We start from the raw sequence: 57,671 nt of genomic DNA on the forward strand, positions 1-57,671 counted from the left end.
TCGCGGTCGCCGCGGACCGCAGCACCGCCCGGGCGACACCACCGGGCGTGCCCGGCGGCACCACGAGCAGCCGGATGCGGGTGTAGTCGGAATTGACCAGGGTGACGGTGTCGGGCTGGATGGAGTGGAAGCCCTCCATCCGCACCACCACCTCGCCGACCTCCAGCGTGCGGTCGGGGAGGTCCCAGGACGCCAGGTGGTAGGAGACGCGGCGGATCCCGCCGTCCGCGCCCAGCTCCGCGATCAGCGCCGGGAACTCCGTCATGGCGTCGGTCGACCGGGGCCACCAGGCGCCGTCGACCGCACCACCTCGTGCGGCGAGGGGTTTCATCGTCAGCCGCGGTGCGGCGCGGACCGGTTCGGGGGACAGCGGTGCGGTGGTCATGGAAGCGGGTCCTCCTCGGGCGGGCGGGAAAGCGCGCCGGATGTCGTCGTGCGCCCAAGGCGGAGCCTGCTTGACCGTCGACATGCGACAGACCGAAGTGGACACTCGAGGACCAGCCGAACTGCCCACGGGTGGGGCAGTTCGGTGGACAGGTCCTCCGGCCGGGCTCGCCCGCCTCGCCGACGTGCCCCCTGGGTGAGCGCCTCGTCCGACTTCGGTCGATGCTGCTCGGCGGCCATCGTGGCCGGTGGGGTGGCGGTGGGCGGCTCCGGTCTCACACGGGGTGTGCCGTCCCCGGCCGGGTGGTCCGGCCGGTCTGGCTCTCTTCGTCGAGCACGACGCACGGACTTGCTCGACCAGGTCAACGTTACGCCACCGCGGCGGATTTCCGCTGAGATTCTGCTGAGAATCATGAGAAAAATCGAACGCCGCGAAAATTCCGGCGGAGGTGTAGGCTGGCCGTATCGGGTCACGGTGGAATTCAGGTTTCCCGTCACCGCCAGGACGATCGGACAGCAGGTCCAACCATGGCGACCAGCAGCAGCTACGTCTCCCCGTACGGCCTCACCCCGGGCTCCGCGCGCCAAGTCCTGCGCGAACCCCCGACCCTCGCCCACGACCTCGCCCGATCCGACGCCGGAGGCACCGGGTACACCCGCGGCCGACCGCCCTTCCGGCCCGGCGTCCGCGGTCGCGCCTGACGCACACCGCCTGCTCCGGAGAGGCGGGTCACGAGTCCGGGACGTTCGTGGTCGGCGGCGATGGGCTATCATGGAAACTGAGGAGCCGTGTTGCTCCGATTCACCAGGTCGTCCGACCTGAGGTTTCCCTCCCGCTTGCCGCCGGCGCAAGTCGTACCCGATCCGGGACGGCGGCCACGCGGAAACGCACAAGCTCGGAAAACGTACACTTTCGCGTTGACCGCACGCGCGACAACCCCGAACTCAAGGAATTTCAATGAATGCAGTGACATCGTCGGAGCGCGACATCGAGCGCGACCATCTCGTCGTCTTCAGCCACCCCGGCGCGGAGGAGAGCCGGGCTGTTCGTCCGGGAACGAGCCTTGTCCCCATGCCGCGCTTCCAGGCGCCGCAGCCGGCCGGCCGGAGCTGACAAAGCCTGCCGCGGGCGAGGAGGTCCCCGCCCGCGACGCCGGGGTCTACAGCACCCGGACCGAGGTGGCGTGCGGGCCCTTGCGGCCCTCGCCGAGTTCGAACTCCACCGGGCGGCCGTCCGCCACGCCGTGGAAGTCGTAGCCCTGGATCTCGGAGTGGTGCAGGAAGATGTCCGCCCCTCCGCCCGCCGGGGTGATGAACCCGAAACCCTTGGCGCCGTTGAACCACTTCACGGTTCCTTGCGTCATGAGACATGCTCCTTCTGCTGGTCGGGACGTGTCGTGCACGTCCCGGGGCGAACGGTTCGGGTGCCGGTCCCACGCGCCTGCTTCGAAGCGGGTGTCCGGGTCGGGCAGGCCCAACATGGACAGCAGCTCGACGCAGTCGCCCGGGTCCAGCGAGTGGCCGGCCACGGTCAGCGCGGCCCGGGTGCGTTGCGCGGCTTGGGCTTCGTCCTCGGCGGCCCGCGCCGCGGCGAAGCTCCCGGCCACGACGCGTGACCGGCTCGGCTGTCCCGGAGGTGTCATCGAGAACTCCTTGCCCACGGCGGGGTGGCTGTCGTGCGACGACGGCGAGGCGCCCGGTGGACAGGGCGGGGGAGGCGGTGCGGAGGTGGGTCGATTCTCCGGCGGCAAGCCGGTGCTCCCGTCTCCGGTCGACGTCGCGCGGACCGGACTGGGTTGGGTACCGCAACGGCGGGGTGCCGGCGTCTCGTGCCCAACCCGGCCGACTGTACCGGATGGAAGCACGCGCGGGCGTCATCGGCGCAGTACTGTTCTGGACATGTCGGAGAACGCCGGTGGTCCAGCACTCGATCCCACGCTGTCCGAATGGCTCAAGGCCCGCGCGGAGACCGAGGCCCACCTGACCGGTCGGCCCACGCCGATCGACGTCGCGTGGGCGCAACGCCTGGCCGACCTGCTCACCACCGAGCGGTCGTGGCAGGACCAGTACACCGACCTCATCGCGCTGGGCAGCAGCGGCGGCAAGTTCCCCTCCTCGAACCGCTGACGCCCTCGGCACGCGCCCGACCGCCGGGTGGACCCGGGTTCAGTCCGTTGTGGACTGTGCTTCGACGGAGGAGTACGCGCGGAACCAGTCCACCACGAACTCCTTCGGGTACGGACGATCCGACACCTGGTCGGGGAACTCGTAGATGTTGAGCATGAACTGCATCGGGTAGTCCGGCGACTGGGCGACGGTGCGCACCGGGTGGCCGTCGAAGTGGAAGACGACCTGCTCCGGGGTCCACTCGGCGCCGTAGACGTGGAACTCGCGGAGGTCTGCCTGGACTTCGACCTTGGCGAAGTCGTCGGCGATGGTCGGGTCGCCGAAGGGGTGCAGGCCCATCCCGATCACGCCGCGGTCGGGGTGGACGTCGCGGCCGAAGACCTCCATGATGCAGATCTCCGCGGAACGGTGTGGCTCGTCCTCGAAACCGATCATCCACAGCGCGGCCATCGTGGCGGGGTCGTCGCTGACCTTCGCGCGCAGTTCGAAGCGCCCGTAGTGGGGTGTGAACAGGCGCAGCGGCCGTTGTTCCTCACGCACGACGGCGGCGTCGGTGAAGCGGTGTTGCCCGATGCGGCTGCCTAGCGGGCCGGAGTAGACACCGGTCTGGAGAGAGGAGACTTTGAGCGCGCCGTCGAATTCCGGGCACCACGGTTGTTGGTCTTCGTCGATCCGCAGGCGCAGCTCGCCGTCGGCGATGCGATAGCGGGCGGCGGAGCGTTCGCGGGTGCTCCACTGCGGGAGGTAGTGGGGCAGCCACTTGCCTGTGTCGAGCGTGGTGCCGTCGAAGGTGTCTTCGAAGGCCAGCTGGTACCGCTGTCCGACGGTGTCGATGGCTGTCCACCCTTCCGGCCCCGGGCCGGCTCTCGACCGGCGGCTCTCGCCGCATTGGACCACGGCCCGGTGCAGTGGCCAAGGGCGTTTCGGGTCCCCGGTCAGCCGAGACCGGAGAAGCGGCGGCCGTCGACCAGGCCCGGCGGCACCGCGACCTCCTCGGTGTCGTCGGCGGAGAGGGGGCCGGCGGGGAGCAGGACGAAGTCGTCGGCGACCACGGCGACGTACCCGTTGTGCCGGAGGTCGCCCACGGCCGTGGCCGGGACCAGGGTTCGCGGCACCCGGTCGGCGTCGCCGAGGAAGTCGGCGGGGAGCAGGACGAAGTCGTCGGCGACCACGGCGACGTACCCGTTGTGCCGGAGGTCGCCCACGGCCGTGGCCGGGACCAGGGTTCGCGGCACCCGGTCGGCGTCGCCGAGGAAGTCGGCGGGTGTCGGGTCGTCGGGGTGGTGGAGCACCTCGGCGACGCTCAGCCAGCCCACCCGCCGCACCGCGCGGTCGGCGGTGAAGAGGATGGCGCGGCCGCCGGGGTCGAGGCGGACCAGCACGCCGACCGCCCGGCGGGGTGTCATCAGGAGCCTCGGGCCGCGCACCCTGAGTGAGATCTCACGGACCGCGATAACGGCGGCCAGGTAGCCGGGCACGGCTGTCCCGGCCGGTCCCCACGGCCACCACAGGACGCCCGCGACGATCGCGCACAGGCAGAGCACGATGATCCGGAGCCCGGTCGTGCGGGTGCTCTTGCCGTCCTCCGGGACACCGGCGACGACCACGGGCAGTTCGCCCAACGCCCGCCGCTGGCGCCGGGCCCACCACGGCCGGACCGCCAGCGCCGCCAGGCACACCAGGGCGAACACGCCGAAAACGGTGCGCGACACCGGGTCGTCGAACAACCACGCGGCGGCGAGCAGCGCGGCGACCGCGCCGACCTCCAGCCGCCACGCCAGCAGCACGGGCACGGCCCAGACGAGCGGATTGGTCGAGCCGCCCGCCACCAGCACCGCCACGAGCGCCACGGCCCACACGACGAGGAGCAGGCAGCCCCACCTCGGCCACGCGGCGGACCACCGCTCGGCCTGCGCGGAGGTCAACGGCGGCGCGTCGGGCCGCCACCCGCCCGGTTCCCCCTCGGACGTCATGCCTCCGACGTTACCGGTGCGCCCGGTCGGTGTGATCGGCGCCGCGTGTTCGCTGCCCCACAGCGACACCGGCCGTCGTGCTGCTCCGCGATGCCGGTCTCCGGCGGCCGTGCGGAGAGTCCGAACCGACCCCGTGCCGCTTGCCGATCGGCCGGTGATCGGGTTCGCGACCCTCGGCGTCCCCGTCGAGATGCGGGATCAGGGCTGGCCCTGATTACTTCCGTGCCTGCCGGGGCGACGATTGCTGTCGTGGCAGTGGGAGATGTCGTGGGCCTGGTTGTCGTGGTGGTGTTGGTGGCGTTAGGCGTCCTGGTCGTGGTGAAGGGGCGGCGGCGGAAGGGGCAGGGGCGGGCGGTTTCGGGGGAGGTGCCGGTGCCGCGGTTGCGGGTGGTGGCGCTGGGGGTGCAGGGGTCCGGGAAGACGGTGTTGTTGACCGGGATGTACCGCAAGCTCCAGTCGCCTGGGGACCGCGGGTTCCACCTCAAGGTGCCGTTCGACCAGTTGATCGAGTTGAACCGGTGGTACCGGGAGGTGGCGGGCAGCGACACCGGGTGGCCCGCGGGCACCACGCGCAAGGACATGCGCGAGTTCGACTTCGGTGTCATGACGACCGTGGGCGACCGCGCGGCCACGGTGTTCGACATCGGGTACCTGGAGTACCCCGGGGAACTGCTCACCGACCCGGACGCGCCGGGATCGACCGCGCAGCAACAACTCCTGGCTGCGGTACCCGAAGCCGACGCGTTGATCGGGATCATCGACGGACTGCGGGTCCTGCAGGCGCACCAGGGTGATCGGCGTGGGCTGTCGGTCCTGCACACGACCCTCGACGCGATGGTGCACTGCATGTTGACCGTCCGCGCGCCGATCGCGTTCGTGATCACCAAGTGGGACGTGCTCGACCAGTTGCACGAGGACGAGAACACGCGGCTGGAAATGGTGCGGGACCTGCTGATGGAGGTGGACGGGTTCCGCGACCTGGTCACCGTGCACAGCGCGCGGCGGGTCGTGCGGCTGATCCCGGTCACGGCGGTCGGCCACGACTTCGCGGTGCTCGACGGCGACACCGTCCGCAAGCGGCCGGACGGCCGGTTCCAGCCCGCGAACGTGGAACTCGTGCTGTCCGCCGTCGTCCCGGACGTGTTGCAGCAGGTGGAGTTGGCGGTGGACGTGCGCACCCGGCAGGCGATCATGGCCGAGGCGCAGCGCCGGCTGCGGGTCGGTCCCGCGGAGGCGCTGCGGACGCTCACCGCGTTCGTGGCGGAGCGCGCGGCGAAGGCCGTCGCCGCCACGGCGGGCGGGTTCACCGCGGCGGGGCTGGCGCTGCTGCTGGAGTCGCGCGCCGAACCGGATCCCGGGTACCAGGAGCGGCTGTCGGCGTTGGACGAGGCGGACCGCTGGGCGGAGGAGTTCATCCAGGCCCGGCGCCGGGTGGTGCGGCGGTTGCAGGACCAGGTCGCGGTGTTCGAGGGCCGGCTGCCCGCCTCGCGGTTGCGCGGGGACGCCCCGTGACGGCGACGGGGTGGCCGTTCCTGATCGCGCGGGGACGGCGGCGTGGGTACTCGGTGCTGCTCGCGCCGCCGCTGCTGCGCAAGGAGTACGGGGTGCTGGAGGACGTCGTGGGTCCGGCGTCCGGGGTCCAGGTGGCCACCGTGCGGGGTGTGCGCGTGGTGTGGGAGGAGTACGGCGTCACCGAGGCCGACATCGGCGGGGAGCCGTCCGACGAGCACAGCCGGCCGTTGCGGCTGTTGCACGGGGTGGTCAGCCGCGAGCGCGTGGAACCGTCCGAAGTGGACATGGGTCGGGTCCGGGCGGTGGCGTTGGAGACCTATCGGCGGTTCCTGGCGGACGAGGAGGGGTTCGCTGTCGAGTGGTCGGAGCCGGTGGCCGTGCCGGTGCGGCGGCGGTCGCAGCGGTCGCGGCGGTGGCTCGCGCTGCCCGTCGCGGCGGCCGGGGTGCTGCTCGCGGTCGTCGTGATCATCGCGACCAGTGAACCGGAACCGGGACCGCCGCCGCCCTGCCCGACCACGACGGCACCCGCGACCGCGCCCGCGACCACCTGTCCGTGACCGTGCGGACGCGAAACGAAACCGGCCGGTCGGACGACTCCTCTGGTGGAACCGCCGACCGGCACCGAGGTGGTCATGGACAGCGCCCGTCGTGGCGACGGCGGATGGACGCCGCTGCTCGTCGTGCTGCTGGCGGCGGTGGGCGTGGTGATCGGCGCGGTCGCGGTCACGCTCAAGGTCGCGGACGGCTCGCACCCGTGGTCGGACACGGTCCTCAGCGGGCTGAGCGGGTCGTTGTTCCTGCTGGCGGGAGTGGTGACGCACCTGCGCCGCCCGGGAAACCGCACCGGTCTGCTGATGATGGTCGTCGGTGTCGCGTTCTTCGCCGAGGACCTCCAGTTGTCCACCGACCCGGCGGTCTTCAGCGCCGGCCTGCTGTTCGTGCACGCCTCGACGCCCGCGATCGTGCACCTGGTCCTGGCGTTCCCGCACGGCCGGCTGCCCACCACCGCCGCCAGGGTCCTCACCGCCACCACCTACGCCGTGGTCTACGGCTACACCGCGCTGCGCGTGCTCACCTACGACTCGACCGACTTCCACCGCCCGGAGAACCTGCTGCTGGCGGCCGACCGCCCCGATCTCTTGGCGACCGCGACGGACGTCCTCGACGCCGTCGGCGTGCTGATCGCGGCCGGTGTCGTCCTGACGCTCGTGCGGCGCTTCCGCGCCGCGGACCCGGGTCTCAGGGCCGCGCTCGCGCCGGTGCTGCTGATCGCGTTCATCGGCGGCATCGCGGCGCTCGCGGGCAGCGCCGTGGGCGGGCGGCACTCGCTGTACCCGGTGCTGGCGCCGGTCTACCGGGTGGCGTTCTGCGCGTGGCCGCTGGCGTTCCTGGCCGGCGCGCTGTGGACGCGCCCGCGCCGGGCGGTGATCGCGGACCTGCTGATCGCGGCCGGCCGCCCGGACGCCACCGGGGGACTGCGGGACACGCTGGCGGTCGCGTTGCGCGACCCTTCGCTGCGGTTGGGCCGCTGGCGGCCCGACGCGGGCGGGTTCGTCGACGACCGGGGCGCCCTGGTCAGCGCGGGCACCGTGCTGCGCGACCGCGAAGGGCGTCCGCTGGGCGCGTTGTCGCGCACGGAGGTGCCGTGGGAGGACGTCCGCACCGCCGAGGCGGTGGCCGCGCTCGCCGCGCTGGTGCTGGACAACGAACGGCTCGCCGTCGAGGCCCGCGAACGGCTCGCCGAGGTGCGCGCGTCCCGGGCGCGGCTGGTCAGCGCGGCCGACGACGAGCGGCGGCGGGTCGAGCGGGACCTGCACGACGGCGCCCAGCAGCAGTTGGTGGTGCTCGCCCTGATGCTGCGCATGGCGCGGCACCGCTTCGACGAGCTGCCCGAGCGGGACCCGGTGCTCGCGGACCGGCTCGACCAGTGCGCGGCCCGGCTGGACGAGGCGCTGGCCGCGTTGCGGGAGCTGGCCCACGGCATCCACCCGGCGGTCCTCACCGAGGCCGGCCTGGTGCCCGCGTTGGGCGCCCTGGCCGCGCGGTCGCCGCGACCGGTCGACGTCGAGGCGGCGGACCTGCCCGACCTGCCCGCGCCGGTCGCCGCGACCGCGTACTTCGTCGCCGCCGAAGCGGTCACCAACGCGCTCAAGCACGCCCGCGCCGAGACCATCCGCGTCGCCGTGCGGTGCGAGCCGGGAACGCTGCACGTGTCGGTCCACGACGACGGTGTCGGCGGCGCGGACCCGGCGGGCGGCACCGGCCTGGTCGGGCTGCGGGACCGGGTGGGCGCGCTCGACGGCACGCTGGAGATCCGCGGCGGACCGGCCGGTGGCACGGTCGTCCACGCCGCGCTGCCCCTGGAGGAGCGATGACCAAGCGAGTGGTGCTCGCCGACGACATGACGTTGTTCCGGCAGTTGCTCGCCCAGTACCTGACCGGTGCCGGCTACCACGTCGTGGGCCAGGCCGAGGACGGGAAGTCCTTGCGGGACATGGTGTCCGCGCTGCACCCCGACCTGGCCGTGGTGGACATCCGGATGCCGCCGGCGGGCCGGCTGGAAGGGCTGGAGACCGCGGTCTGGCTGCGCGCCCGGCACCCCGGCGTGGCGGTCCTGCTGCTTTCGGAGTACCTGGAGGCCGCGCACCTGGCCACGCTCGTCGGCGGGCAGGCGACCGGCGTCGGCTACCTGCTCAAGAACCGCGTGTCGGACAAGGACTTCCTCGCCGCGGTCGAGCGCGTGGCGGGCGGCGGCTGCGCGGTGGACCCGGAGGTCGTGTCGCTCATGCTCGCCACGCGCCGGCGCGACGGGTCGGCCGACCTGACCCCGCGCGAGCGCGAGGTGCTGGCGCTGATGGCCGAAGGCTGGTCCAACCAGGCCATCGCCGACCGCCTGCACCTGACCCCGAAGACCGTCGAGACCCACATCCGCAGCATCTTCCAGAGCCTCGGCCTGGCCACCGAGGCGGAACACCACCGCCGCGTGCTGGCGGTCCTGACCTACCTGCGCTCGACGTAGGCCGTCACCGCCTCCGCCGTCAGCGCCGCCTTCGCCACGAACCCGGCCGCGCCGCACCGGGCCACCGCGTCCCCGTAGCACTCCTCGTCGCGCACCGAGCACAGCACGACCACGCTGTCGGGCACCCGCCGCCGCACCTCCCGGCACACGTCGAACCCGTCCCGGTCGGGCAACCCCACGTCCAGCAGCACGACATCGGGCCGTTCCCGCACCGCGCGCGCCACGGCGTCCTCGCCGGTGGCCGCCTCCGCGCAGACCCGGTACCCGCCGGCCTCCAGCAGCACCCGCGCGACCGCGCGGAACTCCGCGCTGTCGTCGACGATCAACGCCGTCCGGCCCATCACCCGATAGTGCCACCCACCGCCGCGTGCGCATCAGGGCGAACCCTGAGGATTCGTCGCAATCCCGCGGTGAGGCTCCCGTCGGCGGGTACCCGAGCACGTGTGGACCTGACGTTGTTCCTCACGGGCGACGTGATGACCGGCCGGGGCGTCGACCAGATCCTGCCGCACCCGGGTGACCCCCGGCTGTGGGAGCGCTACGTCCGCGACGCCCGCCGCTACGTCGGGCTGGCGGAGGAGGCCAACGGCCCGGTGCCCCGCCCGGTCGACTTCGCCTGGCCGTGGGGCGACGCGCTGCGGGTGGTCGACGACATCGCGCCGGACGTGCGCGTGCTCAACCTGGAGACCGCCGTCACCCGCAGCGACGACGTGGCCAAGGGCAAGGGCGTGCACTACCGGATGACCCCGGAGAACCTCGGCTGCGTGACCGCGGTCCGGCCGGACGTGTGCGTGCTGGCCAACAACCACGTGCTGGACTTCGGTCGCCGGGGCCTGGCCGACACCCTCGACGCGCTGCACGCGGCGGGGGTCGGGACGGCGGGCGCGGGGCGTGACGTGGCGGAGGCCGAACGGTCCGCGGTCGTCGCGGCGGGCGGGGGCCGGGTGCTGGTGTTCTCGTTCGGCAGCGGGTGCAGCGGTGTGCCGCGGGAGTGGGCGGCAGGCCCCGGCAGGGCCGGTGTGGCGTTCCTGCCCGACCTGTCCACGGGCACGGCCGAGCGCATCGCGGGGGTCGTGCGGCGCGAGCGGCGGCCGGGCGACGTCGTGGTGTTCTCCGTGCACTGGGGGTCGAACTGGGGCTACGACATCCCGGACGACCAAGTCGACTTCGCCCACCACCTGATCGAGCACGGCGTGGACCTCGTCCACGGCCACTCCTCGCACCACCCGCGACGGTGCGAGGTCTACCGCGGCAAGCTCGTGCTCTACGGGTGCGGCGACCTGGTCAACGACTACGAGGGCATCGGCGGCTACGAACAGTTCCGCGACGACCTGCGCGCGCTGTACTTCCCGACTCTCGACCCCGAAACCGGCCGCTTGCTCCGCTTGCGGGTGGCGGCGGTGCGTGCCCGTCGGATGCGGCTGCACAAGGCGTCAGGGGAGGACTCCCGACACCTGCGATCGGTGCTGGGGGCAGAAGTCGAGCTGATCTGACCGGTCGCGCGGGTGCCGCGGTGAAGGTGGTGCCCGAGGGGGCGTCAGGACTGTGGGTGTGTGTCCGATCGGTGGAACTCCCAGACGTCCACCCGCCCACGCAGGTCGGGCACGACGCTCCGCCAGGACGGGTCCAGGGGGAGATCGGCGCCGGCGACCTTGCGCGGTGCGGACCAGCCGGGGGTGGACGCCTCGGTCAGGTTCAGGATCGCGTTGGCGGTGGTGCGGACTCGGTGTGCGCCGGCGTGGGACAGGACGGTGCGGATGCCGTCCAGGCCGTCCGGCCCGCCGCCGGAGTGGAGGTGGCGTTGGTCCTCGGGGACGTCGGGGAGCAGGGACGAAGGGCGTTGCGGCGGGTTGACCGCCAGCAGGTCGGCCTTCATGGGGGTCAGCATGGTCCAGTCCGCCTCCCACAGCGTCAGTCGGCGTCGGGCTTCCGGGCCGAGTACGTCGGTCACGTTGCGGGCGGTGTCGGCCAGTGCCGCCGGGTCGTAGTCCTGCGCGATGACGTGACGAGCGCCCGCGGCCAGGGCCGCCACGGTCGCCAGGCCGGCGCCGCAGCCGGCGTCCACCACGACCAGGTTCCGGCAGTCGGTCAGGGTGGCGGCCAGCAGGGCCGAGAACGTGGACGGTCGGTGGACTCCTTCGCTGACCGCGAGTTTCCGGCCGACGACGTTCCAGTGCTCGATCTCCGTGATGTCCACGAGGTGATCTCATGTCACGCCCGGTCTCCGTGTCAAGCGCTCATCTTTGTCCTATGTGGACAGTCGCGTGGCGAGGTCGGTCACCGCGGAGCGGATCTGTTCTGGGGGCATGTGGGTGTCGGCTTCCCGTCCCCGCCGCCCTGCCCGCTGACGGCGAACGGGTACTCGTTCCGGTCGTAGCCGGGCTTTGCCCACCCGGCTGCCGGGTTTGGCGCCCCTGAGCGCATCCCGACGCCGCTTCTCCGAGCCTTCCCGTTGCAGGGTCAGCAGGACCTCCTTCGGGTGTCCTTGCGCTGCTGGGAGCCGGACCAGATGGTATTCGTAGAGGTTGCTGCGCCTCTCGAACCGATTACCGGGAAGAAACCAGGTTGGAGACCAGATCGTCGGCTTCGGCGAGCAGGGGGCGGAGGTCGCCGCGGGTGAGCGTGCCGTGCAGGACGGTCAGTTCGGCGTCTTCGATGCCGCAGTAGCGCGACACCCCGTCCCGCAGTTGGAGTTCCAGCAGACCGGACATCCCGCGCCGCGCGAACTCGTTTTCCGGTTCCCCGGCCAGCCCGATCCACCGCATCCGCTTGCCGCCCAACCGCGACGGGCCGTAGGCGAAGCCGTGGTTGAACACCCGGTCGATCCAGCCCTTCAGGATCGCGGGCGGCCCGAACCACCACACCGGGAAGACCACCACGACCAGGTCGGCGGCCAGGACCCGGGCCATGTGCGCGCGGACCTCGGGGGAGTAGGACTTGCCCGGGTCGGACCAGTCCGGCTCGTCCTCCGCGGTCATGCGCGGGTCGAAGCCCTCGGCGTGCAGGTCCAGCACGTCCACCTCGGCGCCGGCCGCCGCCAACCGGGCCTGTGCCCGGTCGGCGACGTGCGCGGTCAGCGAGTCGCGGCGCGGGTGGGCCACGACGAGCAGCGCCTTCACCGGTCGCCCGCCAGGCGCACGAGCATCTTGCCGGTGTTCGCGCCGCGCAGCACGCCCAGCAGCGCCTCGGGGGCGCGTTCGAGGCCGTCCACCACGGTCTCCTCGGTGCGCAGCGACCCGTCCGCCAGCCACCCCGCCGCCTTCCCGACGTACTCGCCGAACAGGTCGAAGTGGGAGGTGACCAGCATGCCGCGCAACGAGATCTCCTTCTTGGCCACCTCGTAGAGGTTGCGCGGGCCGGCGGGCGGCTCGGTCAGGTTGTACTGGGCGATCGCGCCGACCAGGGCGATGCGGGCCCCGGTGCGGGCCGCGCCGATCGCGGCCTCCAGGTGGTCGCCGCCCACCGCGTCCAGGTAGACGTCCACGCCGTCGGGCGCGGCGGTCGCCAACTGCCCGGGCAGGTCGCCTTCGCGGTAGTCGATCGCGGCGTCGTAGCCGAAGTCGGCCAGCTTCTTGGTCTTCACCGGGCCGCCGGCCGAGCCGATCACGTGTGCCGCGCCCAGTCTGCGGGCCAGTTGACCGGCGACGCTGCCCACCGCGCCGGCCGCCGCGGAGACGAACACCACGTCACCGGGCCGCACCGGAGCCACGCGGGTCAGCGCCGCGTACGCGGTGAGCCCCGGCGTGCCCAGCGCGCCCAGGTAGGCCTGCGGGGGAGCGGTCGAGGTGTCCACGACGGTCACCGCGGCGGCGTCCAGCACGGCGTGCTCGCGCCAGCCCAGGAAGTGCGTCACCACCGCGCCGACCGGAACGTCCGAAGTGGACTCCACGACCTCGCCGACCGCGCTGCCCTCCAACGGCGCGCCCAGCTCGAACGGCGGGATGTAGGACGGGGTGTCGTCCATGCGGCCCCGCATGTAGGGGTCCACGGACATCCACGTGTTGCGCACCAGGACCTGGCCCTCGCGCAGTCCCGGCACCTCGGTGCGGACCAGGTCGAAGTGCTCCGCGCCCGGCTCGCCGACGGGGCGGGCGGCCAGGCGGACTTCGCGGCTCGTGCGGGTCATGTCGTTTCCTCCTGTTGTGCTTGCGACGTGATCCACACTGCTGACCGCCGGTTCGGATCCGGCTCGGGTTCTGTTCGGACTAGCGTGGGCGGCATGCGTTTCGGGGTGCTGGGTCCGCTGGAGATCCGTGCGGCGGACGGCACGCCGGTGCGCGTCGTGGAGCGGAAGGTGCGGCTGGTGTTGGCCGTGCTGCTGGCCGACGCGGGCCGCCCGGTGTCGGTGGACCGGCTGGTGGACGCCCTGTGGCCGGACCGGCCGCCGGGCAACCCGGTGCGCGCGGTGCAGGCCAAGGTCGCGCAGCTGCGCCGGGCGCTGGAGGACGCCGAACCCGGCGGCCGGGAGCTGGTGCGGCCCCTCGCCCCCGGCTATGTGGTGCACGCCGACCTGGACGCCGACCGGTTCACCGCCCTGACCGGGCGGGCCCGCCGCGCCGACGACCTGCCGCGGCGCGCCGAGCTGCTGGCCGACGCGCTCGCGCTGTGGCGGGGACCGGCGTTCGCCGACTTCGCCGACGACGAGTTCGCCCGGCCGGTCGTCGCCCGCCTCGACGAGGCCCGCCTGACCGCGCTGGAGGACCACGCCGAGACCCGCTTGGCGCTGGGCGACCACGCCGCCCTGCCCGCGGAGCTGGGGGAGTTGGTCGCCCGGCACCCGCTGCGGGAACGGCTGCGCGCGGTTCACCTGCGCGCCCTCCACCGGTCGGGCCGGCAGGCCGAGGCCCTGGCCGGTTACGAGGAGCTGCGCCGCCGCCTCGCCGACGACCTGGGCGTCGACCCCGGCCCCGACCTGACCGCCCTGTACCGGGCGATCCTCACCCAGGACGCCGCCGAAGCCGCCCCACCCACGCCCGCCCCGGCCGCGCCCACGCCCGCGCCCACGCCCGCGCCACCCGCGCCCGCCTCGGCCGTACCCGGCCCAGCCGTGCCTGCCCCAGCCGGCCCGCCTGCGCCGCCCGCCCACCCGACCGCCGCTACCGGCCCGGCACCCGCTACCGGCCTGACCACCGCCGGCGGCCCGACCGGCCCGACCGTCGGCACAGGCCCGACCAGCCCCGTTGCGGTGTCCGGCCCGGTGGTCGTGAGCGCTCTGCCGGTTCCGGCGACCCCGCTGGTGGGCCGGGCCGACCTCGTGGCCGACGTCGGTGACCGGCTCGCGACCGACCGGCTGGTCACCCTCGTCGGCCCCGGCGGCGTAGGCAAGACCCGCCTCGCGCTGGAGGTCGGCCGCCGCGCCCGGTTCCCGGACGGCGTCCGCCTCGCCGACCTCACCGGCCCCCGCACCCCGCTGGACGTGGTCGCCGCCGCGCTCGACGTCCGCGACGACGGCACCTGGGGCCTCGATCCCGTCCTCCTCGTCGACCGGATCGGCCACGCCCTGCGTGACCGCCGCCTCCTCCTCGTCCTCGACAACTGCGAGCACGTCATGGCCGAGGTCGCCGCCCTCGTCCGCGACCTGCTGGACGCCGCACCGGGCCTGCGCGTCCTGGCCACCAGCCGCGAACCCCTCGCCATCGCCGGCGAGGTGCTGGCGCCCGTACCGCCGCTGCCCGAGGCGGACGCCGTGCGCCTGTTCACCGAACGGGCCGCCGCCGTCGCGCCCGGCGTGCCGCTGGACGACGACGCGGTCACCGCCCTGTGCCGCCGCCTCGACGGCCTGCCGCTGGCCCTCGAACTGGCCGCCACCAAGGTGCGGGCGCTGGGCGTGCGCGGCGTGCTGGACCGCCTCGACGACCGGTTCCGCCTGCTGCGCGACGGCTACCGGGACGCCTCCGCCCGCCACCGCACCCTGCGCGCGGTGGTGGACTGGAGCTGGGAGCTGCTCACCGACACCGAGCGCCGGGTGCTGAGCCGGCTCGCCGTCCACGCCGACGGCTGCACGGTGGAGGCCGCCGAGCACGTCAGCGCGGTGGACGACGTGCTGGAGGCGTTGATCCGCCTGGTGGACCGGTCACTGGTCGTGGTCGGCGACGGGCCGCGCTACCGGCTGCTGGAGTCCGTCGCGGCCTACGGCGTCGAGCGCCTGGCGGAGGCCGGCGAGCTGGACGAGGCCCGTCGCCGGCACGTCGAGCACTACACCGCCTACGCCGAACGCGCCCGCCTGCGCGGCCCCGAACAGGGCCGCTGGCTGGACCTGCTCGACACCGAGGCCGCGAACATGCACGCCGCGCTGGCCCACGCCGACCCCGCGCACGCCGCCCGCCTCGCCGACGCCTTGGTCTGGCACTGGGTGCTGCGCGGACGGCTCGGCGAGGCGTTGCGCACCCTGGCGCCCGTGGCGTCGCCGTCCGCGCAGGCGTGGCGCACCGGCATCGCCGTGCTCACCGGCGACGGCGCCGACCGCGCGCGCCGCATCGCCGACGCCCTCGCCCGCGAGCCCGACACCCGGTCCCGTTGGTTCCTGGGGCACGCCCTGTGCTGCATCGGCGACCTCGCCGCCGGTGAACGGCTCGTCGAGGCGGCTCTGCACGACTTCCGCGCCGAGGGTGACCGGTGGGGCGAGGCCGCGGCGCTGGCCGACCGCGCCACCGTCCACCTGTTGCGCGGCGACCTCGACTGCGTCGCCGAGGACGGTGGGCGCAGCGCCGAGCTGTTCACCGAGCTGGGCGACCAGTGGGGCAGGCTGCGCACGGTGATGCCGCTCGCGATGCGCGCCGAGGTGTTGGGCGACTACGACGAGGCGGGCGCGCGCCTGGGCGAGGGCGTGGTCCTGGCGCGCAGGCTCGGCCTGTGGACCCAGGTCGCCGACCTGACCGCGGGCCTGGCCCGCATCGCGCTGCTGCGCCACGACCACGCCACCGCCCGCATCCTGCACGAACAGGCCCGCGACCTGGCCGCCGCGCACGGCCACCGGGCGGGCGAGGTCAACGCCGTGCTGGGCCTGGGCCTGGGCGCGCGCCGCGCGGGCGAGCTGGACACCGCCGAAACCCACCTGCGCGCCGTCCTGCGCTGGCACCACCAGGTCGGCCTCGACGGCGCGAACGCCCTCGTGCTGGCCGAACTGGGCTTCATCGCCGAACTGCGCGGCGACCCCGCGACCGCGCTGGACCTCCAGCGCCAGGGCTACGCGGCAGCCGAGCGGACCGCCGACCCCCGCGCCCTGGCGCTGGCCCTGGAAGGCCTGGCCGGCGCGCACGCCCTGGCCGGCCACCCTGCCACCGCCGCTGTCCTGCTGGGCGCGGCCGACACCGCCCGCCGCTCCCGTTGCGCACCCCTGCCCGAGGCCGAGCGGGGCGACGTAGACCGCATCACCGCCAAAGCCCGCGCCGCCCTGGGTCCGGACTTCCCCGAACACTTCACCCGCGGCACCAACCTGACCCCACCTCAAGCACGAGCGTTCGCCGACGCGAAAGCGCCTAGGACCCCTGCCAGTTGATCTGGAACCACTCCATGGATGTCAGTCGATCCGGTTGTCGACACTCTTCCGGCTGTCACCAGGTTCGGCGGCCTGGTCGGCCGTCAGCGCTGGAGAACACCCCGGTCGAACAACGACCGGTAGAACGCGAGGTGGCGTCGGGCCGCCTCGGCCCACGTGTGGCGGTTCGCCAGTGCCCTGCCGGCTTCGAGAAACGACCCGTTGTCGGCCAACGCGTCGCCCAGAGCCGCCGCGAACTCCGCCGGTGTGACCGCGAAGCGCGCCGCGCCGTCGAACACTTCCCGCAGCACCGGCAGGTCCCGCACCACCAACGGCACACCGGCGGCCAGCGCCTCCATCGCCGCCAGACCGAACCCCTCCTTCGTCGAAGGGAACGCGAACACCGCCGCCGACGCCACCAACGACGGCAGCGCGTCGTGGTCCACCGGCCCGAGCACGACCGGCTCCACCCCCAGCTCCCTCGCCCGCTCCTCCCACCGCGCCCGGTAGTCGCGGTAGTCGAACAACGTCTCCCCGCCCGCCACCACCAACCGCACATCGGGGTGCCGGGCCCGCAACAAAGCGCACGCCTCCAGCAAGTCGATCGACCCCTTGCGCGGCTCGATCCCGCCCACCGCGAGCACGTACCGCCCCAAGTGCTCCCAGCCCTGCCGCCGCGCGCGGGCGAACCGCGCCGCGTCCACCCCGTTGGGGATCACCTCGGCCGCGATGCCCCACCCGTCCGCCAACTCCCCGGCCACCGCCCGGGACACGCACACATGCGCGACCGGCGTCGTGATCGCCCGCTCGTGGCAGGCCGCCAGCTCCGGCGTGGTGAAGTGGTCGATGTGGTGCACCGTGCGCACGCACACGTCCACCGCGTTGGCGCTGATGCAGTCCTGCGCGTGCACGACGTCGAACCCGGACGGGTCGAACGCCTCCCGCATCACCGCGATCGACCGCAGGATCCGCGCCCCGACCTCCTCGCCCTCCACCTCCGGGAACGGCACCACCCGCACCGCCACCCGCGGGTCCACCGGCCGGAAGAACCCGGTGTCCCCGCCCCGCCCCAAGGTCCACACCGTCACGTCCGCGCCCGCGAAAGCCAACGCCTCCGCCAACGCCAACGTGTGCACCACCCCGCCGCGCGGCTTGGACGAGTACGTCAGCAGCGCCACCTTCACGCGTACGCCGCCGGTTTCCGCTCGGCCAGGTGGCTCAGCACCCGGCGCGCCTTGGCGATCTCGGCCGCCGGATCGACCTCCGCCACCGCGATCCCCGCCTTGGACCACGTGCGCGCCAGCACCTCCCCGCCCGGGCCGACCACCTTGGCCTGCCCCAGGAACTTCATCCCGCCCAACGCCCCGGTCTGGTTGGACGACGCCAGCACGACCTGGTTCTCCGCCGCCCGCGCGCAGTCGTACAGGTCGAACAGCCGGGACTGCCGGTCCTGCGCCATTCGCGGCGCGCGGTTGGTGATGCTGGTGGGCCACGCGGACAGGCACGCCAGGATCTCCGCCCCGTCCAGCGCCAACGACCGGGCCGCCTCCGGGAACGTCTTGTCGTAGTCGATGAGCATCCCGAGCCGGCCGACGGGCGTGTCGAACGCGGTGAACTCCTCGCCCGCCCGATACGCCACCGACTCGCCCGCGGGCTGGTGCACCTTCCGGTGCTTGCCGAGCACGCCATCGCCGTTGAGGCACACCGCGCTGTTGTACCGGTCGTCGCCGTCGGCTTCGCAGTACCCCACGCACACCACCATCTCCGCCGCCATCCGCGCCACCTCCCGGATCAGCGGACCGTCCGGCTCCAACGCGGGCGGCAACGCGTCGGGGTCCGGGTGCCGCAGGTCGGCCAGGTAGCCGCCGAGCGCGGCGTCGGGCAGCACCAGCAGGCCCACGCCGGACTGCCGGGCGTGGTCGATCAGCGTGCCGATGCGGCGCAGGTCGAAGTCGAGGTCGCGGCCGAACGCCGCCGCCGCGGCCCCGATGCGAAGGGTGCTCACGCGTGCATCATGCCCGGGCCAGGCCGTCGTCCAGCGGCTGGTAGGCCTCCGGTCGGCGGTCCCGCAGGTGCCCCATCGACCGCCGGGCCGCCGCCAGCGCCGCCGGCACGTCGATCTCCGCCACCGCCACGCCCGCCGCCACCCCGGTGGTCGCCAGCACGTCACCGCCGGGGTCGACCACCTTGGCGCTGGCCACGAACCGCAGCGCGCCGAACTCGCCGGACTGGTTCGCCGACACCCACACGACCTGGTTCTCCAACGCCCGCGCCCGGTCGAACAGGTCGAACCGGCGGGTCCACCGGTCCTGCGCCAGGTCGGCCGCGGGGTTCGTGCGACTGGCCGGCCACGCCGACGCGCACACCACGATCTCCGCGCCGTCCAGCGCCAGAGCGCGGGCCGACTCGGGGAATGCCTTGTCGTAGCAGATCATCATGCCGACCCGGCCGACCGGCGTGTCGAACGCGGCGAACCGGTCACCCGCGCCGTAGCTGGCGTTCTCCCGCAACGGCTGGTGCACCTTGCGGTGGTTGCCCAGCACACCGTCACCGCTCACGCAGACGACGCTGTTGTAGCGCACGCCGTCCGCCAGTTCGCAGTACCCGGCGGTGACGACCAGGTCGCCGGCCAGCGCCGCCAACCTTCCGATCTCCGGGCCGTCCAACGCGAACGCGGGCGGACTGTCCGCGCCGCCGTCCAAAGTGGACAAGTAGCCGCCCAGGCACGCCTCGGGCAACGCGAGCAGACCCACCCCGGCCGCCTTCGCGTCCTCGACCAACTCGGCAATCCGGCCGAAGTCGGCCTCCAGGTCGCGGTCGAACGGAGCCGCCACGGCGGCCACGCGCAGGACGCTCATGCGAGCCCCATTCCCGTCACGGCGTCCGTGACAGCGTCGGTGACGTCTCCGTCCGGCCAGCGCAGCGCGACACCGCGCCCGCCGACCAGTGCACCGCACAGCGCGCTCTCGGCCGGGCCGGCGGGCGGAGCCGGGGCACCGGGGTCGTCGGCGGTGAGCATGGCGAAGCCGGGGAAGCAGGTGAGCCAGTCACCCACCGTCGCCGTACGCGGCCTCGGCACCGCCGCCACGTCGAGCACGGCGGCGCAGCCACTGGCCTCGGCGAGCATCCCGAGCGTGCCGACGACACCGGCCATGGACACGTCCTTGGCGGCCTTGGGGCGTGCGGCGGCCACCGAGCCGAGCATCGCGCGCAGTTCGGGCGTGCGGCGGGTGGACGTGGAATCCCATTGGCGGCCTTGGTGACCAGCCCGCCACCCACCGCCCAGGTCGGCGGTGAGCCTTATGTGATGCCCAGGCTTCCCGCCACCGGCCGGCACCGGGTGTGCCGTCCGCCCCAGCGCCGTGACCGACAGCGCGGCGGGCACGCCGAACTGCGTGTGCCCACCGAGAACCGGCACGTCATAGGCAGTGCACGCCATGCGGAGTCCACTGAGGACTCTGGACGCGAAGGACACGTCCCGCGCGCCTATCGCGTCCAGCAGCCCGACCGGTTCGGCGCCCATCGCGGCCAGGTCGTTCAGGTTGACCAGGACCGAGCACCACCCCGCCCACTCCGGTGAGCGCTCCACCATCGACGGCACGATCGCGTCGCACGCCGCCACGAGATCGCTGCCGGGCACGGGAGCGCCGTCGTCCCCGACGAAGCCCGCGCCACCGGGGGCCAGTCCGTGCAGCAGGCGCCCAAGGTCGCGTTTGGTGGCGGCGACCAGCGCGGCGATGCGCCCGATCGGCCACCGCATCAACACGTGCGGACGCCCGGCTACGACGACGTCCCGCACCCGCGCCCACCCCAGCCGGGTGAACAGGGCCTCGTTGCGCGCCTGCACGGTCGCGTCGAACCGCAACGCCCCGGCGGCCTCGGCACGGGCACACGCCGCCCGCACCAGGGCCGGCCCCACCCCGCTCGTGCCGCGACTGGCCGGGTCCACGACCAGCCGCCCGCCCTGCCACCAGCCGATGTCCGGCTCGTCGACCCGGGCGGGATGCAGCCGCACCCCGCCCAGCACGCGGCCGTCGTCGTCGCGCGCCACCAGCACGACCGTGCGCGGATCGTCGTCGTGTTCGTCCAGGTCGGTTCCGGCGAACAGTTCCTGCTCCTCGACGAACACGAGCCGGCGCAGGTCCCGGTAGGCCGTGAGGTCGTCCGCCTGTTCGATCCGGAACCCCGGCCGCACCGGCCGTTCGCCCAGCAGCGCCACGACCTCGGAGGCGGCCCGGGACGGTCCGTCGAAGGCGATCATCCGCCCGCCGCCTGCAACACACCGCACGCGCCACACGCCGCGCACCCGGCCTCCTGCCCGGCACCGGTCATCCCCGCCGCGCGCAGCAATTCGGCGATCCGGGACGTCACCGAGGCGACCAACTCCACCGACGGCCCCGTCACGCCGTCCCGCCGCGCCAACGTGCCCGCCATCGGCCGGAACGGCACCGCGAACGGGTACACCCCGCGCTCGATCAACGCCGCCGCGCCCGCCACGATCGAATCGGCCTCCTCGCCCAGACCGATCAGCAGGTAGGTGGACACCTTGTTCCACCCGAACACCCGCACCGCCTCGTCCCACGCCGCCCAGTACTCGGAAAGCGGCACGGTCGACTTGCCGGGCATCCACCGGCGGCGGACCTCGTCGTCCAACGACTCGACGTGGATGCCGATCGCCGTCGCGCCCGCATCCCTCAGCTCGGTGAGCACGCCCAGGTCGGCCGGCGGTTCTATCTGCACCTGGATCGGCAGCCCCGGCACGGTTTCCAGCACTGCCCGAACAGCGCGCACCAGGTTGCGGGCACCGCGATCGGGACCGGCGGTGGTCCCGGTCGTCATCACCATCTGCCGGACGCCGTCGAGCCGGACCGCCGCCGCCGCGACCTCGGCCAACTGCGCCGGCGTCTTGGCCGCGACCGTCGCGCCGGACCGCAGCGACTCCTCGATCGTGCAGAACCGGCACCGCTGGTCCTCGCCGTACCGGATGCAGGTCTGCACGACGGTCGTGGCGAGCACGTCCTTGCCGTGCAACCGGGCGATCTGCTCGTAAGGTATGCCGTCGGCGGTCACCAGGTCGTAGAACTTGGGCCGGCGCACGACCGTCAGCGACAACCCGGTGTCCACCGCGCCGTGCCAGATCTTGCCGTCCCGGACCTCGTAGGGGCTGTGGGGGTTGCGGGGGAGTGCCGCGTTGGCACCGTCGACCAGGACGTGCCCGTCGTCGCTGGGCCCCGCGCCCTGCGGCCGGTGAACGGGTGCGTCGACCCGCACGCCGTCCACGGCGATGCCGACCCTCGCCGTGTACTTCCCAGTGCCAACGCGCACGACGACCCCCTAGAACATGTAGGTGGAGTTGATGACCGCGCCCTTGCGCGCGTAGTGGATCAACGCGTCCTGCACGTCCAGCGGGTGCGTGGGGATGACGCCCTCGATGAGGTCTTCCTCCCGCGCGCCGTGCAGCGACAGGCCGAACCGGCAGCAGTACACCTTGCCGCCCTCGGCGATGAACGTCTTGAGCTGGTCGTTGATGTTCAGCTCACCGGGGAACGCGGCGTTGCCGGTGGTCGGGAAGCCGCGGGTGGCCAGGCAGTTCAGCGAACCGGGGCCGTAGAAGTAGATCGCCGACTCGAAGCCCTTCCGCAGCGCGCGGGTCGCCTGGAGGATCGCCACGAAGCTCACCGACGACTCGTGCGCGATGCCGTGGACGAGGGTGAAGTACGTTTCCCCGTCCTCGGCCTGGTAGTCGGGGAACACCTTGGTGCCGCCGTAGAGGGAGGAGCCCTCGGGCAGCGAAGGGTGCGGGATCTCGTCGAGGCTCTGCTTCTCCAGTTCGGTCAGGTCGGCCATCTCGACTCCTCTTGTCAGCCGTAGAGTTCTTCGAACGTGCCGCGGAAGACGAGGTCGGCGAGTTCGCCGTCCCCGACCGCCGCGCGCAGGCGGGCGCACTCGCCGGGGTGGTCGCCCCACGGCTCGTCGCTGGCGAACAGGACGCGGTCGTGCCCGGTGCCGCGCTTGTCGATCTCGTCGGCGAGCCAGCGCGGCGCGAAGCCGATCGCCCACGACAGGTCGGTGTAGACGCGCTTGCCCCGGTCGATCCAGTCGAAGAAGCGCGAGCCGGCCAGCTTGATGTGCCCGCTCGCACCGCCGCCGAAGTGCACCAGGTGCACCGCGACCCGGTCGGCGTACCAGTCGACGAGGTGACCGACCTCGTCGACGTCGGACGCGGCGCCGGGCGAGGTGTGCACGTGCACCACGAGGTCGTGCTCGGCCGCCGCCGCGAAGATCCGGTCGAGGCCGGGGCGGCACGCCGGGTCGGTGGGACTGCCGCCGAGCAGGAAGCTCAACTTCAGCGCCCGCACCCCCGGCTCGCCCGCCAGCCGCAACGCTTTTTCGGTGCGGTCGTTGTCGCGGCTCAGCGGCGACACCCACAGCCCGGCCCGGACCCGGTCGTCGACGTTCGCCGCCTCCACGCACAACTCGTTGAAGGAGAACGCGATCGCGGGGTCGGGCACGCCGTAGTTCGGGATCACCAGGGCGCGTTCGGTGCCCTCGGCGTCGAGGTCGGCGATCAGGTCGGCGATGGTGGCGCGGGCGTTGCGGTCGGGGCGCACGGGCGGGCCGCCGTAGAACGGGTGGGCGGGCAGCACGCCGAGGTGCCGGTGCGCGTCGAAGACCATGGTCACCTCCGGTCAGGCCACGGTGCGCGGCGCGGTCCAGTCGTCGTCACGGGGCCAGGTGTCGGTGCGGGTGCCCGCGATCCAGCGGACCTCGGCCGCCGCCCGCGGTCGGGTGATCTCGCGGGCCAGGTGCTCGGCGTCGTCGCCGACACCGCAGAACCGGCCCGAGCCCCAGGTGTGCTGCCAGGGCAGGCCGAGGAAGTACAGGCCGGGGCAGCTGGTCACGCCGCGCACGTGCGTCGGGTAGCCCCGTCCGTCGAAGACCGGCACCTCGATCCACCGGTGGTCGGTGCCGAACCCGGTGGCCCACACGACGGCGGAAAGCGTTGCCGCTTTGACGTCTCCGGGTTCGTCGGGCGGTAACCACACTGGTGTGTAACGCTTTTCTTGCGGAGCTTCGATCTTTTGTCGCTCTATGTGGGCGTCGATGGAGTCCTTGATGCCCTCGGACACCGCGTCGGCGTGGTCGAGGTTGGTCTTGAGGTCGTTCGCGAACCGCAGCACACCCCGTTCGACGCCGATGAGCCTGCCGTGCAACCGCATCCCGTCCCGCGCGAACGCCCGCAGGTCGATGTCGCGCCCGCCGTCGCGCCCGGTGACGTAGTGGTTGACCCGGAACCGCACCGCGTCCGAGTCGTCGAATTCGTCGATCCCGCGCCGGTAGTAGCCCATCTCGTCCAACCACGCGACGACGTCCCTTCCCCGGTAGAAGCGGGCGACCCGCGGTGCCGTGCCGACCGCGAGGTGCACCCGGCGACCGGCCAGGTGCAGGTCTTCGGCGATCTGGGCCCCGGACTGCCCGCTGCCGACGACCAGGATTTCCCCGTCGGGGAGCTGTTCGGGATTGCGGTAGGCCGAGGAGTGCACTTGGGCGATGTCTTCGGGCAGCCGTTCGGCCAGGCGAGGGATCCGCGGCACCTGGTACGGCCCGGTGGCCACGACGACGTGGTCGGCGGTCAGGGCGCCGCTGGTCGTGGTGAGCTGGAATCCTTTGCCGGTGCGGCGAAGCCGGGTGGCGGCGACTCCTTCGAGCAGTGGTGGTCCGAACGAGCTCCGGTAGTCGCGGAGGTAGGCCACGACCTCGTCGCGCCCCATGAACCCGTCCGGATCGTCGCCGGAGTAAGGGAACCCCGGCAGCTTGCACTGCCAATTCGGGGTGACAAGGCAGAACGAGTCCCACCGCCGCGAACTCCACTCGCCACCCGCCCTGTCCTTCTCCAGCACCACGTGCTCGACGCCGCGCGCACCCAACCGGTGGCTCATCGACAACCCGGCCTGACCCCCGCCCACGACCACCACAGGGAGGTGCGTGCCGTCCAACTCGTCGCGCTCGACCACCGTTCGATCCCTTCGGACAGCGCGGATTCCGCGTCGGACAAGGGGTCTCGAAGAGTCCGCACCGCTTCGGCGGGATGCGATCAGACGGATGAAGTACAGCGCCGATCGATGTCGGAGGTGTTTCATCCGGAACGCCGCGACGTTACCTTGACCGCACCCCACCGCGGTGGGTGATCCCGTTGCGCCGTTGGGGTGGTCGCGGTCCGGTGGTGCCGACGAACGGCCGCCCGCGCCGCGGAAATGCGGTCAGGGCGGGCGCATGGGGTCGAGATCGCGGACCACGTCGGCCAGTCCGCGGACCGTCGCGGTCTCCGCGTCCGCGCGCCACGCCAGGGCCCAGCGCAGGCCGGACGCGGAAGGCCTCTCAGAACGGTCGCAGGTCGTGGGCGTTGCCCGGCAGCATCCCCACCCGCAGCACACCGGTCTTGCCCTCGGCCGCCGGCCGCGCCCGCGCCATGCCCTCGCGCAGGGTGCGGAACGCGGGCAGCAGGTCGGCGCGCAGTTGCTCACCGACGAGGGTCAGCCGGACCGAGCGTTGGCCAACCGGCGGGTGCTGACCAGGTCCGCGCGCGGATCCAGCAGGCCGAGAAACCTGCCGGCCGCACGTCCTTGTGCGGTGCCCAAGGTGCGGGGTGATCAGGCCGCGAGAGTCCACTGTGGACGATCGTGTCACAGGGGGACGGCCTGCCAGTGCTGGTTCGCGCCACCGCCGACCGGCCACTGGACGACCCGGGCGCCGTCGGCCGTCGACGCCCCCTCCACGTCGACGCACAGGCCGTGGCGTGCGTTCACGATGCGGACGTAGCCGGAGCCGGCGTCGACGAGCCGCCACGACTGGTTGTCGGAGCGGGTGTCGCGCCACTGGTCGAGTTGGGCGCCTTGGCCGGATCCACCGGGGCTGTCCAACACCAGGCCGCTGTGCCGCGCGACCAGGCGGACGGTGCCGTCGGGGTTGGGCGCGATCCGCCACTGCTGGTTGGCGCTGCCCGACCAGGCCCACTGGACGATCTTGGCGCCGTCGGCACCGCTGCCGCCGGCGACGTCGAGGACCTTGCCGCTGTGCCTGCCGACGAACCGGTACCACCCGGTCATCAGGGCCACGGTGATGTCGGTCCGGTGGCCCGCGACCAGCGCGACCTGCCTGGCGTGGGCGCCCAGCGGGGACGGCGCGACGGTGGCGGGGGTGGTCACCGACGTCATCCCGCGCCGGCTGATCAGCGTGACCTGCTGGTCGACGGCCGAAGTCAGCGACAGCGTCGCACGCCGCGCCGCGAGGTCCCAGGTGAGGCTGTGCACCTGGATGCGGCCACGGGCGCGCACGCCGGTGATCGTGCCCTTGGCCAGTTGCTCGGGCACGGCCGGGAGGATCTCCAGCACCCCGGGCCGGCTGTAGAGCAGCGCCTCGGCGAGCACACCGGGGATCGCGTTGGCCGCGTCGGCGTTGTAGATGTGCCGGTCCGGGTTGTGCGAGGTCATGAGGCTGCGGAAGAGCATGTCCCGGCCCAGGATCTTGCGGAGGTTGCTGTAGACGAGGTCGCCGTCCTTGAGCCGCGCGCCCGCCAACGCCCGGTGCAGGCTGCCGTGGGCCGAGACGTTCTGGTCGCCGCGCACGTCCAGCGCCCGCAACGCCGGCAGGACGAGGTCCGGCCGTTCCTCCGGGTTGATCTCGTGCAGCGGCCACGCGCCGTACAGGTGCTGGACGTGCCGGTGGTCGTACCGGTCGGTCAGCGTCGGCCAGGACCACTCGGCCAGCGCCCGGTCGCCGTTGACCCGGTAGTCGGGCATCGCGGCCAGCAGCGCTGTCCACCGCTGGACGCCCTGGCCCGCGCCCTGCTCGACGCCGAGGGCCTCGGCCGCGGCGATCGCGGCCCGCAACGCGTGCTTGCCCGCCATGATGTCGCCGGTGGCGTTGACCGACAGGGCGACGCCGGTGTTGCCGGGGCTGTTCTCCATCGAGAACGACGGCACGAAGACCGCTTTGCCGGTGCTGTCCCTGCGGGTCAGGAAGTCTTCGTAGAACAGCGCGAGTTCCATCAGCGCGGGCCCCAACCGGTCCCGGAGGAACGCGTGGTCACCGGTGACTTCGTAGTGCTCGATCAACGGGTACAGCAGCCAGTCCGCGCCGCCGGTCCAGGTGTGGCCGGGGAAGTCGCTGCCGTTGAAGTGCAGCATGTGCCCGTACTCGCCGTCCGTGCGGGACGGGGCGAGGAAGCCACGCGCGCCGTAGAGGTTCCGCGCGTTCGTGCGCCAGTGGTCCAGCTGCCCCAGCACGAGGGTGAAGTAGCCGCGCATGGCCTCGGGCATGTCCAGGATGTTGCCGCCCGCGACCTGGAGGTTGACGTTGGCGTCGGTGGTGAAGTCGCCCGCCCAGGCGGCGTTCCAACTGCCCGTCCAGATGCCGGTCAGCCGCGGCGGCAGGACGCCGCTGGAGCTGAGGAACAGGTACCGCCCCGAGTCGTAGAGCCGTTCCAGCAGGGCGAGGTCGATGACGTCCCGCCGCCCGTTCTGCCGGCTGATCAGCTCGGCGGTGGACAGCGCGCGGTCGGCGGCGGGGACGCCGAGGTCCAGGCGGGAGCGGTCGTAGACGGCGGTGTGCAGCGCGGTGTGCCGGGCGAGCAGGGCGGCGTAGTCGGTGCCGAGCCCGGCCAGGGCGGCGTGCAGCGGTCGGGAGTTCCACGCGGTCGACGACTCGTAGCGGTCGAGCTTGGTCAGCAGCAGCAGTCGGGTGGCCCCGGTGACGACGATCGTGGCGCCGTCGGCGCGGACCGCGCCGACGGTGTGGACGACCCGGGTGACACCTTCGTAGCCGAAGGCGCCCTGTCCCGCCGGGTAGGTGCCGCGCAGGTTGAGGTAACCCGAGCCGCCGTCGACGCTGGTCAGGATCGTGTAGCCCATGCTGCCGGGCACCCCGTCCAACGCGGGCTCCACGCTGAGGGTGGTGTCGATGGTCCGGCCGGGCGCCGGCAGCAGTTCGTGCACGACCACCCGGTCCGCCCGGGAGGCGAAGGCCCGCCGGGTCCACGTGCCGTGGGTGTCGGTCCAGGTCGAGGTGACCTCGCCGGTGCGGAAGTCGGTGATGCGCGCGTAGTCGTTCGCCGTCGTGGTGGGCGTGGCGATCCGCAGTTCGTAGCCCGGGTGGTAGGGCTGGGTCCAGCGCAACGTCCAGCCGGCCGCGAAGTCGCGGTTGGCCCCGGCGTAGTCACCCGCGAGTGCCTTGTCCCGCGCCGCTTCCAGTCGTCCGGAGAGCACCGGAGGGGTGGTGTTGCGGGTGCCGTTCGGCAGCACGAAGCGGTGGTGGTTGAAGATCACCTTCTCCAGGGCCGGCGCGCCGTGCAGCACCGCGCCGTACTCGCCGTTGCCGGTGAGGAACCCGTCGGTCCACGACGACGCCGGGGTGGTGTCGAAGATGCCGCGCTCCGGCAGGGTCACCTGCGGCGGTGGGGCCGCGCCGGCCCGGCCGGGCGGCAGGACCCCGGGCAGGGCGGCACCGGCGGTGACCGCCGCCAAGGTGAGGAATCTCCTGCGCTCGAAGGAGGTGTCCATGACGCGAACTCCCTTGTCCGTCGGACATGGGATGGATTTTTGGGCGCGCGCCGCCGAGGTGTCCAGTGGGTCGGCGGATTTTTCGGTTATATGGCGGATACCGGACATCTAGCGGCCGGCCCTTGAATCAGATGCGTTCCACGACCGACGGAGTGATGGGATGTCTCGATGGTCGTCCACATCGGACGTGTGCCCGGTGGGCGCGCTTAACGTGCGGTTCGCCGCTCGTTACATGAGCGTGCCCAACATCCCACGCCATGGCGACCCGTCGCACGTTTCTGCTGGGTACCGGGGGTGCGGCCGCGGCTGGCCTGGTGTCCGTGCCGGCCCTCGCCGAGCCCCGCGTCGAGCGCGGCGGCCGGCCGGACCCGGACCTCGGCCGGTTCACCATCGCGGTGATCCCGGACACCCAGTACCTGTTCGACCGGGACCGGGGCGACTCCGCGCCGCTCGACGCGTCGCTGCGCTACCTGCTCGACCACGCGGCGTCCGACAACATCGTGTTCATCTCGCACCTCGGCGACCTCACCGAGAACGGCCTGAAAAGCGAAATCGAGGACATCGGCCGGTCGTTTCGGGTGTTGGACCGGCGGCGGGTCGGTTACAGCGTGCTCGCGGGCAACCACGACCTCGACCCGCGCACCGACGACCAGCGGGGCCGCACGCCGTACCTGGACGAGTTCGGCCCGCACCGCTTCCGCCAGTCGCCGACGTTCCGGGGTGCGAGCGCGGACGGCTACAACAGCTTCCACGTGTTCAAGGCAGCCGGCCGGGAGTGGCTGGTGCTCGCACTGGACTGGCGGATGTCGGCGAAGGGCTTCGACTGGGCGCGCGACGTGCTCGCGAAGCACCCGACGCTGCCGGTCGTCCTCACCACGCACGAACTGGTCCACGCGGACGACGCCGGGCAGGCCGCGTTCTCGGGCTACGGCCGCCGCCTGTGGGACGAGCTGATCAAGGACAACGACCAGGTCTTCCTCACGATTCAACGGCCACTTCTGGCCGCCCGGCCGCGCCGTCATGCGCAACGCGGCGTGCAACGACGTGCACGTGCACATCACGAACTACCAGGACCGCTACTACGGCGGCAGCGGGATGATCCGGCTCTACCGCTTCGACCTGGCGCGCGACGTCATCGACGTGCGCACGTTCTCGCCGTGGCTGCTCGGCAAGAAGTCGACGAACGCGTTGGAGCGTGTGGAGATCGAGCGCACCGGTGACGTCGACCGGTTCAGCGTGCCGATCGACTTCGCGCGGCGGTTCGCCGGGTTCGCCCCGGTGCCGGTGCGCCCGCAGCGTCCGGTTCGGGACGTCGTCATCGAGGGCACGGTCGCCTATTGGCGGTACGACTCCCTCAAGGACCTGTCCGGCAACGGCAACGACCTGCGCCAGGTCGGCACCCTGGCGGTCGCGGACGACCACCACGCCGACTCGCCGAGCCGCGGCAGCCGGGTCTTCGGCAAGAACACCGACGTCACCCTCGACGCCGCCGCGCGGCAGATGTTCCGACCCCGCTGCCCGTGGACCTGGTCACCTGGTGGCGGCTGTGCGACGGCTCCGGCCTGCCGGACGGGCGCACCCAACTGCTGCCGCCGTACTTCGAACCGTGCTCGGCCAAGGACGCGTTGGAGGCGCGGCGACGCCTCGTGGGCCCCATTCCGGAACGGACCGCCGACCCGGTCGACGAGACGGGCACGTGTTCCGGCGTGTTCCTGACGACCTTCGTGCCGATCGCGGCGCTCGGCACCGGTGACCACCTCTTCGTCGACCTGCGACCTGGTCGGCGGCACGGCTGCGTCCAGTACTGGAGTCGAGACGACGGCAGCCGGGTCACCCCGTCATGGGACAACGTGACCGACATGCTCACCGACATCGCCAACGCGCTGCACACCGGATCTCCCGCACTGCGCTCCTACGTCGAGCAGGCCCGTCCTCATGGCTTTCGTGCTTCCCCGTACGTCCCGACGGTGGAAGACCGGTGCCTGGAGTGGCGTCGGAGCACCTGACAGCGGCGGTCACTCGATCAGTTGGTTCGGGTGAGCGTTCATAGCCCGACAGGGGAGGCTGAGTCCTACTGTGCGTGTATGAGGGTGTGTGTGTTCTGCGGGTCGTCCAGTGGTCGGGAGAGGCACTTGGACGTGGCTTCGGCGGTGGGCCGTGGGTTGGCGGAGCGGGGGATCGAGCTGGTCTATGGCGGTGGGCGGGTCGGCATGATGGGGGCGGTGGCGGATGGGGCGTTGGCGGCCGGTGGGACGGTGATCGGGGTGATCCCGCAGAGTCTGGTGGATTGGGAGGTCGCGCACCGGGGCTTGAGCGAGTTGCATGTGGTGGCGGACATGCATGAGCGCAAGGCGTTGATGGCGCGGTTGGCGGATGCGTTTGTGACGTTGCCGGGTGGGGCGGGGACGTTGGAGGAGATGTTCGAGGTGTGGACGTGGGCACAGTTGGGTCTGCACTCCAAGCCGTTGGGGCTGCTCGACGTCGACGGCTACTTCGGGCACCTGTTGAAGATGGTCGACCACATGGTGGAGGAAGGGTTCCTCAAGCCCGCCTACCGCGACATGCTCCTGGTCGAGGACGAGCTGGACCGGCTTCTTGACGCCTTTCGCGGGTACCGGCCGCCGGCTTACAAGTGGGTTGAGGAAGGTCCCTTGCGTTAGTGACCCGCCCGTCACCCCGGGAAAGATGCCGTGACCATGGGTGAGGACATCGCCCGCGTGCATGGCGTCCCACCACCGCACCCCGACTGCCACGTGACCGCGGCCTCCTCGCCCCCCGCAACGACGCCGCCACACGCGTCAGCCCCCGAACGGTGAGGGCCACCAGCGTGTCGGCCGGAGGCGGTCCGTGCTCGGGCAAGGTCAGCACCTCGAACCAGACCATGACACTGCGCGCCGCGCGATCGACCTGCACCGACAAGAACCGGCTCTCGTTTCAACGCGACGTTCAGGCCACTCCGGAGATCCTCGGTGAGCACCAACCGATCCCAGGATCCGCTCGAAGGAGCCCTAGAGGCGATGGGCCCATAGAAGCGGTCCGCACGCGTGCCATTCGAACTCGGGGCCGTGGTAGTGGTGGTGGAGGTGTGCGATGTACCAGAACACGAGGTCCTTCCCGTCGATGTCCTCGTTGTTGATGTGCGCGAAGATCCCGGCCGCGTGGGCGGTGCCCAGACGTCCTTTCAAGTCCTCCGGCCCGTGGTAGGCGACCACGTACATGTCCGCGGGTTCGAAAGCGTCCGACGGCCGGTCGAACGGTCCGCGGTTGATGACGTACCCGGCGCCGCTCTGCTTGTTGATGACCGACCACGCGTCCGCCGAGGCCGTGACCTGCCATGTCTCCTGGCGCAGCGGTAGCCAGCCGGGGCCGTAACCCCAATCGCTGGTGGCGTGGAGGTGGGCCAGGGCCAGGTTGTTCGCCGCGCCCTCGATGTCGAAGTCGAACCGCCAGTAGACGTGGTGCTGGTGGGTGGACGGGTGCTGGAGCCCGGCGCTGTGCATTTGCGGCAGGATGTGTCCGTCGGTGCGGAAGAACCACCGGTTGATCAGGTGGTACCTGCCGATGCGGTGGTAGCTCTCCACCGTCAGGTGGCGGAAGCCTCCCTGGTTGTGCTCGTAGACCTTCACCGGACCTTGCATGTTGCCGATGCTCAGCGGGTCTTTGTAGGGGCCTGCGCCCGAGTCGTAGCGGACCCGGATCATCGGGGTGCTCGCCTTGTGCAGGACCTTCTTCCCCCGGAAGCGCACGTCCCGGAAGGCGATGGCCTCGCTGTCGCCGTCGACGAGTTCCCACAGGAACGTCCAGACCGGAGCCTCGGGTGGCCAACTCACCCGCCCGGACACGCTCATGACGATCCCTCCTGCGCGACGAGGCCGGTCCTGACGACCTCGCGGTCGCTGAGGTCGACGATGGCGAAGGCGGTGGGCAGGTAGCGGTTCGCGGGGCCGAAGCGCAGGTCGACGAGCCGGTGCTCGTAGCGCCGACTCCGGAAGTTCACGTCCTCGACGATCAGGCCCACACCGGTGGCGACGTCGATGCCCGCCTCGGACAACCGACCGTCGTCGCGGACCAGTTCCAGCGCCTGGCTCTGCTCGGAGGCGGCCAGGGGCGGTTGGTAGCGCGCCTCCCGCACCTCGTGCACCGCTCTGCGGACCGGGTCGATCGTGGCTTCCACGACGACGTTGTCGGTGTAGTTGTAGATGATCACCAGCGGGTAGTCGGTCTGGCGGTCCAGCGCTTGGGTCCCGACCTCCAGGACCTCGTAGCGCTTGCCGTCGAGCTTTCCGGTGATCCTGTCGGAGGACAGGGCCGCGTCCACCGCTTGGCGGCGGCCCTCGTCGCCGGTTCGGGGTTCGAGCGACTCGTAGTCGACCGGTCTGGTGTCCGCCGGGGTCAGGTACTGCCGGAAGTCCGGCACGTCGACGAAGGGCGGATCGATGACCGGGCCGAGGTTCGGGATGTCGGCGCTGAACAGGCCGGGTGGGGGGAGCGGATCAGGAGGTCTTGCTTCTGCGTCAGGCACGATCTCAGCCATCTGCGCCTCCTAGGTGGTGAGGAGAGGTGCTCCAATCGTCCTAGTCGTGACCATCCGCAGAACTGACTGCACACGTGTGGGTGACGATTTGCACCCGATCGTGTCGGGTCGGGCGGTGCCGTTCGATCGGGCGGGTTTCTGTGCCTCTTCGGGCGCACGCACGACCCGTCACGGCCGGTCGCCGACACGCGACCATCGCGCTGTGTGGGGGAAGCATCGGCGTCCGGTGGCACCGGAGCGCACCGCGGCCGTAGCACGGTCCGCTCAGCGCAAGGACGGCCAGGGCGAGGACGGCCAGCGCGGCCGGTTCGTGTCGGCCGAACGGGTCCTCGCCCTGCAAGGCGCGGCGGGCAACTCGGCGGTTGGCGCGCTCGTGCAGCGGACCGTCGGTGACGGCCACGACCTGCGCGGCAACCGGTTCAAGGGCAACGTGACGTTGGAAGCGGTGTACGACGGCGAGCGCACCCTCCAGCGGGGCGCGACCGGCCTGCCCGTCACGATCCTCCAGCAGGCCCTGGCCGACGCGGCGTTCGCGTCGACCGTCAACGGGCAGTTCGGGCCGCGCACCCGTGACGCCGTGCGGGCGTTCCAGACCGCCAAGGGCATGACCGGCGCGGCGGCCAACGGGGTCCTCAACGCGGCGACGATGGACCTGCTCGACCAGCACTTCCTCGGCCACGCACCGGAACGGGCGATCGCCACCGACCCGACCAGGGCGTTGACCGACGGCACCCGCGCCCTCAGCCCCGCCGAACAGGCCGCGCTGCGGGCCGCCGTCACCACCGAGCAACGCGCTCCGGGCGGGGCGCTGCCGACGTTCCACCAGACCATCGCCTCCAGCCCTGACCCGTACGAGGTCCGCATCCGCGACGCCCTCAACGCCGACATCACCGCTCAGCACACCCGCCTCGTCACGTCCCGCCCGCCGCGGACACCCGCCAACCTGATGGGCGCGGCCGAGATCGACCGGGTCGCCGGGCGGGCCAAGGCCGTGACCGACGCCGTCTTCGGCCGGTACCAGACCGGCCCGGCGCTGGCCTTCGGCCTCAACATCCGGGACCAGTTCGACGTCCGCAGCGCCGAGATCGCCGCCTCGCCGGCCGCGGCCGACGCGGCGGCGGCGTGGCGGGTCGACAAGCTCCTGCAAGGCGAGGACGACATCAAGGAGATCGACCGGCAGCACGGCGCGGTGCAGAGCCGGGCCGCCGAAGCCGCGCTGATCGCCCCGATCCGCACCGCGGTCATCGCGGCCCGCCGCGCCGAACTGCTGGCCATCCACCGCAACTGGCCGGCCTCCGCGGGCGGCGGCGAGATCAACCTCCAGCGGTACCGGGGCCCGACCGCGGCGGCCAACCGGAACATCCTGTGGCGGCTGTTCTCCACCGTCATCCACGAGTACGTGCACACGCTCGAACACCCGACCCACGTGACGTTCCGGGAGGCGCAGGCGGCGCAGCGCGGCGGGTTCGTGCTGCGCGAGGGGATGACGGACTACTTCGCGAAGATGGTCTGGGACGGTCTCACCTTCGACACGGCGCTGCGCGCGCACATCGAGGGCACCTTCCACGACGCGGCCAACCCGACCGCCCACCCGATCCCGCCTCCCGCTCGTTACGATGAATGGATCAACGCCGAGCGTGCCGTGGGCATCATCGGCGTCCGCAACGCGATGGCCGCGTTCTTCCTCGGCCGCACCGACCTCATCCGAATGTGAGGACCGCCCGATGAGCGAGGTTTGGGACGCCGTTGCCACGCGCGACTTCCGCGACTGGCGCGGACTTCCCCGGGACGCGCGGTACGCCGACTTCGACGCCCGCTTCCCCCGCCTGACCGACGCCGAGGCCCGGGGTCTGCTGGGCAGCGCCAACGAGATCGCCTACTACCGGGTTCACCTGGCGGAGGGCTATCCGCAGCACCTGAAGGCGTGGCGGCAGGACACCCGGCTCGTGCTGATCGAGGCCACGCTGCCCGTGCTCGCCACCACGCTTCCCGAACTCACCGCCGCCTTGGGCGAACCCGCCGCACTGCTGGACTTCCGGTGGGACGTGCTCGACGTCCCCGAAGGGGTCCACGTCCACCCGGACCGGGGCATCGCCCTGTTCGTCGGGCCAGAGGGGCAACTGCTGCGGCTGAGTCTGTTCGCGCCGTGCGACCTCGCCGAGTACATGGCGACCCGCCGGACCACAGACCGACTGGTCGAACGTCCCTGATCGGTCCGCCCCGTGGCCGCCATCGTCAGGATTGTGATCAACCGCCGACGTTTCCTCGGGTCACGCTGGTCCCCGTGTGCGAGGCAGCGTCGCTTGCCTCCGTGTCGCGGGTCAGGGTGATGCCTTCGGCTTGCAGTTCGGCCTGCCACCCCGTCGAGGTGCCATCCACCGCGAAGTCTGGCCACGCGCCCGGCCGCGTCGATGAGCGCTTTCCAGGTTCGACGTGCGTGGTCCGCGTCGCGGTCGGGAACGACATCTCGCAGGTGGGCGATGGCGGTCTGCGAGTCGGCATCGTGGGTTTCCTCGACAGCGAGTTCACGGATGACGGCGCAGCGGCTGTTTGAACGGCCGATACGATTATTGCGGATTTCGTGTGATCGGATGCGCGACTTCAACTCGCTGGTCCGCGTTGTGCGTTAGGCGGCGTGATCGACCCGGGCGACGATGCCCTTGAGGACCAGGTCTATGCCGGTGAGGAACTGTCGGCGGTCGTCGTGGTCGCGCATCTGGGCGGCGATGGTTGTGATGAACGGGTAGTCGTCGGGGTCGAGGTTCTGCCATGCCTCGAACGCGGTGTCGAGGAACTCGGCGCGTTCGGGTTTCCCCCCGTCGTGCGGGCCTTGAGTGGTGGCGCCGATGAAGTAGTGGACCAGGGTCGATGTCGTGGTGAACCAGTCGGGTTGCGGCACGCCCAGTGCGCGCATCGGTCGGCCGAAGCTCTCGAAGATGCGCAGCGTCACCGATCCCCAGGGGTTGCGGGTGATCTGCGCGGCTAGTTGGGCGGCGAGCCAGGGGTGTTCGGTGGCTGCGTCGAACAGGGCCAGTGCGACGGCGCGGATCTCGTCCTCGGGCGTGTCTGCGGCGGGCGGTACGGCCAGCGCGTTGGCGATCACGGTGTCCGACGCGGCCTCCAGCAGGTCGTTCATGGTGCCGACGTGGTGGTAGATCGCGCCGGAGCCGGTGGAAAGGCGCTCCGTCAGCATCCGGACCGTCAGCGCGCTTTCGCCTGTGGTGTCCAGCAGCTCGATGGCCGCTTCGACGATGCGCTCGCGGGAGAGCACCTGCCTGCGGCGCTGTGACTGACGGGTCTGCGAGGCCATGCCGCCATCCTGCCAGCTTTGGAACACCGCTCCAAGTTGGAGTACTGTTCCAAAATTGGAGCGATGCACCAAACTGTGGAGGAGCCGTGTTCGACGTCGTGATCGCGGGGGCCGGTCCGGTGGGCCTGTTCCTGGCCGGTGAGCTCGCGCCGGCGGGCTGCTCGGTCCTGGTGCTGGAGCGGGACCACGAGCCGACCTCGCCGTTGAAGGCCTTACCGCTGGGCCTGCGGGGCCTGAACGCCGGGTCGGTTGAGGCGTTCCACCGGCGCGGGATGCTGGAGTCGCTGCTGAAGGCGTCCGGCGTCGACAACGTCGGTACAGAGTCTCAGGTGTTGCCTCGGGCCGTGAGTCACTTCGCGGGTATGCGGCTCGACGCGGCCAACATCCACGCCTCCGCTGTCGAGTACCGGCTGCCCGGGCCGGCGATGGAGGGCTTCATGACCAGCCTCGAAGCGGTCGAGACGGTGTTGGAGGAGCGGGCGACTGCCCTCGGTGCGCAGATCCTGCGGGGTGCTGCCGTCGACGCCGTGACCCAAGGCGGTGAGAGCGTCCTTGTGCGGGCCGGTGGACGCGATCATGCGGCGCGCTGGCTCGTGGGATGCGACGGCGGGCGCAGCGCGGTACGTCGACTCGCGAACTTCGACTTCGTCGGCACCGAGCCGTTGTTCACCGGCTACGTCGCCCATGTCAGCTTCGAAAACCCACAGCAACTGGACATGGGCTTCAACCCGACGCCGACCGGCATGTACCTGCGGACGCCCTTCGAGGGCCATCTGGGCATGATGGACTTCGACGGGGCCGCGTTCGACCGCTCGCAGCCGCTGACCCGTGACCATCTCCAAACGGTCCTGCGTCGGGTCTCCGGCACTCAGGCGACGCTGAGCGAGGTCCACCTCGCCACGAGCTTCACCGACCGCGCGATGCAGGCCACGACCTACCGGAACGGCCGCGTCCTGCTCGCCGGGGACGCGGCCCACATCCACTCCCCGCTCGGCGGCCAGGGACTCAACCTCGGCATCGGCGACGCCCTGAACCTCGGCTGGAAACTCGCCGCCACCATCCGCCGGACCGCGCCCGAGAACCTGCTCGACACCTACACCGCGGAGCGCCATCCCGTCGGCGCGGCGACCCTGGACTGGTCACGCGCGCAGGTCGCCGCGATGAACCCCGGACCCAACGCACCGGCCCTGCGGCGGCTGGTCCACGACCTCCTCGACACCCCCGACGGCACCACCCACGTCTTCCGCAACACCTCCGGACTGATCCGCTACGACCTGGGCAGCGACCACCAGCTCATCGGCCGCACCGCCCCGGACTTCCGGTTCCGCGACGGCACCCGCCTCGGCGACCTGCTGCGGGACGGACGGGGCGTCGTGCTCGACTTCACCGACGACCAGCGCCTGCGCACCACGGCCACCGCCTGGGAGTCCCTGCGCTACGCGACCGGGCCGGTGGACGACGACCTCGGGTTCGGGGCACTGCTGATCCGGCCTGACGGCGTCGTCGCCTGGGTCGACGACCACGAGTTCGAGCGTGCCGCGCGCCGGTGGTTCGGCGAACCCTGAGGCGGGTTACCGGTGGGCTGTTGCCGTGATGAGGGTTGAGGAGATGTACGAGTGTGGGGGACTGGTTGGGATGAAGAGTGTTTCTATGCCGGTGAGGTGGCGGTTCGTTTGGGCCATCGGGAGTTCGTGTTCCAGGTCGGCCGGGGTGCGTGTGCCTCGGAGGATCACGCCGATGCCGGCCTCGCGGCAGTAGTCGACCAGGAGTCGGCCGGGGCTGGAGTCGACGGTGACGTTGGTCAGGTCGCTGGTCATGTCGGTCAGCAGGGCCAGTCGTTCGGCGAGGGGGAGGCGGCCGGTTTTGGCTGGGTTGGTCAGGACGCACATGACGACTTCGGCGAACATGCCTGCGGCCCGGCGTGCCACGTCGAGGTGGCCCTGCGTGGCGGGGTCGAAGGAGCCGGGGAACACGGCGCGCATGACTTGCCATGGTAGCGGTCGTCGACTTCGTCAGAGGGGTGTTCGGGTCTTGGCGACCTGCTCCAGCAGGTGGGTTGTGCGGGCGGGGTTGCCGTGTTCGTGTTCCCATTTGGCTGCTGCCAGTCGGCGCAGCAGGACGTAGAACGGGATCAGGTGGGCGAACGCGGCTGCTTCGGCTGTGGTCGGTGCGTAGCCGTCCAGGACTGCGGGGAGGAAGTCCTCGTTGGCCACCGCGAGCACGGCCAGGTCCATCGCGGGGTCGCCGGCGCTGAGGTCTTCGAGGTCGATCAGACCGACTAGCCGGCCGTCGCGCACGACGAAGTGGTCGGGGCGGCCGTCCAGCAGGGTCAGGGTGCCGCGGCCGGTCATCAGGGGCTGGAGGTGGCGGCACCAAGCCGCGATCTCGTTGCAGCGCCGCGGCGGGACGTCGGTGAAGTCGGCGAGCCACGACAAGAGCCACGCGGTCCAGTTGGTCATCCACTCGGCGATGGTGTCGGGCCTGGTTTCGGGCTCGGCGTGAATCCGGCGCAGCAGTCGGCCCACGTCGCGCCGCACCGAGAGCGGGTGGGCGGCGGACAGCGGCTCGCCCTCGATCCACCGCAGCACGAGGTGGGACGGGGCGTCGTCACGACTGGCGTGGACTTCCGACACCGGCAGGCCTGCCGCGGCGAGCCGGGCGATCGCGGCCCGTTCCCGCACGAACGCGTCCGGCCGCTCGTCGGCCTTCACCACGAAGTCGCCGACCCTGGCGACCAAGCGGGTGGGGCGATCGACGTGGATCGTGACCGGTCCGGTGGGCAGACCGTGGCCGGCTACGACGGCGTCCGGGGCGACGAGCACACAGCCGATCCTGGGTGATCGATAAAGGGGGGTCGAGCGAATATCGTCATCCGGCGCGGGCGGACGGTGCATGGCCATCACCTCGCTGATTCACGGCGCAAGCGGCATGAGCAGATGTGCGGGGCGCTGTCGGCGGGTGTAGCGCATGATGGTCGGGTGCAGACGTTCATGGACGACGATGCCGGTTACGAGCGTTGGCTGGCGGGGCATCCGGACCTGTTCGTGGTGAACGCCGAGCGCACGCCGAGGCCGTCGTACCTTGTGCTGCACCGGGCGACGTGCCGGACCATCGGCGGTACTCCGGCTCGCGGTGCGCGGTGGACCGCCGACTACATCAAGGTCTGCGGTTCCCGGGTGGACCTCGAAGCGTTCGCGCGTGAGGTTGGCGGCGCGGCGCGCGCTTGTGGCCTCTGTGCTCCTTGACCTTGTCCGCCGGGTTGGTCTCCGGTGTTTGTCGAACCGGTGAGGGTGGAGCGGGCGTGGGCATTGACAAGTACTTCCTCAACCTGGCCGGTGAGTACCGTGTCGCGGCCGAACTGCTCAAGCGCGAGGTGTTCGCGACGATCACCTACGGGAACCGCAAGGGTGCGGACATCTACGCGATCGGGGCCAATCGGCGGACGGCGGTGATCGAGGTCAAGGCGTCGAACACGAGCCGGTTCGTCACGAGCTTCTACCAGAAGTACGCCGACGAGACGAAGCCCCACCCGGACTTCTGGGTGCTGTACTCGCTGGCCGAGGACCGGTCGGAGCGGTTCTTCGTGTTGACCCACGGCGAGTTGGCGCACGTGCAGGCGCAACGCAACCATCCCGGGCAGGAGATGAGCTGGGCGGACCGCGCTCGGGCCGTGGTCGGCGGCGTCGACAACGTGCTCGCCGGGCAGCTTGCCGCCTATGAAGAGTGCTGGCACAAGATCGTGGACTACTGCTCGGCCGAGACGGCGTAGAACGCATCCATCACCGATTTCGGCGCGTGCTGCGCGATCGCCGAGCCGTTGTTGGCCGGTTTTGGCGCTGATGGTGTGCCGGCGAACCGCCTGATCGTCGGCACCACTGCGCTGCCCGTACTGCGGCGGAGAAGTCGGCGGCGGTGTCGATCGTGCGGTGGAGTCTTCCTACACCCGCAGGATGGCGGCAAGCTTCCTGATCACGCGGCCGCCTCGGGCGATGGCCATGGCTCCGAACACCACGACCATCCACGGCACCAAGCCCGCGCTCTTCCCGCTCGTCATGAACGCGTAGACCAGCACCGACACGAACAGCACGATGAGCATCGTGAAACTCAGCCCCCGCCACCACTTCAAATCGGTGGTGTTGTTTTCGCGGTAGTTGAAGTAGAAGCCCGCCAGGGAGAACGTGAACATGACCACCACCTGGGCGTCCAGCGAGGTCACGAACAGGGTCTCCGCCCGCGTGAAGTCCGCGAGTTTCGCCTCGGGGTGGAGGAGGTAGTAGCCGAACAAGTTCCCCCTCGCCCACGCCAACGCGGTCAATGCCGCGCCCACCAGGGAGATGACCCCGCCCAGTGGGTGCTCCCAGTGGAAGCAGATGACCAGGCCGCCGGTGAGGAGCACGGCGGTGATCGCGTGCGGCAGGGTGGTCGCGCGCAGCCACCAGCCCGAGGTCGCCGCGAAGAACAGCAGGATGATGCTCGCGACCGTCCACGTCTTCCTGGCGTGCTGGGTGCCGCCCGCCATGCTCAGCAGGTACTCGACCACCCAGTGCCCCAGGCATTTCGGCTCGCCGTACTTGCGCCGGGTGGCTCGGCGACCGCATGGAGTTCCGTCCTCGTCGTCCACGGATCGGACGTAGGCGCAGGAGAAGCCCAGCGTTCTCACGCCGACACCTCATACGCCTGGCTGGGCGGCAACTGGCCCGCCCGTGCCGCCACGACCTGCTTGTGCAGCCAGTGGATCGCGGCGCGCCGGCTGGACTGCCACACCTTCCACCACGGGCCTTCGGTGAGCGGCACGGAGAACCACCGCTTGAGTGCGTCCACGGACACCGCGTGCTCCGCCACTTCGTCGACCACCCGGCGACGGCGGCGCCACAGCATTCTGCCGACGAAGTTGCCCAGCAGGCCGAGCCCTGAGATGGCGACCATGGTGATCGCCAACCATTGAGGGAGGAACGAAGAGTCCGCCGAAGGGTTCTCGGCCAGGATGTGCATGAGCATGCTGGTGAGACCGGTGGCCAGCATCGCGAGGTAGACGGCGGCACCGATGTAGGAACGGCGGATCGTCCGGCTCAGCGCCTCCCGGGTGACCTCGGCCCAGCCGGGGTTGTTGACCAGCCACAGCGACCACTTGCTGAACCGGTCCCACTCGCTGGGCAGGAAGTCCCGGTGCCGGCCGTCGCAGCCGTTGCGGTCCGACGCGACGAGGATCTCGTGCCAGGCGTGGCTCAGGTCGTCGTAGCCGAGTTCGAAGTTCGGCCGCCCCTCCTCCCAGTCCTGGAACAGCTTCCGGTCGAACGGCAGCCAGTGGAAGCTCTTGCCGTAACCTGGGTCCCCCCAGTGCCGCACCAGGGCCTCCCTGCTCGGCACCCGGTTGACCACCGTCTCCACGCGCATCCGGTTGAAGTCCTCGACGGTCTGCGTGCAGTTGCTCAGGATCGTCTCGCGCGAGTCCTTCGCGCCGGCCCGCGCGGCGGCCACGACGAACGGGTGGTGCGCGGCCGTGATGGCGTTGACCACCAGCGGGTCGAACTGGGCGCCGCAGTCGATGACGACGCAACTCGCGCCCTGCCGGACGCCCCGGTCGAACGCGGCGTCGAGGATCTGCCGGCACACCGCGTTGGAGCGGCGGTCCTTGATCTCGGCCACGAGGTTGAACACGAACAGCTTGTCGCTCGTCCGCGCGGCGGGCAGCAGGAGGATCCGGCCGCAGTCGAACCTCTTCAGGTACTCCGGTGTGACGTCGAGCAGCCGGTCGTTGAGGTGGCGTTGCTGGGTGCGGGTCGGTTCCTTGGAGAACGCCGCCACGTGGTCGGCGAACGTGCGGACCGACCCGATGTCGACCTTGGCGCGCTGGCACCACTCGCTCGTGCCGCCGTGCTGGGCGATGTCGGCGTCGAGGTAGAGGACGTTGTTGCCGGACTCGGCGAGCAGTTCGGCGGTCATCATCGCCAGCGTCGTCTTGCCGACACCGCCGGACGTCCCGACGAACGCCCAACTCGGCATGGGAGGCTGGTACGGGGCGGGAGCCGGCAACGGGATGCTCCAATCCGAGCCTTGGGCGGCCACGTGCAGGGACGGGGTCTGGCTGTCCCTGGTCTCCCGCCGCACCACGTCACGGATCTCGGACATCAGCGCGGTGACGCTGGCCCGGCGGTCGGCGTGGTCGCGTTCCAGGACCGAGAGGACTGCGGAGGTGAAGTGGCCGTGGCCCCGGCTCTCGTTCTCGCGCGCCACCTCGTTCGGGCCGCACGCGGAGACCACGACCCGGCCGTGGCCCTCCATGCGCAGGAAGTCGTCCGTCGCGTCCACCGCACCGCCTCGCGCGCCGATGGCGAACCCGCGGCTGTCGCCCGCGAAGGCGCCGCTGAAGCAGGTGTCCAGCATGACGAGCAGCCGGCGCGTCTTGATCCGGTGCAGCAGCGCCCAGACCTGCTGGACGGGGAACGCCGAGGCGAGTGGTTGGTCGATGTCCGCGTCGTGGGGGAGCAGGAACGTCGACCAGCCCCGGTCGCTGTCCGCGCTTTCGCGGAGGTCGGACATGCCGTGCCCGGACCAGTAGATCAACACGGGGTCGTCCGGGTCCCGCACGCGCTCGTTCAGGCCGACTTCCAGCTCCCAGTGGATGTCCCGGCGGGTGGCGGCCTGGTTGGTGAGCGTGACGACTTCGAAACCCGCGGACTTCAGCTGTTGGGACACTTCCTCCGCGTCGTTGACGGCGCACTTGAGCGACGGGATCCGCTTCGCGGCGTACTGGTCGATACCGACCACGAGGGCGTGCGGCACTGTTCCTCCCTGCGAGCCTGAACGGGCTACCGGCGACCGAGGGTCATCCCGCCGGGTTCTGGGTCGTCGTCGCGCTTCCGCTCCGCCTTGGCGAGTTCGGTGGCCAGTCGCTCGGCTTCCTTGGCCGAGTACCCCTCGATGGACACCGATCTGCCTTCGACCTCGAAGCGGTGCACCTTCCCGCGATGCCGTCGGAGGAACGCCACCAGCGTGCCTCCCACGGCCGTCCACGCGGCCGGGTTCTGGGCCGTGGCCACGATGATCTCGACCACGGCCGAGCGCGTCGCGCCTTGCGGGACGCGGAAACCTTGTGCGGTGAGGTGCTCGCTGAAGTCGTCGGCGAACGTGGCGGGCAGTCCGATGGACAACTCGGCGGAACCATCGGCCGAGACGAGTGTGAACATCTTCGTTCCCGGGTCGTGAGGCATCCCCGGACGGTAATCAGTCACGTCGGGGACCCCTCCCGACACAGGTTCGCGCTGGTCATGCCGCACGGTTCCGCGACCCGATGCACCGCCGGTACAACGCCGGTACAGCAGTCCGGTCGATCACGTGAACGATCACGTGATCGACCGGAGTGCCGTGCCCGTCCTCGTCAGTCGCGCAGGCTCCACTGCTGGCTTGGGCCGCCGTGGCAGTCCCAGAGGTGGATCTTCGTCCCCCTGGCGGTGCCGTTGGCGACGGTGTCGACGCACTTCCCGGATTGGACGCCGGTGATGGTGCCGTCGGGGTTGTTGTTCCACTTCTGGTTGGTGCCGCCGTGGCAGTCCCAGATGATGACCGCGGTGCCGTTGGCGGTGCCCTTGCCGCTCGCGTCCAGGCACTTGTCGCCGAAGACGCGCCACTCCTTGTTCGCCGTGTAGGTCCAGCGCTGCATGGTGCCGCCCCAGCAGTCCCACAGGTGCACGCGGGTGCCGTTGGTGCTGGTGCCGTCGGGCACGTCCAGGCACCGGCCGGACTGGCCGCCGACGATCATCGGCGGGAACTCGTACCCGGCGGCGGTGATGGTGGCCTGGACGGCGTCCTCGGTGGCGTTGGACGGGAACCCGAACGTCACGGCGCCTTCGAAGAAGTAGCCGGAGCCCGTGGGGCTGTTGTCGCCGCCGGTGCCCAGCAGGACCGAGTTCTCCATCTTCATCGGCGAGTAGCCGTTGGGCAGGCGACCGGAGTACGTGGTGGTCAGGCCGCCGCTGTTGCCGTTGCCGTACTTGAGCGTGAAGTTGGTGGTGCCGTTGTTCTTCAACCAGGCGCTGACGAACGGGTAATCGACGCCGGGGTTGTTCGGGTCCTTGTTGGGGCCGGTCTCGTTCTGGAACAGGCCCCACTCCAGGTCGGCCTGCACCCACGGGCCGGTTCCCACGCAGCCGCCGAACCAGCACGCCTTGCCCCAGTAGATCGCGTTCATGGTGGCGCGGGCGTCGGCGTTGTGCGAGTTCTGCGCGGTGCCGTAGTCGAAGCAGCACCCGCCGTTCACGCCGGTCGAGGAGGTGACCATGTAGATCCCCTCCGGCTGGGCCCCGACCGGCACGCCCTTGGCGTGGTCGACCCGGTAGCCCACACCGGGGGTGACCATGACGCCGAAGACCTGGCGGCCGCCGACGGTGAGCGGGAGCGCCATCGCGTCGGCGCCGATGTCGGAGCCGTTCGGCCCGGGGCCGGGCCAGTAGCCGCCCCACGAGATGGGCATGTCGTTGTGGTGGGCGGTCTGGTCGTAGATCTTGGTGATGGTGCACCGCGTTCGGGCGCAGAACGAGATCTGCGGCGCGGAGTTGGCGACGCCGCCGGCCGCGACCGGGCCGATGTCGAGGTACCTGTTGTCGGAGGCGCGCTGCACCTGGTACAGCGGGCCGTTGTAGGAGGCGAACAGCGCCCGGGTGGTGCTGTGCGCCGCCGCGCACGGGGTACCGCCCGCGGCATAGATGTCACAGGGCAACGATGCCGCGGCCTGGGCGGCAGTGCCGCCGACGAGCGAGCTGCCGACGAGCGTGCCGGCGATCAGCGTGGCCGTTGCCATCGCCGACAGCACTTTCCTTAATCGGTTTCGCGCAACCATGTCGAACCTTCCTGGAGCGGGACGAGTGGGCTGATCGACTCCGGGCGCGGGTCAGTAGCCGACGCGGAAGGTCGCATCCGCGCGGGCCGTCGCGGTCGAGATCTCGTCGATCCGCAGGACGAAGCCGAAGTGGCGCAGGTACCGGGTCGGGTAGTTGACCGAGCGGAACGACGACCAGGAGGCGTCGGCGAGGCCCGCGACGCGGGTGAACGTGGCGTCGGCGGCGAAACCGGCTGTCCCGTCGTTGCGCGCGAGCTTGACCTCGAAGCCCTGGTGCCGCAGGAAGTGGCCGGGCAGGTCGACCGACTCGAACGACACCGCGCTCGGGTCGGACAGGCCGGCCCGCACCCGCCACTGCGACTCCTGGTACGGCTCGAACGGCTGCTCGTCGATGCGGCCGACGAAGTTCGAGTGCCGGACGAAGTGGCCCGGGAAGTTGAGCGACTTGACCCGGCGCCAGCTCGTGCCGCCGTAGCGGGCGAGCAGGCGGTCGCGGTCGGCGGCGGTGATCGGGTGGACCGTGTTGTGCTTGCCGTTCAACGGCGCGGTGTAGGACTGGCGGCCGACCTTGGTCCACGTGCCGGCGGCGAGATCGCCCTCCCACAGGTCGAACTTGGCGTTGGGGCAGTAGGTGTCGCCCCACAGCCACCACTTGTCCGCGGTCAGCGACTTGACCAGCGTCGGCGCCTCGGTGCACCGGTTGTCGCCGATCGGGGAGGTGTAGCGGGTGAAGCTGCCCGGTGCCAGCGACGTCGAGCGGGCGCCGAGGAGCCCGGTGGTGGCGTCGTTGCGGTAGTACAGGTAGTTCATCCCGTTCAGGTTGGTGATCACGTGGGAGTCGATGACGGACGTCCCGGGGTCGAAGAACACGACCGGCGCGGTGGCCGTGACGAAGTCGGTGGTGTAGGAGACGGCGATCACCGCGTGCGAGCCGCCCGGCGGCACGGTCGAGAAGGTGATGCCGTAGGCGTTGCGCGACGGGTCCCAGTGGATCGCGGGCGCCCAGCTGAACGAGGTGGTGTTGGTGCTGTTGACGTTGAGCAGCCGGTCGGCCGACCAGTTCACCAGGTCGGGCGAGGTCCAGACGTGGATGTTCTGGTTGGGTTTGCGGAAGTCGCTGTTCACGGGGATGTCGGTGGCCACCAGCACCCAGGTGCCGTTGTTCAGCCGGGTGATGAACGGGTCGCGGATGCCCTTGGTGCCCGCGGTCGGGATGAGGACGGGGTTGTTCTCGTTGAGCGGTGTCCACTCCAGACCGTCGTCGCTGACGGCGAGGTGGACGGCGTTGACACCGCCCGCGCCGTTCAACGACTCCTTGAAGTAGCCCATCACGTAGGCGGCGTCGGCCGCCTGGGCCTGCGCGGGAGCGGGGCCGACGCCCACCGCGAGCCCTGATGCGACCAGCCAGCAGGCGGCCAACCCGAGAAGTCGTCGCACGGTCGTTTCCTCTCGTCGGGGCACGGCGGGTCAGCTCGTCACGCGGAAGGTGGCGTCGCCGCGTCCGGTCGCGGTGGTGATCGGGTCCAGCCGCAGCTGGTAGGCGTAGTGGCGCAGGTAGCGGTCGGGGTTGTTGTAGGACTGGAAGGACGACCAGGTCGGGTCGGCGAGCCCGGCGACCTGGCGGAAGGTGGCGTCCGCGGCGAACCCCGTGGTGCCGTCGTTGTAGGCGAGTTGGAAGTCGAAGCCGTAGTGCCGCAGGAAGTAGCCGGGGAAGTTCACCGACTCGAAGGAGACCGTGCCGGTCCCCGCCAGGCCGGGCCGCAGTCGGAACTGGGAGTCGTCGAGCGGGCTGACGTTGGGGTCGATGCGCACGTCCATACTGGCGTGGCGCACGTACCGGTCCTGGAAGTTGTACGACTGGAGCCGCTTGGCCGGGGTGTTGGGCCAGCGGGCGAGGACGCGGCTCTCCTCCGCGGCGGTGAGGGTCGTGATCGCGCCGTGGCGTTTCGGGGTGCCGCCCATCTCGTAGCCGGTCGACGGCTGGAGCCGGTAGGTGCCGACGTCGAACGGGTCGGTGGTCAGGATCGGCCGGTACTCGCGCACGCCGTTGGAGTCGAGGTGGTCGATGTAGAGGGCCCACTCGTCGCGGTCGCGGAACTTCGTCCACACCGGGCCTTCGACCACGTGGCCGGTGAGGCCGATGCTGGAGAGGGTGCCGAGGGTGGTCCACGTCCCGAGGATCGAGTTGCTGCCCTCGACGGTGTTCTGGTGGTCGCCGGAGACCCGCACGTAGCGGTAGTCACCGACACCGGCGGGCACCTCGGTCATCTGGGTGTCGACGATCGGGGTGGTGCCGGGTGGGTCGATCCAGATCTGCGGGGTGGTGATGGTGCGGAAGTCCTTGGTGCGGGCGTAGTAGATGCGGTACTTGAACACGCCGTTCACCGTGGCGTTCGTCGCCCAGTACAGGACGTAGTCGTTCGTCTCGGGGTTCCAGATCGCCTCCGGCGCCCAGGCGTTGCGGCTGCCCGGGATCGCGCCGGCGACGTTGACCAGCCAGGGCCGCGACCAGGTGACCAGGTCCGTCGACTCCCATACCACGAGGCTGGGGCTGCCGTTGGTGTAGGTGGAGCCGCAGCGGATGCACAGGTCGGTCGCGACGATCCAGTACCGGCTCCCGTCGGGCGAGCGCACCAGCGCTGGGTCGCGCACGCCCTTGGTGCCGATCGGGGAGTGCAGGACCGGCGCTCCGCCGTTGAGGTCGTTCCAGTGCAGGCCGTCGGCGCTGTGCGCGAGGTACAACCGTTGGCCGGTCGCGGAATCGCCGGTGAAGTGCACCATCAGGTAGCCCGGTTCGGCGGCGGCGGCCGGTTGTGGTGTGGTCAGGGCTTGGCCTGTGAGGACGAGGCACACGGCGAGGACCATCGCCGAGAGCCGGGCGTGCAGCGCGCGCATGGACATCTCCTGTCGCCTTCAGGCCGTGGGGGTCAGGTGGTCACGCGGAAGGTGGCGTCGCCGCGTGCGGTCGCGGTGGTGATCGGGTCGAGCCGCAGCTGGTAGGCGTAGTGGCGGAGGTAGTGGTCGGGGTGGTTGTAGGACTGGAAGGACGACCAGGTCGGGTCGGCGAGCCCGGCGACCTGCCGGAACGTGGTGTCCGCCTTGAATTGCGCGGTGCCGTCGTCGGGTGCGAGGACGAAGTCGTAGTTGCGGTGCCGCAGGTAGTAGCCCGGGTAGTTGACCGACTGGAACGACACCGTCCCCGTGCCCGCCAGGCCCGGCACGAGGCGGAACTGCGCGTCCTGGGCGGGGCTGACGTTCGGGTCGATGCGCACGTCGAAGTTGGCGTGGCGGACGTACCGGTCCGGGAAGTTGTACGACTGGAGCCGCTTGGCGGGTGTATTGGGCCAGCGCGCGAGCACCCGGCTCTCCTCCGCGGCGGTGAGATTGAGGATGGAGCCGTGGCGCTTGCGCGCGGTGCCGACGCTGTAGTCGGAGAGCCTGCGGAAGTTCTGCGTGCTGCTCAGGTCGGTGGAGGCGAGGGGCAGGTAGCCCGTGCCGCCGGCGTTGTCCAGCCACAGCGCCCACTCGGCGCGATCGTTGAACCGCGTCCACATGGGACCTTCGACCTCTCGACCGGTGAGCCCGAGGTGGGACAGGTTGCCGATGGTGGTCCAAGGTCCGAGGATCGAGTTGCTGCCTTCGACGGTGATCTGGCCGTCTTTGGACGCCCGGTGGTAGCGGTAGCCGCCGACGCCGGTGGGCGACTCGACGATCTGGGTGTCGATGATGTGCTGCGTGCCCGGCCGGTCGATGTAGACCTGCGGTGCGGTGAACGTGCGGAAGTCCTTGGTGCGCACGTAGTGGATGCGTTGCTTCCGAATGCCGTTGAGTGTGGAGTTGGTCGCCCAGTAGGCGACGTAGTCGCCGGAAACCGGGTCGTGGATCGCTTCGGGTGCCCAGGCGTTGCCCGCGCCCGGGATGCCGCCCGCGACGTCGAGCAGGCGCGGAGCGGACCACGTGACCAGGTCGGTGGACTCCCACACGACCAGCGACGTGCTGCCGTTGTTGGCCGCGTCGTGCCACGACCGGCCGCTTCCGGACATCCGCAGGTCGGTGGCGATGATCCAGTACCGGTCACCGGCGGGCGAGCGGACCAGCGCCGGGTCGCGCACCCCGCGCTCGCCGACGGTGGACAGCAGCACGGGGGCGCCGTTGTTCAGCTCGGTCCAGTGCAGGCCGTCGCGGCTGTGGGTGAAGTAGACCTGCTCGCCGATCGGGTGCTCGCCGGTGAAGTGCGCCATGAGGTAACCGGTGAACGGCTCCAGCGCCTCGGCCCGGCGGGCGGTCGTGACCGACCAGGAGGTGAACAGCAGGGCCACGGTGGCGACCAGCGCGCTGACCCTCGTCAGTGCTCGTGACACGGTGATCTCCCTTGATCACAGCGTGCAGGTGATCGGTGCGAGGGGTTCCCGCGACGTCACGGTGGACGTCGCGGGAACCGCCGGGGATCAGATGAAGCGCCAGAGGTGGCTGTTGCTGCCGTTGTCGTCCCAGATGACGATCTGCGCGCCCTGCGAGGTCGAGCCGCCGCTCACGGCGAGGACGCGGCCGCCGTTGGCGCACTGGATGCGGAAGTGGCCGTTCGTGCCGTAGCGCAGGCGCCACTTGTGGTCGGCGGTGCCGTTGTCCGACCACTGCAGGACGCGGGAGCCATTGGCGGTCCCCATGCCTTCGACGCCGAGTACCTTGCCGCTGTTGCTGTTGCGCAGCCGGAAGTAGCCGTCGGGGTCGAGCAGGGCGGTCCACAGGTGGTCGGCGGTGCCGGTGTTGCCCCACTGGATCACCAGGCCGCCGTCGGCGGTGGACATGTTCTGCACGCCGAGAACGAGGCCGCTGGCCAGGTTCTGGATGCGGTGGGTGCCGGAGGGCACGAACCGCCAGTTGTTGTCAGTGCTGCCGTTGTCCGGATCTTGGACCGCCTGCGCGCCCTGCGCGGTGGAGCCGTTGAGGATGCCCAACATCTTGGCGCTGTTGACGTTGCGCAACTTGTGGGTCCCGTCGCCGTTGTCCACAATGGTCCAACGGTGGTCGGCGGTGCCGTTGTCGGACCATTGCAGCACGCGGGCGTTGTCGGCGGTGGACATGTTCTCCACGCCCAACACCTTGCCGCTGTTGACGTTGCGCAGCTTGACCGCCGAGCCGTCGGGGACCAGCTGCCAGTTGTGGTCGGCCGTGCCGTTGTCGCCCCACTGCAACGCCAGCCCGCCGTCCGCGGTGGACATGTTCTGGATGCCGAGCACCAAACCGCTGGAGGCGTTGAACAACCGGTAGCCCGCGTCCGTGGCGCCGCCGGTGTTCCAGTAGACGGTGTAGTTGTGCCCGTGCGCGTCGTAGAACGGCCCCAGGTTCACCGTCGCGCCGTTCGCGGTCGCGGTGAACGTCAGGGACGACGTGCTGGTCCGGGTGACGGAGGCGGTGTCGAGGACCGGCAGGGCGCTCAGGGCCGTGTTGCCGTAGTTGCCGGACAGCACGACCGGGCCGTAGGTCACCGCGGCGACCGCCGGGTTGTCGTTGGCGGGCACCATGGTCAGCCGCATGGGCAGGCGCAGCGAGACCACGTCGCCGGAGGCCCAGGAGCGGGTGACGCTCGCGTACGTGCCGGGGGTCGTGGTGATGTTCTGGGCGACACCGTTGACGCTGATCGTCGCGTTGCTCGTCCACGACGGGATGCGCAGCCGCATGGTCCACGACCCGCTCACGTTGCCGGTCACGGTCAGCGAGGTGGTGTCCGACACCGGGTACGTCGTGGTCTGGGTGACGGTGATGCCGCGTTCCGACCAGTTGAGCGTGGACGGCGTGTAGAGGTTCACCGTCAACGTCGTGCCGCTGTGGAAGAAGATCGAGTTGGCCAGCGAGGTGTTGACCTCCAGCGCGGTGCCCTGGCAGCACCAGAACGTGCCGTAGTCGGTGCTCCAGTTGCCGCCGCCCCACGCCGGGCCGGTGTTGCCCCGGCGGTGCCCGGGGTTCAGGCCGGTGAAGTAGCAGATGTGCCCGTGCGGGTCGGCCGGGTTCTGCTGCCCGATCAGGTGGTTGAGCAGGGCGCGCTCGTAGAAGTCGAAGTAGGAGGCCCGGTTCGGGTCCAGCAGCCACAGCTCGCGCGTCAGCTTGAGCATGTTGTAGGTGTTGCACGCCTCGGCCGTGTCGGTGTTGAGGTACGCGGCGATGGCGTTGGGCGCGCGGAAGTGCTCGGCCTGGCTGTTGCCGCCGATGACGTAGGTGTGCGCGGCGACGGTGATGTCCCACGCGTTGGAGGCGATGTCGCGGTAGCGGGTGGTGCCGGTGGCCTTGTACTCCCGTGCCGCGCCGATCCACTTCGGCACCTGCGTGTTGGCGTGCAGGCCATTGAGCCGGTCCTGGTTGGCCGCCAACGGGTCGAACACGGCGGCGTGGTCGAACCGCTGCGCCGTCGCCAGCCACCGGGCGTCCCCGGTCTGCTGGTACAGGTCGGCCAGCACGGCGTTCATCCCGCCGAACTCGGTCTGCAGCACGCGCTGCATCTGGGCGGTGGTCAGCCGACCGGTCCGCCAGTCCACCCAGCCGGCGAACCGCAGCAGCACGTCACGCGCCTGGGTGTTGCCGATGTGCCGCCACACGTCCAGCAGACCGGCCAGCGTCTTGTGCAGCGAGTAGTACGACACCGACTTCGGCGAGCCCGCCTCCATCGCGTCGAAGTCCGACTCCGGGAACCCCGACAGGTAGCCGGTGTTGAACCCGGCGGCGGCGTTGTTGGCCTGGCACTTGGCCAACTCCGCGACCATGTAGTTGGCCCGGTCGCGGGACGTGGTGTCGCCCAGCACCGCCCACGCCTGCGCCCACGCGCTGAGGAAGTGCCCCTGGCTGTGCGTGCGGAACGGGAAGTCCGGCGCCTCCCAGCCGCCCAGCGGCGCCGCGCCGCCCGTCGACAGGCGGTGGTTCGCGCGGAAGTTGTAGAGCAGCCGCTCGACGTCGATGAACCGCAGGTAGGACAGGGTGCGGTTCTGGTTGTCCAGCCAGCGGCCGGTGGTGAGGCGGACCTGGCTGAGGTCGAACGGGAAGGTCGACACGCCGATGTCGCCGCGGACCGGTGGCACCGAGGCGGCGTGGGCCGTCGGGGTGGCCATGGCGGGCACGGCGGTCGCGAGGGCGGCGACCCCCGTGGCCTGCAACAACCTGCGCCGGTTCAAGGGGTGTCCCATCGTCGACAACCTCTCCATCGGGGCCGGACGGATGTTAGCGTTAACAATTCAAAGTGCGGACAGGCCGGTGGCCAGTCCTGAGTTGACTTCATAGCTAACAGCCGGCTTGGCGGGTTGTCAACGGTCCGGTTCGGGCTTTCTGCACTGAACCGACGCAGAGCTTGTTAGCGCTAACAGATCTGGCGACCGGGCCGAGTGCGGCGTTCCGCCGCACCCCGCGGGCTCAGTCACCGGTGGCGGCGGCGATGAGACGGGCGAGTTCGGCCGGCTTGGTGACCATCGGCCAGTGGCCGGAATCGATGTCGACGTACTCGACCTGCTTGACCGCACCGAGTTCGGGGATGTCGCCGGCGGCGATCCACTCCCGGGCCTGGTCGGGGCTGTACTCGGGGCAGATCAACACCACCGGGACCTCGAACCGGCGTTCGTCGGCCAGGCGCACCACGCCCTTGGTCACACCTTCGGGGACCGAAACCGCGGCGGCCTCGAAGGCGCGCCGGGCGTCCTCGTCCAGGTCGGCGGAGTCCGGCCCGTCGAACGGCGCCCAGCCGGGGAAGGGCATGAGGCCGTCGACCGGTTCGAAGAAGTCGGCGTAGGTGCTCCCGTCGCCGGCGGGGAATCCACCGATCATCACGACCTTGGCCACCTTCTCCGGTCGGGCGTCGGCGGCCAGCCAGGCCAGGCCGGCCGCGGCGGAGTGCCCGACCACCAGGGGCCGGTCCGGCTCGGCGTCCACGGCGGCGAGCACGGTGGCGACCTGGTCGGCCAGCGTGGCGGACGTCGAGCCGTCGCCCTGGCCCGGGAGGGTGAGCGGCACGGGGTGGTGGCCGAGGTCCCTCAGCACGGGGACGACCTCGTCCCAGGACGATCCGTCGAGCCACAGGCCACCGATGAGCAGGATGCGCACGATCAGTCTCTTTCTCCAGTGCTGGACGGCCACTCGCCGTCCACGCCGGGAGCCACAGTAGGACTGGTTCCGGACGATCTGCTTCCGGTTGTCACCCCAACCGGCGTGGGGCGGGCTCGGCATCGCACCGAGCCCGCCCACTTGCTAGCGCTGCAGGGTCAGCACACCCGGCAGGTACGGCAGCAGGCCGTAGTCCGTGCCGTCGGACTTGGGGTCACGTCCCTGGTAGAGGAACTGGAGGTTGCAGGGGTCGATGGTCTTGGTCTGGTCGGGGTTGGTGCGCACGATGTCGCCGTGGCTGATGTCGTTGGTCCACGTCGCGCCGCTGTTGGCCTTGCCCGCGAACGGGTTGGTCACCGTGGTGGCCTGCGGGGTCCACGTGCCGTTGAGGCTGGTGGCGGTGAAGGAGCGGAAGTAGCGCCCGGACGGGCTCTGCGCCTCGACGATCATGAGGTACTGGTTCTGGTCCTTGAGCTTGTAGACCTCGACGGCCTCGAACAGGTTCTCCGGCGTGTCGCTCATGATCTTCGTGTAGCTGGAGCCGAAGCTGCCCGGGAAGTTCCCGATGGGCATGCTGGCGCGGTAGATGTTGCCCAGGTCGTCGGCGAAGAACATGTACATGTTCGTGTCGTCGGCGATGAGCGTCTGGTCGAGCGGCGCCCCCTGCGGGAGGGTGCCCGTGAACAGTTGTTGCTGCGCGGACCAGCCGTTGGGGTTGGTGGGGTCGGTCGAGGTGCGGTAGGAGAAGGTGTCCGGCCAACCCCACTGGTAGGCGAGCACCCAGATGTTCTTCGGCGCGTGGTAGATCAGCGTCGGCGCCACGGCGTTGAAGGGCATCGAGTGCTGGGTGGCGGCGGCCATGTCCGACCAGTTGGTGAAGGGGCTGAAGACCGTCGACTTCCAGCTGTCCCCGGTGTCGTGCGTGGTGGCGTAGACGAGGTTCTTGCCGTTGTGGACGACGGCGCTGAAGTCCTTGAGCGAGACCCACCCGGACTTCGGGGTCGCCAGCGGGCCGGTCGACGTCCAGCGGTAGGTCGACGGCAGCGAGCACGTGCCGCTGCCCCCGCCGACGCGGACGAGTTGCCACTGCTGGTTGCTGCCGTTCCAGTCGCTCCACTGCACCACGCGGGCGCCGTCGGCGCTGGAGCCGCCCTGCACTTCGACGGCCTTGCCGCTGGTGCGGTTGATCAGCCGGACGTACCCGCTGTCGGAGTCGGCGAGGCGGAACTGCTGGTTGCCGCCGCCGTTGTCGGTCCACTGCACCAGGCCGGCGCCGTCGGCGGTCGAGGCTCCTTGGACGTCGGCGACCTTGCCGGAGTGCCGCGCCCGCAGCTTGTAGTAGCCGCCGCCCGCGTCGACGAACTGGAACTGCTGGTTGTTGGCGTTGGTGCGGGTCCACTGGATGAGGTTGGCGCCGTCGGCTGTGGACGCGCCGTTGACGTCGAGGGCCTTGCCGCTGCTGCGGTTCACCAGCACGTACCAGGCGGTGGTGTCCACCGTGGCGGCCGACGCCGACGTCTGGGCCACGGTGAGCAGCCCACCCGCGACGGCCGTGACCGCCACCGCGGCCAACCCCGACCGCCACCGACGACGCCACCTCGTGGTGCGCGAAAACCCGACCGACATGAGCACCCTTTCCTTTCGTCATTCGGACCCGCGATATGAGACGGGTCTTATCGGCGCGGACACCGACGACACGCGCGCACGGACCCACGCCTGCGGGTGTGCTGTTAGCGCTAACATCAAGCGGGGTGAGGGTCTGTGCGGATTATGGGGATATATGGGGACAGTTGAGGTGTCGATCTGCGGTGTGCCTGAACGCGCCAGGCGAACTGTGAACGATCACAACGACCGGCGTCAAGATGTAACGGGCATGTTTTCGCAAGAAAAACCCCAGCTGAGACGCTGGGCCTCGCTGGGGTTCTCGTCCGGCGCGCGGCCGACCTGGTGGCCGGGTCAGCCTTCGATGCGGCGGATGGTGTTGATGGGGCCGATGGAGTCGATGTCGGCGATGCGGACCGGCACGCCCTCGGTGGAGGCGTGGACGGCGCGGACGTTGTCCACGGCCATGGCCACGTGGTGCTGGTCGGCGTAGTAGACGATGATGTCGCCGGCCTTGACCTCGCCGCGTGACACCGCCCGGCCGACGCCGGCCTGGCCGTAGCTGGTGCGGGGGATGGCGACGCCGGCTGCGCGGTAGGACTGCTGCATGAGGCTTGAGCAGTCCCAGGCGTCGGGGCCGTTGGCGCCGTAGACGTAGGGGTCGCCGCGTTGGGCGAGCGCGTACTCCAGTGCCCTTCCGGCGGTGCCTGCAGGTACGGCGATGCGGGAGGTGTCGCCGGGGTCGGCGAGGGCTCGGCGGTCGGCTGCGCTGAGCGTGTCGTAGTGGGCGCGGGCTTCGCGGACTTGTTCGTCCAGTTCGGATTTGCGTTGGGCGATGTCGTCGGCGAGCTTGGCGGCGGCGGTGGTGGCCTCGGTCGCGCGGCGCTGGGCGTCGTCGGCCTGGGTGACCGCGGCGGTCAGCGCGCCGAGTGCGTCGGCGTTCTCGGTGGCGAGGACGTCGAGTGCGGCCATGCGGTTGAGGTAGTCCTGTTGCGAGTCGCTGACCAGCAGGGCGGACAGCTGGGTGAACCGAGCGCCTTCGAAGGTGGCCTCGGTGAGCAGGTCGACCTGGCCGCGCAGGTTCTCCTCGGCTTGGCGTGCCGCGGTCAGGTCGCCGTTGGCCTTGTCGAGTTCGCTCTGCTTGGCCTTCAGGTCGTCCTGAGCGCGCAGGTGCTCCTCGTTGAGCTTTTCGGCTTCACCGGCCAGTTCGGTGTACTTCTTCAGCGCCTCGGAGGCGTTGGGCGGCAGGGCCGGGTCGGCCGCCGCATGGGGGAGCGCGAGGCCGGCCGCGAGTGCCGCGGCGGCGGTGGCCGCGAGTGCGGCCCGGACGGTGCGCTGTGCGGGTGGTGACGCCACGATGGCGTGTTCCTCCTTGACTGCTTCCGTCATGAATGGTCTGAACGGGTTACCCCCCGTCAGGTCTCGGACAGGTTACGCAATGCCGGCGGATCCGTCCACTATCGGGGTTAGTACATGGCGGTAAGGTGAACGGTGCTGTTTGAGTTATTCGCCGGCGGGTGCCGGCCGGTGCTGCGCGGCCCGGCCAGTCCCACGTCGTCGCGGAGATCGGCCGGGCGCTGCGAACTTCTTGCTGCACCAGGGGGTCGCGCGTGGGTCAGTGGGCGAAGACCGGGCCGTCGGTGTTCGGCTTGCCGGTGGGCAGGAGCAGGGGCGAGATGACCGCGACGACCACGGAGACGATCGCGCAAGCCAGGAACGCGCTCTGGAACCCGGCCACCGACACCCTCTCGGTCTCCACGCTGGCGCCGGCGATCGCGGCGACGAACGCGATGCCCAGTGACGCGCCCAGCTCGTGGCTGGTGTTGACCACGCCGGACAACAGGCCCGCCTCGCTGTGGTCCACCTCGTGCATCGCGCTGGTGGTGGCCACGATGAACATGCACGCCAACCCGGCCGCGGCGATCACGAACCCGGGCAGCAGCTCGCCGAGCGCGGTGGTGTCGCCGGAGAGCCGCGCGAGCCAGAGGAAACCGCCGGCGGCGAGGGCCATGCCCGCCGCCGCGATCGGTCGCCACCCGACCTTGGCCGGCAGGTGCGAGCACAGGTGCACCGCGACGATCATCCCGAGCGCGACCGGCAGGAACGTCAAGCCGGTCTCGAACGCGCTGTAGCCGGCGATGTTCTGCAGGTACAGCGAGGCCAGGAAGAAGCTCGCGATCAGCAGGCCCGCTCCCGACACCATCGCAACGTTGCCGCCGACGACGTTCCGCCTGGTCAGCACGGGTATGGGGACCAGCGGGTGCGCGGCCCGGCGTTCGACGACGACGAAGACCACCACCAGGGCGACGCCGACCGGCAACGGCACCAGGGTCGTGGCCGACCCCCAGCCGGCGCCGCCCGCGTTGACCAGGCCGAAGATCAGCGAGGCGGTCATCGCGGTCATGAGCACCGCGCCCAGCCAGTCCGACCGGCCCTCGACCTTTCGGCGAGCGCCGGGATCGACCAGCGCGAACGTGGCGACGAGCACGCCGACGCCGACCGGCACGTTGATGAAGAACGCCCATTCCCAGCCGGGTCCGCTGGTCAGCGCGCCACCGAGCAGCACGCCGACGGCCGAGCCGGTGCCGCCGATCGCGGCCCACGCGCCGAGCGCCTTGTTCCGGTCCGCGCCGTGGAACGTCGTGGTGATGATCGACAGCGCGGCGGGGGACAGCAACGCCGCGCCCGCGCCCTGCGCCAGCCGGGCGGCGATGAGCATCGCGCCGTCGACCGCGAGGCCGCACGCCAGCGAGGCCGCGGTGAACACCGCCAGGCCGACGGCGAACGTCGTGCGCCTGCCGACGATGTCCGACAGCCGCCCGCCCAGCAGCAGGAAGCCGCCGAACACCAGCGTGTAGGCCGACACGACCCAGGGCAGGGCCGCGCGGCCCAGTCCCAGATCTGCGCCGATGCTGGGCAGCGCGACGTTCGCGACAGTCACGTCGAGGATGACCATGAACTGCGCCAGGCACAGCAGGGCCAGCACCCGCCACCGCCCCGGGGCAGGGGAGGCTCCGTGGCCGTGACCGTGGTGCGCGGCAGGGGAATGGCTCACCGGGAACTCCAGAAGTCGAACGGAAGTGTTAAGGAAAGCTAGCTCCCGGTCGACGATGAAGTCAAACAGTGGTGTAAGAGTTGGAGGTCACTCGGGGGCCTGCGCGGGGATACGGGTATGGGTCAAGGCGGTCGCCTTATGGGTGGAAGCGGTCGCCTCGGCCCGCGGGAGCGGGAGTCGGCTGGGGAGACGGTGCGTTAGA

Annotated in this window: 52 protein-coding genes (1 of these 52 running past the window's edge); 16 read left to right on the top strand and 36 right to left on the bottom strand. The window is 71.0% G+C overall.

The genetic code is table 11. The features are described 5' to 3' along the window. Positions 1-385 (bottom strand): DUF5994 family protein (locus RIN75_RS15870; protein ID WP_309112689.1); only part of this gene is annotated, 385 nt, incomplete at its 3' end. 527 nt (positions 386-912) lie between these two features. On the opposite strand from RIN75_RS15870, the gene RIN75_RS15875 reads away from it, so the two are divergent. After that, entirely contained in the window at positions 913-1,086 is a 174-nt protein-coding gene (locus RIN75_RS15875; protein ID WP_309112690.1) for a hypothetical protein, read from the top strand. Between the two features lie 458 nt (positions 1,087-1,544). Here RIN75_RS15875 and RIN75_RS15880 read toward each other — a convergent pair whose 3' ends face one another. Then, on the bottom strand, positions 1,545-1,748 hold the full coding sequence (locus tag RIN75_RS15880; protein ID WP_309112865.1) for a cold-shock protein: 204 nt from the start codon (positions 1,746-1,748) through the stop codon (positions 1,545-1,547). A gap of 535 nt (positions 1,749-2,283) precedes the next feature. On the opposite strand from RIN75_RS15880, the gene RIN75_RS15885 reads away from it, so the two are divergent. After that, positions 2,284-2,511: a hypothetical protein gene (locus tag RIN75_RS15885; protein WP_309112691.1), complete on the top strand. Its 228-nt coding sequence runs from the start codon at positions 2,284-2,286 to the stop codon at positions 2,509-2,511. Between the two features lie 39 nt (positions 2,512-2,550). On the opposite strand, the gene RIN75_RS15890 is transcribed toward RIN75_RS15885, so the two are convergent. Both RIN75_RS15890 and RIN75_RS15895 read right to left on the bottom strand, forming a co-directional pair. Continuing rightward, the gene (locus RIN75_RS15890; protein ID WP_309112692.1) at positions 2,551-3,408 is read right to left on the bottom strand and encodes a glycoside hydrolase family 16 protein; all 858 of its coding nucleotides are present in this window, start codon (positions 3,406-3,408) and stop codon (positions 2,551-2,553) included. A gap of 38 nt (positions 3,409-3,446) precedes the next feature. Then, positions 3,447-4,484, bottom strand: a complete 1,038-nt coding sequence (locus RIN75_RS15895; protein WP_309112693.1) for a hypothetical protein — start codon at positions 4,482-4,484, stop codon at positions 3,447-3,449. A 249-nt stretch (positions 4,485-4,733) separates the two neighbouring features. On the opposite strand from RIN75_RS15895, the gene RIN75_RS15900 reads away from it, so the two are divergent. Genes RIN75_RS15900 through RIN75_RS15915 form a run of 4 tightly spaced genes read left to right on the top strand, consistent with a single transcriptional unit; the run spans position 4,734 to position 9,015 of the window. Next, entirely contained in the window at positions 4,734-5,996 is a 1,263-nt protein-coding gene (locus tag RIN75_RS15900; protein ID WP_309112694.1) for a hypothetical protein, read from the top strand. After that, positions 5,993-6,553: a hypothetical protein gene (locus RIN75_RS15905; RefSeq protein WP_309112695.1), complete on the top strand. Its 561-nt coding sequence runs from the start codon at positions 5,993-5,995 to the stop codon at positions 6,551-6,553. The genes RIN75_RS15900 and RIN75_RS15905 overlap by 4 nt, the downstream gene beginning before the upstream one ends. 45 nt (positions 6,554-6,598) lie before the next feature. Then, the gene (locus tag RIN75_RS15910; protein ID WP_309112696.1) at positions 6,599-8,371 is read left to right on the top strand and encodes a histidine kinase; all 1,773 of its coding nucleotides are present in this window, start codon (positions 6,599-6,601) and stop codon (positions 8,369-8,371) included. Continuing rightward, the gene (locus RIN75_RS15915; protein WP_309112697.1) at positions 8,368-9,015 is read left to right on the top strand and encodes a response regulator transcription factor; all 648 of its coding nucleotides are present in this window, start codon (positions 8,368-8,370) and stop codon (positions 9,013-9,015) included. The genes RIN75_RS15910 and RIN75_RS15915 overlap by 4 nt, the downstream gene beginning before the upstream one ends. Here the strand turns inward: RIN75_RS15915 and RIN75_RS15920 are convergent. Further along, positions 8,997-9,356: a response regulator gene (locus RIN75_RS15920; RefSeq protein ID WP_309112698.1), complete on the bottom strand. Its 360-nt coding sequence runs from the start codon at positions 9,354-9,356 to the stop codon at positions 8,997-8,999. The genes RIN75_RS15915 and RIN75_RS15920 overlap by 19 nt on opposite strands. A 102-nt stretch (positions 9,357-9,458) precedes the next feature. Here RIN75_RS15920 and RIN75_RS15925 point away from each other — a divergent pair, with 102 nt between their 5' ends. Then, positions 9,459-10,508, top strand: coding sequence for a CapA family protein (locus RIN75_RS15925; protein ID WP_309112699.1), 1,050 nt, complete (start codon positions 9,459-9,461; stop codon positions 10,506-10,508). 44 nt (positions 10,509-10,552) lie between these two features. On the opposite strand, the gene RIN75_RS15930 is transcribed toward RIN75_RS15925, so the two are convergent. From RIN75_RS15930 to RIN75_RS15940, 3 genes are all read right to left on the bottom strand, one after another. Further along, positions 10,553-11,212 carry a 50S ribosomal protein L11 methyltransferase gene (locus tag RIN75_RS15930; protein WP_309112700.1) on the bottom strand — a complete coding sequence of 220 codons (660 nt, stop codon included), beginning with the start codon at positions 11,210-11,212 and terminating at the stop codon, positions 10,553-10,555. 349 nt (positions 11,213-11,561) lie between these two features. Beyond that, positions 11,562-12,134 (bottom strand): NAD(P)H oxidoreductase, encoded by a 573-nt coding sequence (locus tag RIN75_RS15935; protein WP_309112701.1) that lies wholly within the window; start codon positions 12,132-12,134, stop codon positions 11,562-11,564. Then, positions 12,131-13,141, bottom strand: coding sequence for an NADP-dependent oxidoreductase (locus RIN75_RS15940; protein WP_309112702.1), 1,011 nt, complete (start codon positions 13,139-13,141; stop codon positions 12,131-12,133). Before RIN75_RS15940 ends, RIN75_RS15935 begins: the two co-directional genes overlap by 4 nt. Before the next feature lie 93 nt (positions 13,142-13,234). Between RIN75_RS15940 and RIN75_RS15945 the strand changes: the two genes are divergently transcribed. After that, entirely contained in the window at positions 13,235-16,513 is a 3,279-nt protein-coding gene (locus RIN75_RS15945) for a BTAD domain-containing putative transcriptional regulator (RefSeq protein WP_309112703.1), read from the top strand. Between the two features lie 83 nt (positions 16,514-16,596). Here RIN75_RS15945 and RIN75_RS15950 read toward each other — a convergent pair whose 3' ends face one another. The 10 genes from RIN75_RS15950 to RIN75_RS15995 form a co-directional block, all read right to left on the bottom strand. Continuing rightward, on the bottom strand, positions 16,597-17,676 hold the full coding sequence (locus RIN75_RS15950) for an MSMEG_0565 family glycosyltransferase (protein WP_309112704.1): 1,080 nt from the start codon (positions 17,674-17,676) through the stop codon (positions 16,597-16,599). Then, on the bottom strand, positions 17,673-18,497 hold the full coding sequence (locus RIN75_RS15955) for a carbon-nitrogen hydrolase family protein (protein ID WP_309112705.1): 825 nt from the start codon (positions 18,495-18,497) through the stop codon (positions 17,673-17,675). The genes RIN75_RS15950 and RIN75_RS15955 overlap by 4 nt, the downstream gene beginning before the upstream one ends. Positions 18,498-18,504: 7 nt before the next feature. Beyond that, positions 18,505-19,350: a carbon-nitrogen hydrolase family protein gene (locus RIN75_RS15960; RefSeq protein ID WP_309112706.1), complete on the bottom strand. Its 846-nt coding sequence runs from the start codon at positions 19,348-19,350 to the stop codon at positions 18,505-18,507. Beyond that, a complete protein-coding gene (locus RIN75_RS15965) occupies positions 19,347-20,753 on the bottom strand; it encodes an MSMEG_0567/sll0787 family protein (protein ID WP_309112707.1) in 1,407 nt (468 codons plus the stop codon). Before RIN75_RS15965 ends, RIN75_RS15960 begins: the two co-directional genes overlap by 4 nt. Next, positions 20,750-21,817 (bottom strand): MSMEG_0568 family radical SAM protein, encoded by a 1,068-nt coding sequence (locus RIN75_RS15970; protein ID WP_309112708.1) that lies wholly within the window; start codon positions 21,815-21,817, stop codon positions 20,750-20,752. Before RIN75_RS15970 ends, RIN75_RS15965 begins: the two co-directional genes overlap by 4 nt. A 9-nt stretch (positions 21,818-21,826) precedes the next feature. Then, the gene (locus RIN75_RS15975; RefSeq protein ID WP_309112709.1) at positions 21,827-22,339 is read right to left on the bottom strand and encodes an MSMEG_0572/Sll0783 family nitrogen starvation response protein; all 513 of its coding nucleotides are present in this window, start codon (positions 22,337-22,339) and stop codon (positions 21,827-21,829) included. A gap of 14 nt (positions 22,340-22,353) precedes the next feature. Beyond that, positions 22,354-23,169 (bottom strand): amidohydrolase family protein, encoded by an 816-nt coding sequence (locus RIN75_RS15980; RefSeq protein WP_309112710.1) that lies wholly within the window; start codon positions 23,167-23,169, stop codon positions 22,354-22,356. 12 nt (positions 23,170-23,181) lie between these two features. Further along, complete coding sequence (locus RIN75_RS15985; RefSeq protein WP_309112711.1) at positions 23,182-24,507, bottom strand: MSMEG_0569 family flavin-dependent oxidoreductase; 1,326 nt, start codon at positions 24,505-24,507, stop codon at positions 23,182-23,184. A gap of 364 nt (positions 24,508-24,871) precedes the next feature. After that, positions 24,872-25,162: a hypothetical protein gene (locus tag RIN75_RS15990; RefSeq protein ID WP_309112712.1), complete on the bottom strand. Its 291-nt coding sequence runs from the start codon at positions 25,160-25,162 to the stop codon at positions 24,872-24,874. A 14-nt stretch (positions 25,163-25,176) separates the two neighbouring features. Further along, complete coding sequence (locus RIN75_RS15995; protein ID WP_309112713.1) at positions 25,177-28,050, bottom strand: RICIN domain-containing protein; 2,874 nt, start codon at positions 28,048-28,050, stop codon at positions 25,177-25,179. A gap of 257 nt (positions 28,051-28,307) precedes the next feature. Between RIN75_RS15995 and RIN75_RS16000 the strand changes: the two genes are divergently transcribed. From RIN75_RS16000 to RIN75_RS16010, 3 genes are all read left to right on the top strand, one after another. Further along, positions 28,308-29,270 (top strand): metallophosphoesterase, encoded by a 963-nt coding sequence (locus tag RIN75_RS16000; RefSeq protein ID WP_309112714.1) that lies wholly within the window; start codon positions 28,308-28,310, stop codon positions 29,268-29,270. A gap of 117 nt (positions 29,271-29,387) precedes the next feature. Next, entirely contained in the window at positions 29,388-30,056 is a 669-nt protein-coding gene (locus RIN75_RS16005; protein WP_375295972.1) for an SMI1/KNR4 family protein, read from the top strand. Positions 30,057-30,134: 78 nt separating this feature from the next. Next, positions 30,135-30,710: a TIGR00730 family Rossman fold protein gene (locus RIN75_RS16010; protein WP_309112716.1), complete on the top strand. Its 576-nt coding sequence runs from the start codon at positions 30,135-30,137 to the stop codon at positions 30,708-30,710. A gap of 348 nt (positions 30,711-31,058) precedes the next feature. Here the strand turns inward: RIN75_RS16010 and RIN75_RS16015 are convergent, their stop codons facing one another. Together RIN75_RS16015 and RIN75_RS16020 are read right to left on the bottom strand one after the other, a co-directional pair. Then, positions 31,059-31,898, bottom strand: a complete 840-nt coding sequence (locus tag RIN75_RS16015; protein ID WP_309112717.1) for a hypothetical protein — start codon at positions 31,896-31,898, stop codon at positions 31,059-31,061. Beyond that, positions 31,895-32,584 (bottom strand): hypothetical protein, encoded by a 690-nt coding sequence (locus tag RIN75_RS16020; protein WP_309112718.1) that lies wholly within the window; start codon positions 32,582-32,584, stop codon positions 31,895-31,897. Before RIN75_RS16020 ends, RIN75_RS16015 begins: the two co-directional genes overlap by 4 nt. A gap of 226 nt (positions 32,585-32,810) precedes the next feature. On the opposite strand from RIN75_RS16020, the gene RIN75_RS16025 reads away from it, so the two are divergent. Both RIN75_RS16025 and RIN75_RS16030 read left to right on the top strand, forming a co-directional pair. After that, positions 32,811-34,298: a peptidoglycan-binding domain-containing protein gene (locus RIN75_RS16025; RefSeq protein ID WP_309112719.1), complete on the top strand. Its 1,488-nt coding sequence runs from the start codon at positions 32,811-32,813 to the stop codon at positions 34,296-34,298. A gap of 10 nt (positions 34,299-34,308) precedes the next feature. After that, on the top strand, positions 34,309-34,794 hold the full coding sequence (locus RIN75_RS16030; protein WP_309112720.1) for a hypothetical protein: 486 nt from the start codon (positions 34,309-34,311) through the stop codon (positions 34,792-34,794). A 416-nt stretch (positions 34,795-35,210) separates the two neighbouring features. On the opposite strand, the gene RIN75_RS16035 is transcribed toward RIN75_RS16030, so the two are convergent. After that, a complete protein-coding gene (locus tag RIN75_RS16035) occupies positions 35,211-35,963 on the bottom strand; it encodes a TetR/AcrR family transcriptional regulator (protein WP_309112867.1) in 753 nt (250 codons plus the stop codon). Between the two features lie 17 nt (positions 35,964-35,980). Between RIN75_RS16035 and RIN75_RS16040 the strand changes: the two genes are divergently transcribed. Beyond that, positions 35,981-37,459 (top strand): FAD-dependent monooxygenase, encoded by a 1,479-nt coding sequence (locus tag RIN75_RS16040; RefSeq protein WP_309112721.1) that lies wholly within the window; start codon positions 35,981-35,983, stop codon positions 37,457-37,459. A 6-nt stretch (positions 37,460-37,465) separates the two neighbouring features. Here the strand turns inward: RIN75_RS16040 and coaD are convergent, their stop codons facing one another. Together coaD and RIN75_RS16050 are read right to left on the bottom strand one after the other, a co-directional pair. Continuing rightward, the gene (coaD, locus tag RIN75_RS16045; RefSeq protein WP_309112722.1) at positions 37,466-37,876 is read right to left on the bottom strand and encodes a pantetheine-phosphate adenylyltransferase; all 411 of its coding nucleotides are present in this window, start codon (positions 37,874-37,876) and stop codon (positions 37,466-37,468) included. A gap of 30 nt (positions 37,877-37,906) precedes the next feature. Further along, a complete protein-coding gene (locus tag RIN75_RS16050; protein WP_309112723.1) occupies positions 37,907-38,716 on the bottom strand; it encodes an aminoglycoside phosphotransferase family protein in 810 nt (269 codons plus the stop codon). 156 nt (positions 38,717-38,872) lie between these two features. Here RIN75_RS16050 and RIN75_RS16055 point away from each other — a divergent pair, with 156 nt between their 5' ends. Together RIN75_RS16055 and RIN75_RS16060 are read left to right on the top strand one after the other, a co-directional pair. Continuing rightward, positions 38,873-39,139, top strand: coding sequence for a hypothetical protein (locus RIN75_RS16055; RefSeq protein ID WP_309112724.1), 267 nt, complete (start codon positions 38,873-38,875; stop codon positions 39,137-39,139). Positions 39,140-39,195: 56 nt separating this feature from the next. Then, a complete protein-coding gene (locus tag RIN75_RS16060) occupies positions 39,196-39,663 on the top strand; it encodes a hypothetical protein (RefSeq protein ID WP_309112725.1) in 468 nt (155 codons plus the stop codon). 168 nt (positions 39,664-39,831) lie between these two features. Here RIN75_RS16060 and RIN75_RS16065 read toward each other — a convergent pair whose 3' ends face one another. The 13 genes from RIN75_RS16065 to RIN75_RS16125 all read right to left on the bottom strand — a co-directional run. Next, the gene (locus tag RIN75_RS16065) at positions 39,832-40,554 is read right to left on the bottom strand and encodes a hypothetical protein (protein ID WP_309112726.1); all 723 of its coding nucleotides are present in this window, start codon (positions 40,552-40,554) and stop codon (positions 39,832-39,834) included. After that, a complete protein-coding gene (locus tag RIN75_RS16070) occupies positions 40,551-42,677 on the bottom strand; it encodes a caspase family protein (protein ID WP_309112727.1) in 2,127 nt (708 codons plus the stop codon). Before RIN75_RS16070 ends, RIN75_RS16065 begins: the two co-directional genes overlap by 4 nt. Before the next feature lie 26 nt (positions 42,678-42,703). Continuing rightward, a complete protein-coding gene (locus tag RIN75_RS16075; RefSeq protein WP_309112728.1) occupies positions 42,704-43,081 on the bottom strand; it encodes a hypothetical protein in 378 nt (125 codons plus the stop codon). Positions 43,082-43,272: 191 nt separating this feature from the next. Then, on the bottom strand, positions 43,273-44,691 hold the full coding sequence (locus tag RIN75_RS16080) for an arabinofuranosidase catalytic domain-containing protein (RefSeq protein WP_309112729.1): 1,419 nt from the start codon (positions 44,689-44,691) through the stop codon (positions 43,273-43,275). Positions 44,692-44,781: 90 nt separating this feature from the next. Further along, positions 44,782-46,167 (bottom strand): glycoside hydrolase family 43 protein, encoded by a 1,386-nt coding sequence (locus RIN75_RS16085; protein WP_309112730.1) that lies wholly within the window; start codon positions 46,165-46,167, stop codon positions 44,782-44,784. Positions 46,168-46,197: 30 nt separating this feature from the next. Next, positions 46,198-47,625, bottom strand: coding sequence for a glycoside hydrolase family 43 protein (locus RIN75_RS16090; RefSeq protein ID WP_309112731.1), 1,428 nt, complete (start codon positions 47,623-47,625; stop codon positions 46,198-46,200). A gap of 32 nt (positions 47,626-47,657) precedes the next feature. Beyond that, positions 47,658-49,091: a glycoside hydrolase family 43 protein gene (locus RIN75_RS16095; RefSeq protein ID WP_309112732.1), complete on the bottom strand. Its 1,434-nt coding sequence runs from the start codon at positions 49,089-49,091 to the stop codon at positions 47,658-47,660. A gap of 87 nt (positions 49,092-49,178) precedes the next feature. Next, entirely contained in the window at positions 49,179-51,905 is a 2,727-nt protein-coding gene (locus RIN75_RS16100) for a beta-L-arabinofuranosidase domain-containing protein (protein ID WP_309112733.1), read from the bottom strand. A gap of 223 nt (positions 51,906-52,128) precedes the next feature. Beyond that, positions 52,129-52,812, bottom strand: coding sequence for an alpha/beta hydrolase (locus tag RIN75_RS16105; protein ID WP_309112734.1), 684 nt, complete (start codon positions 52,810-52,812; stop codon positions 52,129-52,131). A gap of 144 nt (positions 52,813-52,956) precedes the next feature. After that, the gene (locus RIN75_RS16110) at positions 52,957-54,438 is read right to left on the bottom strand and encodes a non-reducing end alpha-L-arabinofuranosidase family hydrolase (protein ID WP_309112735.1); all 1,482 of its coding nucleotides are present in this window, start codon (positions 54,436-54,438) and stop codon (positions 52,957-52,959) included. A gap of 330 nt (positions 54,439-54,768) precedes the next feature. Further along, complete coding sequence (locus RIN75_RS16115; RefSeq protein WP_309112736.1) at positions 54,769-55,803, bottom strand: NlpC/P60 family protein; 1,035 nt, start codon at positions 55,801-55,803, stop codon at positions 54,769-54,771. A gap of 226 nt (positions 55,804-56,029) precedes the next feature. Continuing rightward, entirely contained in the window at positions 56,030-57,469 is a 1,440-nt protein-coding gene (locus RIN75_RS16120) for an MFS transporter (protein WP_309112737.1), read from the bottom strand. Between the two features lie 197 nt (positions 57,470-57,666). Continuing rightward, positions 57,667-57,671, bottom strand: partial view of a M56 family metallopeptidase gene (locus tag RIN75_RS16125; RefSeq protein WP_309112738.1) — the 3' portion only. The gene runs 934 nt beyond the window's last position; the window shows 5 of its 939 coding nt (coding positions 935-939); its start codon lies beyond the right edge, outside the window; its stop codon occupies positions 57,667-57,669.

Origin of the sequence: Saccharothrix sp. (assembly GCF_031180885.1) — a bacterium.
In the GTDB taxonomy this organism is placed as follows: domain Bacteria; phylum Actinomycetota; class Actinomycetes; order Mycobacteriales; family Pseudonocardiaceae; genus Actinosynnema.

Excerpts from the sequence above, each read along its gene's own strand:
- RIN75_RS15875 (WP_309112690.1), top strand. The coding sequence starts at position 913 with ATGGCGACCAGCAGCAGCTACGTCTCCCCGTACGGCCTCACCCCGGGC.
- RIN75_RS15880 (WP_309112865.1), bottom strand. The coding sequence starts at position 1,748 with ATGACGCAAGGAACCGTGAAGTGGTTCAACGGCGCCAAGGGTTTCGGG.
- RIN75_RS15885 (WP_309112691.1), top strand. The coding sequence starts at position 2,284 with ATGTCGGAGAACGCCGGTGGTCCAGCACTCGATCCCACGCTGTCCGAA.
- RIN75_RS15895 (WP_309112693.1), bottom strand. The coding sequence starts at position 4,484 with ATGACGTCCGAGGGGGAACCGGGCGGGTGGCGGCCCGACGCGCCGCCG.
- RIN75_RS15915 (WP_309112697.1), top strand. The coding sequence starts at position 8,368 with ATGACCAAGCGAGTGGTGCTCGCCGACGACATGACGTTGTTCCGGCAG.
- RIN75_RS15920 (WP_309112698.1), bottom strand. The coding sequence starts at position 9,356 with ATGGGCCGGACGGCGTTGATCGTCGACGACAGCGCGGAGTTCCGCGCG.
- RIN75_RS15940 (WP_309112702.1), bottom strand. The coding sequence starts at position 13,141 with ATGACCCGCACGAGCCGCGAAGTCCGCCTGGCCGCCCGCCCCGTCGGC.
- RIN75_RS15945 (WP_309112703.1), top strand. The coding sequence starts at position 13,235 with ATGCGTTTCGGGGTGCTGGGTCCGCTGGAGATCCGTGCGGCGGACGGC.
- RIN75_RS15960 (WP_309112706.1), bottom strand. The coding sequence starts at position 19,350 with ATGAGCGTCCTGCGCGTGGCCGCCGTGGCGGCTCCGTTCGACCGCGAC.
- RIN75_RS15965 (WP_309112707.1), bottom strand. The coding sequence starts at position 20,753 with ATGATCGCCTTCGACGGACCGTCCCGGGCCGCCTCCGAGGTCGTGGCG.
- RIN75_RS15975 (WP_309112709.1), bottom strand. The coding sequence starts at position 22,339 with ATGGCCGACCTGACCGAACTGGAGAAGCAGAGCCTCGACGAGATCCCG.
- RIN75_RS15980 (WP_309112710.1), bottom strand. The coding sequence starts at position 23,169 with ATGGTCTTCGACGCGCACCGGCACCTCGGCGTGCTGCCCGCCCACCCG.
- RIN75_RS15995 (WP_309112713.1), bottom strand. The coding sequence starts at position 28,050 with ATGGACACCTCCTTCGAGCGCAGGAGATTCCTCACCTTGGCGGCGGTC.
- RIN75_RS16000 (WP_309112714.1), top strand. The coding sequence starts at position 28,308 with ATGGCGACCCGTCGCACGTTTCTGCTGGGTACCGGGGGTGCGGCCGCG.
- RIN75_RS16010 (WP_309112716.1), top strand. The coding sequence starts at position 30,135 with ATGAGGGTGTGTGTGTTCTGCGGGTCGTCCAGTGGTCGGGAGAGGCAC.
- RIN75_RS16015 (WP_309112717.1), bottom strand. The coding sequence starts at position 31,898 with ATGAGCGTGTCCGGGCGGGTGAGTTGGCCACCCGAGGCTCCGGTCTGG.
- RIN75_RS16020 (WP_309112718.1), bottom strand. The coding sequence starts at position 32,584 with ATGGCTGAGATCGTGCCTGACGCAGAAGCAAGACCTCCTGATCCGCTC.
- RIN75_RS16030 (WP_309112720.1), top strand. The coding sequence starts at position 34,309 with ATGAGCGAGGTTTGGGACGCCGTTGCCACGCGCGACTTCCGCGACTGG.
- coaD (WP_309112722.1), bottom strand. The coding sequence starts at position 37,876 with ATGCGCGCCGTGTTCCCCGGCTCCTTCGACCCCGCCACGCAGGGCCAC.
- RIN75_RS16075 (WP_309112728.1), bottom strand. The coding sequence starts at position 43,081 with ATGTTCACACTCGTCTCGGCCGATGGTTCCGCCGAGTTGTCCATCGGA.
- RIN75_RS16080 (WP_309112729.1), bottom strand. The coding sequence starts at position 44,691 with ATGGCAACGGCCACGCTGATCGCCGGCACGCTCGTCGGCAGCTCGCTC.
- RIN75_RS16090 (WP_309112731.1), bottom strand. The coding sequence starts at position 47,625 with ATGCGCGCGCTGCACGCCCGGCTCTCGGCGATGGTCCTCGCCGTGTGC.
- RIN75_RS16100 (WP_309112733.1), bottom strand. The coding sequence starts at position 51,905 with ATGGGACACCCCTTGAACCGGCGCAGGTTGTTGCAGGCCACGGGGGTC.
- RIN75_RS16110 (WP_309112735.1), bottom strand. The coding sequence starts at position 54,438 with ATGTCGGTCGGGTTTTCGCGCACCACGAGGTGGCGTCGTCGGTGGCGG.
- RIN75_RS16115 (WP_309112736.1), bottom strand. The coding sequence starts at position 55,803 with ATGACGGAAGCAGTCAAGGAGGAACACGCCATCGTGGCGTCACCACCC.